A 57,274-nucleotide genomic window follows, 5' to 3' on the forward strand; every position below is an offset into this window, starting at 1 on the left:
ATCTCCCAGCAAGTCGGCGAACAGAGTCCCGTCATCTCAACACATGCCACTGACGTCACGGTCAGCAACCGGCTCACGGAACTTGTGCCAGACCCTTTTACGGAGCCGTAACGGGACGGACATCGGTCAGAACGCTTGACGGGAGGACGATGACCGCAGTTTGGTATACCAAACGCGCGCAGTATCCGGCAGTCGTCCTCCGCTCTCCCCGTCCCCGTAGTCCCTGGAGGCCCCGTGTCCCTGGCCGACCGCGCCGAAGCCACCGGCGCACCCGCGTTCGTCCCCGACCCCCGGCTCACCAACGAAGACCTCGCCCCCGCCGAGAAGCGGAACTGGAAGGTCTTCGACCTCTTCGCCATGTGGATGTCCGACGTCCACAACCTCGGCAACTACACCTTCGCCGCCGGCCTGCTGGTCCTCGGCATGAACGTCTGGCAGGTCTTCACCTCCCTCCTCGCCGGCTTTGTGCTGATCTACGTCGGCATGAACCAGATGGGGCGGATCGGCCAGCGCCACGGCGTGCCGTTCCCGGTGGTCAGCCGGATCAGCTTCGGCGTCTGGGGCGCCAACATCCCGGCCCTGATCCGGGCCGTGATCGCCATCATGTGGTACGGCATCCAGACCTATCTGGCGTCTGTCGCCGTCAACGTGATGCTGCTGGCGGCCTGGCCCGGCCTGGAGTCCTGGACGCACCACTCGTTCCTGGGTCTGGACGCGCTCGGCTGGACCTCCTTCGTCTCCCTCTGGCTGATCCAGGCGGCGATCATCAGCCGGGGCATGGAGACGATCCGCAAGTTCCAGGACTTCTGCGGACCCGCGATCTGGCTGGTCATGATCGCGCTCGCCGTCTGGATCCTGGCCAAGGCCCACTGGACCATCTCGCTCACCTCCACCCCGCACCCGGTCTCGGCCGGCGAGCAGTGGCGGCAGTGGTTCGGCGCGATCGGCCTGATCCTGGCCACCTACGGCACGCTGATGCTCAACTTCTGCGACTTCTCCCGCTTCGCACCGGACTACCGCACCGTCCGCCGCGGCAACTTCTGGGGTCTGCCCATCAACTCCACGGCCTTCGTGGTCGTCTCGGTGATCGTCACTGCCGGCTCACTGGAGGTCTTCGGCGAGGCCATCACCGACCCCGCCGAACTGGTCGCCAAGGTCGGCAACACCTGGGTCCTGGTCGTGGCAGCCCTGACCTTCGCGGTCGCCACCATGGGCGTCAACATCGTCGCCAACTTCGTCTCACCGGCGTACGACCTGGCCAACGTCTGGCCGCAGAAGATCAGCTTCCGGGTCGGCGGCATGATCAGCACGGTCGCCGCGCTGGTTGTCACCCCCTGGAACCTCTTCTCCAACCCCACCGTCGTCAACTACTTCCTCGGCGGCCTCGGCGCCTTCCTGGGCCCGCTCTTCGGCGTGATCATGGTCGACTACTACTGGGTCAAGCGTGGTGCGGTGGACGTCGAGAAGCTGTTCGACGCGACGCCGGGATCGCCCTACCACTACCGCAAGGGCGTCAACCCCAAGGCGCTGTGGGCGTTCCTGCCCTCGGCGGCGGTCGCGGCGGTGCTCGCGCTGGTGAAGACGTTCAGCGATGTGGCGCCGTACTCCTGGTTCATCGGCACGGCACTGGCCGCCGGGCTGTACGCGGCGCTCTGCCGCACCGACCGAGCCGTCGCACCCCGGGAGGTCTGACGACCGTGCGGATCGTCGTCACCAACTGCAACACCACGCAGGAGATGACAGAGGAGATCGTACGAGGTGCCCGGGCCGCCGCAGGCCCGGGCACCACCGTGACCGGTCTGACCCCCGACTGGGGCCCCGAGTCGGCGGAGGGCTGGCTCGACAGCTACCTCTCGGCGGCGGCGGTGCTCGACGCGCTGCGGACGTACGACGGTCCGCCGTACGACGCGGTGGTCATGGCCGGTTTCGGTGAGCACGGGCGCGAGGGCGTAAGGGAGCTGGTGGACGTACCGGTCGTGGACATCACCGAGGCCGCCGCGCATCTGGCGTGTCTGCTGGGGCGCCGGTACGGCGTCGTCACGACCCTGGAACGGTCCCGCGGGCAGATCGAGGACAGCCTGGAGACGGCGGGGGTGGGCCGCAACTGCGTGGCGGTGGCCGGCACGGGACTGGGCGTCCTCGACCTCGCCGGTGACCCCGGGCGCACGGAGTCCGCGTTCCTCGCGGCGGCCGAACGGGTCCGGGACGCCGGCGCCGAGGTCCTGGTCCTGGGCTGCGCCGGGATGACGGGACTGCAGCGGGTGGTGGGGGAGAAGCTCGGGCTTCCGGTGGTCGACGGGGTCGGCGCGGGGGTGAAGCTCGCGGAGTCGCTGGTGGCGCTTGGGCTCACGACCAGCCGGGCGAGCAGCTATGCGAAGCCGCTGGCGAAGAGGCGGATGTGGGGTACGGGATCCGCATAGTGGTGGACGCGCGGGGAGCCCGGACCCTCTGGGACTTCGCGGTGCGGCTGTGCCTTGGGGAGCCTCGAATGGTCTCACGCCCACCACCCGCGCCCGCACCGAGGCCGTCGCGGCGGCCCGTTCGCCGGGGGCCATCGCGTGACCAACACCGCGGGCGGCGACACGTAGGTTCAGGGCCGCCAGACGTACCGCACATCAGGCTCCCGCTCCTCGTTCCCGCTCCCGTCCGTGTACTCGACGGGGACGAAGCCGTGCCGCTCGTAGAACCGGTGGGCGGGCTTGTTGACCTGGAACGCCCAGAGCGTGAGTCCCCGGGGGTTGCGCTCCTTCGCCAGAGCGACGAACCGGTCGCCGATGCTCCGCCCCCGCCACTCGGGGGCCAGGTACAACTGGGACAACTGGTCCCCCGCGAGCACCATCACACCCACGACGCGACCGGCCACCTCCGCGAGCCAGGTCTCCCGCTCCGGCACCACGACCTCCCGGAAGTACGCGCGCACCTCGTCGTCGGAGCGTGCCCGGACGACGCTGGGCAGGGCGGCGGAGTACGACCGCAGCCAGACGTCGGCGACGGCGGCGGCGTCCGGCCCGGCCGCCCGGCGCAGCACGACCCTGTCACCGGCGCTCACGGGCGCGCCCCCTCGGGCACGACGGCCGTGGCCGTGATCTCCACCAGCTGCCCGGTGTACCCGAGGCAGGCCACACCGACCAGCGTCGACGAATGCGGCCCGCCACGGAGCCCGGAGGCCTCGACGACCTCCCAGACGGCGGACAGCACGGCCGGATCACTGCTGACGACGTACACGTCGGTGGCCAGGACATGGGCCAGGTCGCTGCCGACCGCACGCAGTTGCTCCGCGAGATTCACCAGCACCTGCCCGGCCTGCCGTACGGGATCGCCCTCACCGACCAACTGTCCGTCGGTGTCGAGCGGGACGGCCCCGGCGAGGAACGCGAGTCTCGTACCGGCCTCGACGACGGAGACGTGCGAGTAGCCGGGCGGAGGGAAGAGGGCGGTGGCGGTGACACGGCGGATCACGGTGGCTCCTCGGACAGACGACTGACGGCCTCCCGATCATCCGGACTACAGCGCCATGACCGCATCCGAATATCCGTCATACCCCGCTGCCAGGGCCGCGCCGACCTTGCAGCGGTCGGGCTCCCCGCGCTGGTAAGCCCGCTCCTCATCCCACCGGTTGCGGTGTTCGACGGCGAGCGCCGCCAGTCTGTGCGGAGCCGGCCGCGGCACGTCGACCGGCTCCGCCGCGATCCGCGCCAGCACCTCCCGCCGCCTGCGCTCCGCGGCCGCCCTCGCCGCCGCGGAGGGGGCAGGCTACGCCCTCGGGCCCGCTCACGTTCATCGTGAAATTGCGTTCATAAAGAACACGGCCCTTCGCCCCACTTGTCACACCTCGGAAATACGAACGTACCTTTCCGTACGGGAACACGATCTACGGTGGAGACACCCAGACCGGAAGCCACGGCCGCCGTCGCCCGAAGGCATACCCCGCCCTCGTCCGCCGTACAGGAGCCCCGTGTCCCGTCGTGTCGCCCTGCCGCCCTGGCTCGCCCACGCCCTGCGCGCCCAGCGCGGGCCCGTGCCCTGGAGCGCCGTGACGAGAGGGGCGCTGGCCGCCGGGCCGCTGCTGCTCACCGCGGTCGCGGTCGGCCACACCTCTCTCGGTGTCGTCGCCGCCATCGCCGCGATGCTCGCCGGGGTCAACGACAGGCCGGGCAGCAGGCGGGCCTCCGTACGGCGGCTCGGGGCGCCCGCGGCGGCCGGGGCCGTGGGACTGCTCGTCGGGACGTACGGCGGTGAGCACCTCACGCCCGTCCCCCTGACCCTGCTGCTCACCGGGCTCGGGCTGGTCGGCGGCGGGATGAGTGCCGTCGGGCCCGTCGCCTCCGGGGCCGGGACGCAGTTACTGGTCGCCGCCGCCATCGGCGCCGGGATGCCGGTCGCCGAGGCGGGCTGGCAGCGGGCCCTCGCCTTCCTCGCCGGAGCCGGGTGGCTGCTGGTGCTGCGGCTGGCCCTGCCCACCCCCGGCGCCCTCACCGGCGACTACCGCTTCGACGGCGAACGGGACGCCGTCGCCGCCGTGTACGACGCCATCGCCGACCTGCTCGACGCCGTGGGCAGCGAGGCCGCCCTCGGGCGGCGCAAGGCGCTGAGCACCGCGCTCGACCATGCCCAGGACGCGCTCACCGGGCCCCGGTTGCGGCGGTACGCCAGTTCCGCCGCCGAGCGCCGGCTGCACGCGCAGTACGCCGCCGCGCTGCCCCTCGGCGAGGCGGCGACCGCCCTCGCCTGGGCGGGGGAGCCGATGTCCGAGCGGGCGGCCGAGGGGCCCCGGCGGCTCGCCGTCGCCGTCCGGGGGAACAGCGGCACCGGGCCGCTGCCCGCGCCGTCCCGGTCGGCGCCCGCCCTGCGCGCCCTGGACGACGCCCTGCTGCGCGCCGCCGAGGCCTTCGACCGGGCCGGGGGCGCGGAGCACCGGCCGCCCGCCCGGCGCCGCAGCCCGAAGGAGGTGCTGCGGGCCGCGCTCGGCAGCGGTGGACGGGAGTACGGGCTGCGGGTCGCCCTCTGCTTCGGGGCCAGCGTCGCCATCGCCCAGGCCCTGCACCAGGCCCGCTGGTACGGAGGGCACCAGCACTGGTACTGGCTGCCCGCCACCGCAGTCTTCCTCGTCAAGCCCGACCTCGGGCCGCTCGCCTCCCGGGTGCTGTGCCGGGCCGCCGGGACCGTGCTCGGCGCCCTCGTCTTCGCGGGCTTCGCTGCAGTACTGCCCCGGCCCGAGGGGCTCATCGCGCTGGTCGCCGTCTGCGGAGCGGTCATCCCCGTGTCCACCCGGCACTTCGGCGCCCAGACCGCCGCCGTCACCGTCCTCGTGCTCGCCCTGGTCATGGTCGGCGGCGAACCGCAGGCCTCCCTCAGCCGCATCGGCGAGACCCTGCTGGCCTGCGCGATCGTGCTGATCGTGGGGCATCTGCCGATGGCCGGGAAGCGGGGCGGCGGAGTACGGGCCCGGCTCGCGGCGGCCGGGCGGGCCGCACACGCCTATCTCGGCCACGTACTGAGCGAGTCCGACGACCGCGGCGAACGCTGGGCCCTGCGCCGCGAGGCCTACCGCACCCTCGCCGAGGCCCGCACCGCCATCGCCCTCGCCGCCGCCGAACTCCCCGCCCTCGCCCGGCACACCGAGGGCACCGAAGCGGTGGCCGCCGCGCTCGAACGACTCGTGGACACGACCACCGCGTGCGCCGTGCACCTCGACGAGACAGGCCGGCTCACCACCCGGCACACCCGGCAACTCGAAGACCTGGCCGCCGAGTTGGAGCATGGCGGTCGGCGGCTCGGGCTCGCGGTGCCGCGGATGCCGGTCGCGGCGTAGGGAATCAGGGCGACGCCGTACGCCTCAGTCGCCGAACCGTGCCCACACCGGTGCGTGGTCCGCCCCCGGTACCCCGCGGCGCTCCGCCGGGTCCTCGCCCACCGACGGGAGGGCCGGCGGAGCGGTGGTCACACCCACGCCCCGGTGGTCGCCCTGCGCGGACTCGCCGAGGACCTGCCGACAGAGGCGTGGTTCAACGACGTCGTCTGGCCCGTCGAGTCCAACCTCACCGGGAAGGATGTGGAGTTGGGGTTCACGGCTCGCCTGTGCCGAGATGATCTGGGGCGGGGTCACCTGCCGACCACTACTTCCGCATGGACGCGGTCGCCGCCGTCGTCGCCGAGTGCGGGCTGCGGGCCCATCTGGGAGAGGCGTACTTCTCCTCGCAGGGGCCCGAAGGGCGCGAGCGGTCAGTGGAGTTCGCGGCCGCCTCGACGTGTGGGAGTCGATGGCGCTCACCTCGCTGATCCAGAAGTCCAGCGAGGGCGATCCACGCCGGCTCCCGGCAGGCCCTGCACCACGCCACGCTGCAGAGCGCGCGGGCCGTCGGGCTAGGCGCACGCATCGGCCGGCTCGCCCCCGGCCACCGCGCCGACATCGTTCTCGTCGACCTCACCGGGCCGCACACCCAGCCCGTCCACGCTCGCCGCCACGCTCGTGCACAGCGCCCGCTCCGCCGACGTCCGCACGACGATCGTCGATGGCCGTGTCCTGATGCGCGACCGCGAACTGCTCACCCTCGACATGCCCATGGTGGTACGGGAGTCGGGGGAGCGGCTGCCCGCCCTCGTCGAGCGCCGGCAGGGTCGGCGCATCCAGGAGTACGACACCTGAGGGGGCGCGTCCCGCGGTGGCGTGTCCGACGGTGGCGCTGCCGGCCGTGGCGTGTTCGAAGGAGCCGCATCTGGCGGTGGCGCGGAAAAAAACCTCGGCCGCGCCGATGAGTTCTCTTCCCTCCGGCGGTCACCACCCGGAACCGACCGTCGTAAGGAGGGCCCATGTCGCTTCCGGAGATCGTCTCGCGTGAGCGGTGGCGTGCAGCGCGTGAGGAGTTACTGCTCAAGGAAGAGGCGCTCACACGCGCGCGGGAGGTGCTCAACGCCGAGCGGCGCCGGCTCCCGATGGTCGAGGTGGACCCCGAGTACGTGTTCGAGGGCGGCGACGGCAAGGCCACCCTGCTCGACCTCTTCGAGGGACGGGCCCAACTGATCGTCTATCACTTCATGTTCGCCCCGGAGTGGGAGGCCGGCTGTCCCAACTGCTCCGCGTTCCTGGACCAGATCGGCCATCTCGCCCATCTGCGGGCCCGCGGCACCTCGTTCGCCGCGGTGTCCCGGGCGCCGTTCACCAGGATCCTGCCGTTCAAGGCGCGGATGGGCTGGACGCTGCCCTGGTACTCGTCGTACCACAGCGACTTCAACCGCGACTTCAGGGCGACCCTCGTGGTCGACGACGAACCGGTCGAACGGCCCGGGATCAGCTGCTTCCTGCGGGAGCACAACCGGGTCTTCCACACCTACTCCGCCCACGACCGCGGCCTCGACGGACTCGGCTCGACCAGTTCCCTGCTCGACCTCACGGCGCTCGGCCGGGTACCCGCGGGCAGCGACCGGGTCCGTTATCACGACGAGTACGAGGAGTGACACAAGCGGTCACGAAAGTGGCCGAAAGTCAACGGAATGTCACCCTCCGCGCCGGTGACGTGTCGGCAATGTCTCAGTGCCGTCACTGGCCGAGCCATTCGTGTTCTCCAGAGCGTTAACTCCTACAACTACGGCGCACTTCTGGAGGTGCAGGATGGTGAACGGGCGAACGGTGCTCGAGGGCTTTCCCGCAGGCGGACCGCGAGGATCATGGCCGGCGGAGGAGTTCGCGCACGCGCGGCGACTCGAAGGCATGCCCGCCGAGGTCGTGATGGACCTGGCGACCGACACGTTCCTGGTGATCGTGCGCGGCGGCGACGGAGCCGAGGGCTAGCCGAGCGCCGGTCGGAGGGCTACCCCACCTTCCGGACGGGCACCTTGGTCGTGAACTGGTCCGCCTGGAGCGCGTACAGCTCTGCGTAGACCCCGCCGCTCGCCAGGAGTTCGTCGGGGGTCCCGGACTCCACGACCTGGCCCTGATCCAGGACGTGCACCAGATCGGCGTGGCGGACCGACGCCAGCCGGTGCGTGATCAGTACGACGGTCTGCCCGCTGCCCGCCAGCGCACGGATCTTCTCGAAGACCTCCAGCTCGGCCCGGGCGTCCAGGGCGGCCGTCGGCTCGTCCACGATCAGGATGCGCCCGCGCCGGTAGGCGGCCCGCGCGATGCCCAGCCGCTGCCACTGACCGCCGGACAGCTCGTGCCCGCCGCTGAAGTTCCGGGCCAGCAGGGTCTCGAGGCCGCGTGGCAGATCCTCGACCACCTCCTCCGCGCCGGCCTCCGAGACCGACCTGGTCAGTCGCTCCTCGGTGAGCGGCGCCGACGAGCGGCCGACGGCCACATTGACCTTGGCGGTGAAGGGCCAGCGCTTGAAGTCCTGGGCCAGCATCGCGACGCGCTCGGCGAGCCGGTGCCGGTCGGACTTCGCCGCGTCGACCCCGTCCCAGAGGATGCGGCCCCGGTCCGGCTGGTAGAGCCCGGCCAGCAGCTTGACCAGGGTGGTCTTGCCGGAGCCGTTCTCGCCGACCAGGGCGACGATCCGGCCCAGCGGGAGCGTGAGGGTGACGTCGTCGAGGGCGGGACGGGTGGAATCACCCGGATAGGTGAACGTGACGTTCTCGAAGCGGATCTCCCGCGGATCCTCCGGGAGCGGGTCGCCGCCGATCGGGATCGCCCGTTCGGCTGCCTCGACGTACAGCCGTTCCAGGTCGCCGACGAACAGTGCCTCCTCGTGCAGCGTGTTGATCTCCAGCACGAGCGTGTTGAGGCTCGCCGAGCCGGTGCGGATCGCGATCACCGCAGTACCGGCCACCGACAGGGCCATCGCCCCGCTCAGCAGCAGGGCGCCCAGCGTCGCGTAGGTGGCGACGGTCGCGAGACCGGTCCAGGCCGCCGCGATCAGGCCGGTGCGGGCGGCGAGCCGGGCCAGCCGGGCCTGCTCGGCCTCCGCCGTCTCCGACATCGCCCGGAAGTGCCGCAGCAGGAACGGGCCGACCCCGTGCACCCGGATCTCCGGCGCCGCCTCCGGCTCGGTGAGCAGGGCGCTGATCAGATGGCCGGCGCGGGCGTGCTGCACCCAGGTGTGGAACGACTCGTAGCGGCGCCGGGCGTTGGTCAGGGCGCCCCAGGCGCTGGGAATCGTCATCGTGATCAGCAGTGGCAGCAGGGCCGGATGCAGCACGGTCAGTACACCGGCCGCGGCGATCAGCGAGATCATCGCGTTCACCACACGGGTGCCGTACATGATCATGCGGCGGGCGGAGGAGGCGCCGTACTGTGCGGTGTCCAGCAGCTTGTGGAAGGCGTGGTCCTCGATCGCGGCGAGTTCGACGGCCGCGGCGCGCTCCAGGTACATCTCGGTCGCCACCCGCTCGACCTTGGGTTCGAGGCGGCCCGTGGCGTAGGTGGAGGCGGCACGCAGCATGGCGGCCACGAACATCACGGTGGCCATGACCACCAGAGCGGGGGCGGCGCCGCGCAGCCGTTCCTCGATGGTGCCGGTGCCGATCAGCCGGCCCAGCACGCTGTTCACGGCCAGCAGGCTCACGGCCTGTGACACGCCGATGGCCACCTGCGCGGCCAGCACCACGCGCGCGGCGCCGGGGTCCGCCTGACGGGCCAGCCGCAGGCTGGACGTGAGCATGCCGGGCAGACGGGTCAGCATCGCGCGGAGGTCCAGCTCCAGGAAGGCGTCCCGGTGCTGGTTCCAACCCATGTCGTAGCGGAGCGGCCCTCCGAACAGCAGCCGCTCCGACTCCGACACATCGCACGCCTCCGTGTCCCGCCTCTTCGTCACCGCGTTCCTCCCAGGGCCGTCGACGAACGGCCACTATCGCGGGCACGACGGCCCCCGGGCAGGGCGTGCGACGGGGCTCGCGGGGCGCGGGGGAGTGCGCTGGGGGTGCGGGGTGGGAGGGGGGGGGTGGACCGGGGATGGGTGGGTCGTGGGTGGGGTGGAAAGAGGTGGGCTGGGCCGGGGGCGGTTTGGGACAGCAGCCGAGAGGGTCCTCAGTCCGAACAGCCGCCCCGGCCCTCGGTCAGAACAGCCGAGCCGATCCCCGCCACCCGGTCTCTCGCGCCGCTTCTGTCGGCTGAAGCCGCGCAGCGGTCACGCGCTCAGTGGGCGGGACCACTCCGGCGTCGTCCCCGTCACCCGGCACAGGGCGAGGTAGAGCGGTATCGGCGGGGTGTACGGCACCGTGCCGTCGGGGCGGTGGATCAGCCGGGCGGCGCCGGGGAGCGGGGCCCCCGGACTGTAGTGAGCCGGTGCGGGCCAGGTGAGGGCGTAGTCGGAGTCCGCCGGGACGATCCACCACCAGCGCGTGCCGTCGGCGTACACACAGCCCACCCGCGGCAGCCGGGGTACCACCAGCGGCCCGAGGCGCGCCGGTACGGCCACGGTGTCGCAGCCCAGCGGTGTTGTCATGCCCTCGGGCACCGGGAGCCGGCGCACACCCCCCGCGCCCGCCGGCCGCTGCCCGCGCTGCAGCCGGACCAGGGTGTCGAGACCCAGCGACCGGCCGGAACCGGGGATGCCATTCACGGCTGCCTCCGCCCGGGCACCGGGCGGAGCGCCGCCTCCGACTGCCCCTCTTCCCCGGAACCGGGCGAGGGACGGTGGACCGGGCTGTGCGCGGGCCCGTGCGACGGGTCGCGCGAGGGCCCGCGGGACGAGCCGCGCGACGGGCCCGGGTCGGGGCGGGCGCCCCACCCGAGGTCGTTGCGGGGTTCGGCGGGGTCCTGGGCGGCGTCGGTCTGGCGCGGCAGCTCCGCCCAGACCAGCAGCCCAGGACCGTGTTCCTGAGCCCCCCAGGCCTGGCACAGCGCCTCGACGAGGAGCAACCCCCTCCCGTGCTCCTCCTCCGGACGCTGCGGGGACGGGTGGGGCTCATCCGGTGCACAGCCCTCGTCGTGCACGGCTATGCGCACCGTGTCGTCGTGGTCATGCAGCTCGCACACGACGCGACTGCTCGCGGTGTGCACGATCGCGTTGGTGACCAACTCGGATATGACGAGCATGGCGGTGTCACAGGTGTCCGCGCACACCGACCAGCCGGTCAGCCGGGCACGCACCAGGCGTCTGGCCTGTGCGGGAGAACCCGGATGAGCGGCCAGCTCGAACCGGAACCGGCGCTCGGCAGTGCCCCTACCAGGGGCGATCACCGCGGCAGCGCCGAGACCGAAAGGGTCTGCGGCGGCGTCTGTTCCTAAGGGCGCGGACGGAATCACGCTTGCCACTATCGCCCCGCCGTGAACACTTGGCAAGAGTCACTCTGAAAAATGCAGAGTGCTGTGTGACGCGGTGAGGCGTCGTGGCACACTGCTCGCAACAGCATGTCGAGCGGCGCCAGTTGGGATCAGTGAGGATCCGGCGGGCCGATCGGGCCAATGGGATTGATATGACCGAACCGGAAGTTTCCGGTTGTTTCGGTCAATTCGGTCCTCTGTCCTGTCTGGTTCTGCCGTCAGATCCTCGAATGAGTCTTCGAATGGCGCCGCTGGGCTGTCAGCATGCCGGTGACAGGTGACACCTGTAGGTGGTTGCGGCCGTGCCGCCGACGAGCGCAAGTGGCGGCCCGGCCGGGGAACTTCGTGGAGGTGGAGCGTGAGCGAGCCGCGGTCCGCGCCGACTGTGGGCCAGGTGGTCCTCGGTCGGCGCCTCCTTGACCTGCGCGAACGCGCCGGACTCAAGCGTGAGGAGGCCGCCCGTGTGCTCCGCGTGGCGCCCGCCACCATCCGCCGTATGGAGATGGCCGAGGTCGCCCTCAAGATCCCGTACCTCCAACTGCTCCTGAAGGCCTACGGGGTGACCGACGACGAGGCCGACGTCTTCGTCCGGCTCGCCGAGGAGGCCAACCAGCCCGGCTGGTGGCAGCGGTTCCATGACATCCTGCCGAGCTGGTTCTCCATGTACGTCAGCCTGGAGGGCGCGGCGAGCCTGATCCGTTCCTACGAACCGCACTTCGTGCCCGGGCTGCTGCAGACCGAGGACTACGCGCGCGGGGTGCTGAAGTCGGGCGCCGTCGGCCAGACCTGGCCGGAGGACATCGAGCGCCATGTCGCCCTGCGCATGCAGCGCCAGGGTCTGCTCACCCGTGATGACGCTCCCCGCTTCTGGGCCGTGATGGACGAGACCGCCCTGCGCCGCCCGGTCGGGGGCCCGGAGGTGATGCGCGCGCAGATCGACCGGCTGCTAGAGGTCACGAAGCTGCCCAATGTGACGCTCCAGGTCGCCCCGTTCGAGAGCGGGCCGCACCCGGGGACGTACGGGCCCTTCGTGCTGTTCCGATTCGCCATGCCCGAACTGCCGGACATGGTCTACAGCGAGTACCTGACCGGCGCCGTCTACCTGGACGCGCGCACCGAGGTGGCGACCCACCTCGAGGTCATGGACCGCATGGCGGCGCAGGCCGCTACGGCACAACGCACGAAGGAGATCCTCCGGGATCTCCGCAAGGAGCTGTGAATGGATCGCATCAAACCCCAGTCCAGGCCGCGGAACCGCACCAAGCGGATCTACAACGGCATGCCCGCCCGGGAACTGGGCAGCGAGGGCTGGCACAAGCCGTGGAGCGGCGGCAACGGCGGCAACTGCCTGGAGGCGATGAAGCTGGCGGACGGCCGGATCGCCGTCCGCCAGTCGACCGACCCCGACGGACCGGCGCTGATCTACACCACGGACGAGATGACGGCCTTCATCGAGGGCGCCAAGGCGGGGGAGGCCGACTTCCTGCTCTCCTGACCCTGCTCTTTCCCTTGTTCAGCTTGTTCAGCACGTTCAGCTTCGATTCAACTCCCTTTTCCTGGAACTAAATTGATCATTGACCGCGTCGGACGCTTATGGAGTGCCTCATGACCGGGCAGGACCGCACCGTGATCGACACCAGCAAGCCGCATCCCGCGCGGATGTACGACTGGTATCTCGGCGGCAAGGACAACTACCCGGTCGACGAGGAGATGGGCAAGCAGATGCTCGCCCTCGACCCCCGGGTGCCGGTGATGGCGCGGGTCAACCGCGCCTTCATGCACCGCGCCACCCGGTGGCTGGCCGAGCAGGGCGTACGGCAGTTCCTGGACGTCGGCACGGGCATCCCGACCGAGCCCAACCTGCACCAGATCGCCCAGGGCGTCGCGCCCGAGGCCCGGGTCGTCTACTGCGACCACGACCCGATCGTGCTGGCCCACGCGGCTGCCCTGCTGCGCAGCACACCCGAGGGCGCGACGGAGTATCTCCAGGCCGATGTGCGCGACCCGGCGGCGATCGTCGCCGGCGCGCGCGAGATCCTGGACCTCGACCGTCCGGTCGCGCTGTCGCTCGTCGCCCTGCTCCACTTCGTCCCCGACGAGGACGGGGCGCACGAGCTGGTCGGCCGGCTGCTGGCCGAACTGCCGTCCGGCAGCTACCTGATGATGACCCACGCCACCGCCGACTTCACCCCGGAGGAGTCGGCGGAGGCCACCGCGAAACTCAGGGCGGCCGGAGTCACCCTGGCGCTGCGCTCCCGGGAGGAGTTCGGCCGCTTCTTCGACGGCCTGGAACTCGTCGACCCCGGCGTCTCGGTGGTCCACCACTGGCGTCCTGAGCTGGGTGAGCCGGTGCCGGGGCAGGACGACGGGGTGATTCCGGGGTACGGGGCGGTGGGGCGCAAGCCGTAACCGGGCGCCTCGGTGTTTGGGGGGCGGCCGGGACCAGAGTCACGACCACATGCGCCGGGGCATCCGCGACGACGTCCAGGAACCGCTGGACGAACGCCGACACCTCTGACCCGGCCCCGCCCGCCCTGCTCTTCCCAGCCACCCCCGCCCCTCACGCACACGGTCACCTACACGCTCATCGGCCGGTCGTACGGCGATATAGGCGCCGGCAGCTGCGAACTCCCTGTCAGATAGCGGTCGACGGCCGCCGCCACCGCCCGCCCCTCCGCGATCGCCCAGACGATGAGCGACTGCCCGCGCGCCGCGTCCCCGGCGGCGAACACACCAGGCACGTTCGTGGTGAACTCCGCGTCCCGGGCGATCGTCCCGCGCGGCTCCGTCACCACCCCCAGCTGGTCGATGAGCCCGTCCTCCCGGTCGGGCCCAGAGAAACCGAGTGCGAGCAGCACCATGTCGGTGGGGAGCGTCCGACCGGTTCCCTGCACCGGGCGCCGCGCCGCGTCCACCTCCGTCAGGTGCAGCGACCTCACATGCCCGTTCTCGTCGCCGGTGAAGCGGAGCGTCGACGCCGCGAACAACCGCGCGTCCGCGTGCGCCGCGGGTGCCGTCTCCAGATCCCGCGCCTCCTCGTGCGCCGCCGACAGCCGGTAGATCTTCGGATACGTCGGCCACGGCTCGACATCCTCGTCCCGCTCCGCCCCCGGCTGCGCGTAGATGTCCAGCTGGGTCACCGACGCGGCCCGCTCCCGCACCGCCGTCCCCAGACAGTCCGCCCCCGTGTCACCCCCGCCCACGATCACCACATGCTTGCCGGCCGCCGACAGCGGCGACCGCGCCAGATCCCCCTCGCACACCCGGTTGGACAGCGGCAGATACTCCATCGCCTGGTGTATCCCGTCCAACTCCCGACCTGGCACCGGAAGTTCCCGCCACGCCGTCGCCCCGGTCGCGATCACCACCGCGTCGTACCGCCCCCGCAGCTCCGCCGCCCCGATGTCCTGCCCCACCGCCACCGACGTACGGAACTTCGTTCCCTCGGCGCGCATCTGGCCCAGCCGCCGCTCCAGATGGTGTTTCTCCATCTTGAACGAGGGGATGCCGTACCGCATCAGCCCGCCGAGCCGGTCGTCCTTCTCGTACACGGCGACGGTGTGACCGGCCCGGGTCAGCTGCTGCGCCGCCGCGAGCCCGGTCGGACCGGACCCGATCACCGCCACGGTCCGCCCGGACAGCCGTTCCGGCGGCCGTGGAGAGGTGAACCCCTCCGCCCAGGCCCGGTCGGCTATGGCGCACTCGACGTTCTTGATCGTGACGGCCGGCTGGTTGATCGCGAGCACGCACCCCGCCTCGCACGGCGCCGGACACAACCTCCCCGTGAACTCGGGGAAGTTGTTCGTCGCGTGCAGCCGGTCGCTCGCCGCCAGCCAGTCCTCCCGCGACACCAGGTCGTTCCACTCGGGGATCAGATTGCCCAGCGGACACGCGTCGTGGCAGAACGGCACCCCGCAGTCCATGCAGCGGTCCGCCTGCTTGCTGATGATGGGCAGCAGCGCCCCGGGGACATACACCTCGTCCCAGTCCCGGACCCGCTCCTCGACCGGCCGCCGCGGCCACTCCTCCCGCGGCGTGGTCATGAAACCCTTGGGGTCGGCCATGGTCGACTTCCTCGCGTGCGATTGCCCCAGGCCGTGCGTCATCGGCGGCACTCTTTCGGCCACGATACGTCCGCTCGGTTACGCCCGCAGAGCGGCTGACAGCGCCTTCTGCCGGGGCTTCCTCAGCCGGGAGCCAGCCAGCGGCCAGCCGGAAGCCAGTCCGGCGTCAGTTTTCTCCCATGTCTCCCTCAGGACAGGGCCAGTACATACAGGACCGCCGCCGCGGCCGCCGCGAGGGTGCGCACGTGGTTCCACTGCGTCCACTCACGCACATACGCCGGCCAGTAGGAGGCGGCCTCCGGCGTGCCCGGCTCCAGCTTGGCCAGCGCCTCGTTCCTGGGCACGTTCGTCACCAAAGTCAGCCCGAACGAACCGAACAGATACAGCGTGCTGCCCAGCAGCAGCTCCGTCTTCCCCTCGTCCGGCCACACCACGAACGTCACCACCGCGATCAGCGCGCACAGCACCGCCGACCCAGCGAACAGCAGCATGAACGCCGGGGTCAGGGCCGCGCGGTTGATCGCGTTCATCGCGGCGACCCCCTGTGCCGACGGCAACGAGGCCAGCCCACGCATCACGAAGATCGAGAACCCGCAGAACACCCCCGCCACCAGCCCGGTCCCCAGTACCCCCAGCAGGACCAGTACGTAGTACGGCCCGTCGATCACAACCACCACACTCACTCTCGCCCCTCGCCTCCGACACCGCCGTCACTCAAGTCAATGCCCACGACTGACCGCCTCTCATGGCTGTGAAGCACGTCCACATACACATCCGCCCTCCCGTCCCCGTCCCCGCTGGGCCGCCGTACCGGCATCCCGGCGAGGCCTGCGCAGCGCTGCCCGGGGTCAGCCGGTCAAGCGGATCTCCACCCCGGCCTCCCACCCCCGCAGCACCGCCTCCACCGTCCTCGCGATCCGCCGCCGCGCCTCGTACCGTGGCACCCCGCTCATCAGCAGCTGGTCGTACGGCGTGTCCACATGCCGTACCCCCGCCACCACCGCCGAGATCACGGCGCTCTCAGTCAGCGCCCGCCCGGCCGCGGTCCGCCCCACCCGGCCGCTGCCCCGCAGCGACGCGTGTGCCGCGATCGCCAGGGCCCGCTCCACCGGACAGCCCGGGAACAAACGCAGGATCTCCGCCGCGAACGCCTCCGTGAACCGCACATCCTCCGCCGCCCGCCGCTTCGCGTCCCGCGCCCGGCGCCGCCGCCGTGCCTCGGCATCGGCCAGACACCGCGCCTCGGCCCGGGCCAGCGCGGCCTCCTCTACGAGGACGCCCTGCCGCTCGTACCGGCTCTTGCGCCGGTCGAACCGCACCACCACCGCCGACAGCGTGCTCTCCTCCCGCGACCGCCGGGTCAGAGCCGTGTCCCCACGCGGCAGGAACACCAGATGCCCGAGATCGGCACACTCCAGACACCGCGGCGCCCCGTCCTCCAGCACCAGCATCGACAACGGCCCGCGCCGACAGGCCGCACACCGCTTGTGCCGAAGCGGCTGCACAACCAGAAGTCCGCCGTGGTGCGGGGGAGTTGCGAGGCGCGTCATATGCGGTTCTTTTCCCTGTCCACGGCTGGAACCCACGTCGGCTACGCCCTTTTGGCCTCCTCCCGGAAGTTGAACACCGACACCCGTGTACGGTGCCGCGCCGGTCTCTCGATCTCGTCGGCCACGGCCACCGCGAGATACGCGTACGACAGCCAGGGCTCGCCTTCGGGCACCAGCTCCCCGCCGCCCACCCGGTACCGCCCGGTCCGTTCCGCGCCGTGCTCCAGGGAGCCGGCCGGTGTGAGCATCACCCAGTCGACGGCCTCCTCTCCCCGTTCCCGGCAGCGCGTCAGCCCCGCGGTGTGCGCCAGCGCGAACGGCCGTATCTCGACCGGAAACACCGTCGGGTCGTCCATCACGGGCCGCCCGTCCGCCCCGAGGCAATTCGCGCGCCCGTGACACCCACCGCCACCGCTGACGACCGTCGGCGGACGCCTAAAACGCCCCGGCCTGCCCGGCGGCCCCGCCCCACACGGCATCATGACCCCGTGCGACTCGAAGCGATCACCTGGGACCGGCTCGCCGAGCGTCTCGCCGATCGGCTGCTCGAACTGAAGCCCGCCGACGGGGGTGCCTGGCCGCGCGTCGCTTTCGACGGCGCCCCGGCCGCCCGGCCCGGGGACCTCGCGGAGCGCGTCGCGGAGGCGCTGCGCGTACGGGGCAGGCCTTCGCTCGTCGTGGGCACCGAGGGCTTCCTGCGCCCCGCCTCGCTGCGTCTGGAGTACGGCCGCCGTGACGCGGAGTCGTACTACGGCGGCTGGTTCGACACCAACGCCCTGTGGCGGGAGGTCTTCGGCCCCCTCGACCCCGGCGGGACCGGCCGCGTCCTGCCCGACCTGTGGGACCCGGCCACCGACCGAGCCACCCGCACCCCCTATGCCCACCTCCAGCCCGGTGGCTTCCTGCTGCTGCACGGACCGCTCCTGCTGCGGCACTGGTTCCCGTTCGACCTGACCGTCCACCTCCTCCTGTCACCCGGCGCCCTGCGCCGCCGAACGCCCGAGACCGACCAATGGACCCTCCCCGCCTTCGAACGCTACGAGGCCGAGACCGACCCTGCCGGCACTGCCGACGTCCTGGTCCGGGCCGACGATCCACGGCATCCGGCGTGGAGCGGCTGAGCGTTCCGCATCCGCGGCGGGCCCGGCGATCTGCTTCTCGGCGGCCGATTCGGCAAACCGCTTTTATATGCGTACGCATGTAACTAGTCTGGTCGTATGACGATCTCCACGCACACCTCAGTCACCTTCGACGACTCCGTGCGCGCCATCCTCGACGGCAGGAATTTCGCCGCCGTCGCCACGCTCGGCCCCGACGGTGCCCCGCAGAACTCGGTGGTCTGGATCAAGCGCGAGGGCGACACGGTGCTGTTCTCCTCCACCGACGGCCGCCAGAAGGTGCGCAACCTCCGCCGTGACCCCCGTGTCAGTCTCACCGTCTTCGATCTGGCCGACCCCTACCGCTCGGCCGAGATCCGCGGCACCGCCGAGATCCTCCCGGACGAGGGCAAGCGGCTCCCCTACGAGCTCTCCCACAAGTACCTCGGCATCGACCCGCCCGCCGAGAAGGACGACGAGGTGCGCGTGATCATCAGGGTCGTCCCGCGCAGGGTCATCGCCTTCTCGGCCTGAGGCGGCCTCGGGGGCCGTGGTCCTCGGAGCCGGTCGTGGAGCTCAGAGCCAGCCGTTGCGGCGGAAGCCCCGGTACAGCACGAGACAGGCCACGGATATGACGCCGATGACGAGCGGATAGCCGAACCGCCAGTGCAGCTCCGGCATGTGATCGAAGTTCATGCCGTACACCCCGCACACCATCGTCGGCACGGCGATCACCGCGGCCCAGGCCGTGATCTTCCGCATGTCCTCGTTCTGTGCGACCGTCACCTGCGCCAGGTGCGCCTGGAGAATGGAGTTGAGCAGTTCGTCGAAGGACGCGATCTGCTCCTTGGCCCGCATCAGATGGTCGAGCACGTCCCGGAAGTAGGCCTGTATCTCCGGGGCGATCACCCGTATCGGCCGGGTGGTCAGCTCCTCCATCGGCCTGCCGAGCGGTACCACCGCCCGCTTCAGCTCAAGGAGTTCACGCTTCATCTGGTAGATCCGCCCCGGGTCGGCCCGCGCGCCGTTCTCCGCGAACACATCCGCCTCCACCTGGTCGATGTCGGCCTGCACCGCGTCCGTGACGTCCAGATAGTCGTCGACCACATGGTCCGCGATCGCGTGCAGCACCGCCGCAGGACCCTTGGCCAGCTGACCAGGTGTCGCCTCCAACTCCTCACGCAGCGGCCCCAGCGAGCCGTGCCGGCCGTGCCGCACCGTGATCACGAACTCCTCGCCGACGAACACCATGATCTCGCCGGTGTTCACCACCTCGCTGGTCGCCGTCAGCGTCTCGTGCTCCACGTAGCAGACCGTCTTGAACACCGCGAACAGCGTCTCGCCGTACCGCTCAACCTTCGGGCGCTGATGGGCCTCGACCGCGTCCTCCACGGCCAGCGGGTGCAGGTCGAACAGCTCGGCGATGCCGGCGAACTCACTGTCCGTCGGCTCGTGCAGCCCCAGCCAGACGAACCCCTCGCCCTTCTTGCGCACCCGCTCCACGGCGGAGTGGAGATCGCTGCACTCCGGGACCCGCGCCCCCTCTTCGTATGTGACGCAGTTGACCACTGAGGAGCCCAACGGGGACCGTGCGTGATGGTTCAGGTCGACGCGGGGCCGTCGCCGGGCCAGCCGCGCCACCTTGCGCAGGCCGCCGGCCCTGCCAAGCCCTGTGACCTTCCGCAGATTCCCTGCCATCGTCATCCGGATCTCCTTGCATGGATCCCCTCGCGCAACGCTTCCGCGCCTTGCCGGGCAAGTCTGCCAGCCCGGCGTGAGACACGGGTAAGGCTGTGGGAGCAGCGGATTCCGGTTGGTTCCCGCCTGTGGACAAGCCGGCTCCCGTCCCGGACAAGCCGGGCAACTGGGATGATCGCTTCATGACACAGGCCGACGGATATCTCCTCGACAACCGCAAGAGCGAGGCCGGACAGCGCTTCGACGCCTTCGCCACCCTCTTCGACCCCACCACCTTCCGGCACCTTGAGGCATTCGGTCTCGGACCGGGCTGGCGCTGCTGGGAGGTCGGGGCCGGCGGCACCTCCGTGGTGTCCTGGCTGGCGAAGAGGGTCGGACCGACCGGGCAGGTCGTCGCCACCGACATCAACACTTCGCTGCTCGCCACGGCCGCCCACCCACCGGTCGAGGTCCGCACCCACGACGTCGGGTCCGAGGAGACGCCGGGGGAGGGCTTCGACCTGGTGCACGCCCGGCTCGTGCTGGTCCATGTCCCGGACCGGGAACGGGCGTTGCGCTCCATGATCAAGGCCCTGCGCTCCGGCGGACGGCTGCTGATCGAGGACGCCGACCCCGCCCTCCAGCCCCTGACCTGCCCCCACGAGTACGGCCCCGAGCAACAGCTCGCCAACCGCCTGCGCCAAGGCTTCCGCAAGCTCCTCGCCGAACGCGGCGCCGACCTGTCGTACGGCCGCAAACTCCCGCAGCTGCTCCGCGGGGCCGGGCTGCACCACGTGGAGGCCGACGCCTACTTCCCCGTCGCCTCGCCCGCCTGCACCGCCCTGGAATCCGCCACGGTCCGGCAGATCCGCGACCAGCTCGTCGCCGCGGGTCTGGCCACCGACGAGGAGATCGACCAGCACCTGGCCAACGTGGCGGCGGGCAGCATGGACCTCGCCACAGCCCCGATGATCTCGGCATGGGGCCGCAAGGAGTAGGTCCGCCGGGCAAGGCAGGCCTGCCGGACAAGGCGCCGGCCCGCCGCTTTGGGCCGCGGTGCCATGTCAGCCGTGGACGGGCGGTCTGGCGCCCACGCGTTCCACCGCCCTCGCGCCCGCCCGGCAGCCCCGCGCCGCCGCTTCCCCGGGATCCGCGCCGGCGACCAGCGCGGCGAGGAACGCCCCGGTGAAGGCGTCACCTGCACCCGTGGTGTCCCTAGGCGTCGCCGGTTCGGCCGGAACCCGCGCGAGGACGTCGCCCGCCTCGGCGACCAGTGCGCCGTCAGCCCCCGCCTTGGCCACCACCAGCGGCACATGGCGGCTCAACTCTGCCGCCGCCTCTGCCGGATCGGGCAGCCCCGTGAGCAGACAGGCCTCGTCCCGGCTCGGCAGCAGGACGTCCACGCCCTTGACGAGCGCCAGGAAGCGGTCCACACCCAGCGCCACGAGGAACCCGGCCGACGCCGGGTCCAGGCTCACCGGCACGCCACGCGCGCGTGCCGACGCCAGTGCCACCGCCACCAGCGCCCGGCTCGGCTCGGAGAACAGCAGATAACCGGACAGATGCAGCCGGGCGACCCCGTCGAGCAGCGCGTCCGACCAGTCGGCGGGTTCCAGCCGCAGCGACGCCCCGCTGTCCGTGAGAAAGGTGCGCTCGGCCGAGGCGCCGTTGTCGACCAGGCAGATGACCGTCCCCGTCGCGGCCTCCGGGTCCATCACCAGTCTTGGCCGCACCCCGGCCGCGACCAGCTCCCGCTCGTGCCACTCCGCCGCGTCCGCGCCGACCCGCCCCAGCAGCCGTACGTCCGCACAGCCCGTACGGGCGGCCCAGCAGGCCACATTGGCACCTGCCCCGCCCGGCACGGTACGGATCACCGCGGCCGTGTCCGTGCCGGTCGCGAGCGGACCCCGGTGCCGCGCGACGACGTCGGTGACGACGTCCCCGACGACCAGCAGCGCGCCCTCTCCGGCTGTCGTCACCCCCTGGCCCACGCCGAGGCGATCCGCGCCGCCAGCCGTACGTTGCCCCGTACGGCCGCCAGGTTGGCCTCCAGCGAGGCGCCGTCCGTGTGCCGGACCAGATAGTCGAGCAGGAACGGCGTGACCGCCTGACCGGTGATCCCCTCCGCGTCGCACGCGTGCAGCGCGTCGGCGAGCACCCGCGCGTGCAGCGCGGGATCGAGCTGCTCCGCCTCCGGGACCGGATGGGCGACGATCAGCGCCGTGTCCGCCGCGTCGAGCGCGTCCTGCGCCCGCATGACGTCCGCGACCTGCACCGGGGTCTCCAGCGTCCAGTCGACCGGATACCCGGAGTCGGACAGATAGAAGCCGGGGAAGCGGGCCGTGCCGTAGCCGGCCACCGCCACACCCAGGGTCTCCAGACGCTGCAGGGTCGCCGGCACGTCCAGGATCGACTTCACGCCCGCACACACCACCGTGATCCGGGTGCGCGCCAGCAGTCCCAGGTCGGCGGACTCGTCCTGGGTCACCGTCCACTCCCGGTGGACCCCGCCGAGACCGCCCGTCGCGAACACCCGGATGCCGGCCAGCGCAGCCAGCTGCGCCGTCGCCGACACGGTGGTCGCCCCGCTCGCCCTCGCCGCCACGGCGAGTGGCAGGTCGCGGTGGCCCAGCTTGCGGATCCCGTCCTCGTTGGCGACCCGCTCCAACTGGTCCTTGGCCAGGCCGACATGGGGCCGCCCGTCCAGCACCGCGATGGTCGCGGGCACGGCACCCTCGCGCCGTACCGCCTCTTCCAGCTCCAGCGCCACCTGAAGGTTGCGCGGGCGCGGCAGCCCATGCGCGATGATCGTGGACTCCAGGGCCACCACTGCCCGGCCCGCGCCGAGTGCCTCACGGACTTCTTCCGACACCACCAGCACCACGCGCCTGCCTCCTGTCCGTCGGTCTTCTCTCATCTCTGGCGGGCGGCACGCCCGGCTAAACGCTTGCGGCCCGTGCGGGACGCCACCAGCCTGGGCAGCATGACGAATCACACGGCACGTCTGGACCATGTCGTCCTCTGGGTCGCCGATCCGGTCGCCACGGCCGGCTTCTACGAGCGGATGCTCGGCCTGGAGGCGCTGCGGGTCGCCGAGTTCACTGCGGGAGAGGTGTCCTTCCCCTCCGTACGCGTCAACGAGGAGACGATCCTCGACCTCGCGCCGCACACCCTCGCCGAGCGCATGCCGGCGCTCCCCGGCTCCGCGGACAGTGCGGGCCACCCGGTGAACCACATCTGTCTGTCCCTGCCGTCCGACGCGTTCGACGCCCTGCGCGCCCGCCTCGCCGAGCACGCCGTCCCCATGACCGAGATCGGCCACGACTCCTTCGGCGCCCGCGGGAAGGCCCCGCGCAACTTCTACTTCCGCGACCCGGACGGCAATGTCGTCGAGGCGCGGCACTACGGCTGACCGCCGCTCCCGCCGGGGCGCCTCAGAACAGCGGCTCGGGCAGAACGCCCTCCAGCGCGAGCAGCTTCCGCTTGGTCTCCAGACCGCCGCCGAACCCGCCGATGCCTCCGTCGCTCTCCACCACCCGGTGACACGGCACGACGACCGGCAGCGGATTGGCGCCCATCGCCGCCCCTACCGCCTGCGCCCCGCCGGGCTGCCCCACCCGTCCGGCCAGATCGCCGTATCCGACCACGGTGCCGTAAGGGACACCGGCGGCCAGTTCGCGCAGCACCTGCCGGTTGAAGCCGGAGATCAGCGTCCAGTCCAGCGGCAGGTCGAAGTCCTGGCGCTCGCCCTCGAAGTACGCCCGCAGCTGGCGTATCGCCTCGGCCAGCACCGGAGCCGCGGCATCCTCGACGGGCTCGGCGCCCAGCCGGGCCGCCAGCCGCTCCAGAGTCCGCTCCCGCACCGTCTCCGTGGCGTGGAACACCACGGTGACCAGGCCCTCGCGGGTCGCCGCCAGCAGTAGCGGACCGATGTCGGTGCCCACGACCGCCCACACCACCCGCTGCTCGTTCTGCCCTTCGCCGTCCATGCGACCCACCGTACGACCCGCCACTGACAACGCCGGCCGCACTCAGCTCGCGCGCAGGGCGGCCCGCACCACGTCCGGCTTGTTGGTGATGATCCCGTCGACGCCGTAGCCGACGGCCTTCCACGTGGTGGCCGCGTCGTTCACCGTCCACGTGAAGACGCGCAGCGGCTTGCCGTGCGGGCCGTCGAACGAGTGCACGAAGGTGACGTAACGGGCGGAGATCGATCCCACCGACGGGTTGATCAGGTCGGTGAAGCGCGCGTACCGGTGCAGGGACGCCACGGGCGGTGTGCCGAGGTAGCCGGTCGTCACGGCGGGCCTGAGACCGTGCACGATGCGCAGGCTGTCCGCGCTGAAGCTCTGCACGACGATCCGGCCGAGGTGCCGGCCCTCCAGCCAGCCCTCGCTGCCCAGCAGCTCGAGGATCTGCCGCTCGATGCCCGGGTACAGCTCCGGGTTCTTGATCTCCAGGAGCAGTTTCTCGTGGTTGTGCTCGACCCTGCGCATGTATTGCGCCAGAGTCGGCACGCGCGTGCCCGTGTACGCGGCGGAGAACCAGCTGCCCGCGTCCAGCCTGGCGATCTCGGCGGCGGTGAAGTCCTTCACCTTCCAGGGCGCCCGGCCGGGGAAGACCTGTTCGACGTTCGTGGTGCGCTCGAGGCTGTCGTCGTGGAGGACGACCAGTCGGCCGTCCTTGGTGCGCTGGGCGTCGTTCTCGACCCAGGCGAAGCCCAGCGCCGCCGCCTTGTCGACGGCGGCCAGCGTGTTTTCGGGTGCGTAGGCGGAGGCACCCCGGTGTGCCAGCACCGTGGGCTCGCGTGCGTCGCCCGCCCGGGCGGCGGGCACCGGGCTCAGCAGAGCGGCCGTTCCAAGCAGCGCGGTGGTGGTGGCGGCTACGGCACGCGTGCGCATGCGTACTCCTCACGTGGGGCGAATACGGACAGCACAAGACTGACAGCAAGGAGTAAACAGTGGCCGGGTGCGGGACGGCCACAGATCGAATGGAGTTACCCAAGTCCGCTCACTGATGCCGCACAACTGAGGCAAGGCCGTGTTTCTTTGCCGGAAAATCGTTCGACCGTTCCGGTGCGGGTCATACTCTCTGCGTCAACCTTGACCGCTCGGGCGGTCCTGGGACGGGGGCGCAGATCAAATATTCCGGGACGCAAAGCGTGAAGGGCAGCCACGTATGCAGGGCACGGTCGACGGATTCAGCTACGGGGTCGTCACCCCGCTGGTGGGCTATGTGATGGCCTGCCTCGGCGGTGCTCTCGGGCTGCGCTGCACGACCCGGGCGATGCTGGGGGCCCGGTCCTGGCGGCCCGCCTGGCTCGCCCTGGGGGCGGCGGCGATCGGCTCCGGCATATGGACGATGCACTTCGTCGCCATGATGGGCTTCAGTGTCAAGGAGACGCCGATCCACTACGACAAATCGATCACCTTTGCGAGCCTCGGCCTCGCCATCGTCATGGTGGGCGTCGGGATCTTCATAGTCGGCTACCGGGGCGCCACCGGAACGGCGCTCTTCACGGGCGGCACGGTCACCGGCCTGGGCATCGCCTCGACGCACTACCTCGGCATGGCCGGCCTGCGCCTCAACGGGACTCTGGAGTACAACACAGCCACCGTGGTCGCGGCGGTCCTGATAGGGGTCGTGGCCGCCACCTCGGCTCTGTGGGCGGCCGGGCAGATCCGCGGTTTCCTGTGGAGCGTCGGGGCGAGCCTGGTCATGGGACTCGCCGTCAGCGGTATGCACTACACCGGCATGGCCGCCATGAGCGTCCACCTCCACAACACCGGTGGGACGCCCCCCGGCGACTCGCCCGCCGCTCTGCTCGCCCCCATGCTGATCGGCCCGCTGGCCTTCCTCTGCCTCGCCGCCGTCGTCGTGATGTTCGACCCCATGATGATCATCGGTAGGCCCGACCGGCTCCGGGTGGAGCACAAGCCCGGTGTCCCGGCGGACGAGGTCACCCACCACTCGAGCCGCCGCCCGCAGCTCCGCATCGGCCGCCAGCAGAGCCACCACAGCTCCCGCACTCCGCAAAGTCGCTGATCAGAGCAGGTTGTCAGTGCGGGGTCGTACGGTGGATGCCATGCGGCCCGTTTCCCACATCGAACGCACGGTGGCGCCCTTCGAGGTCGTCAGCCCGTACCAGCCCAGCGGCGACCAGCCGGCGGCCATCGCCGAGCTGGCCAAGCGCGTCGAGGCCGGTGAGAAGGACGTCGTCCTCCTCGGCGCGACCGGCACCGGCAAGTCCGCCACCACCGCGTGGATGATCGAGAAGCTCCAGCGCCCCACCCTGGTGATGGCGCCGAACAAGACGTTGGCCGCCCAGCTGGCCAACGAGTTCCGCGAGCTCCTCCCGAACAACGCGGTCGAGTACTTCGTCTCGTACTACGACTACTACCAGCCCGAGGCGTACGTCCCGCAGTCGGACACCTACATCGAGAAGGACTCCTCGATCAACGAGGAGGTCGAGCGACTGCGCCACTCCGCGACCAACTCGCTGCTCACCCGCCGCGACGTCATCGTGGTCGCCTCCGTGTCCTGCATCTACGGCCTCGGTACACCGCAGGAGTACGTCGACCGAATGGTCCCGCTGCGGGTCGGCGACGAGATCGACCGCGACGAGCTGCTGCGTCGCTTCGTCGACATCCAGTACACCCGCAACGACATGGCGTTCACCCGCGGCACCTTCCGCGTCCGCGGCGACACCATCGAGATCTTCCCGGTCTACGAGGAGCTCGCCGTCCGCATCGAGATGTTCGGCGACGAGATCGAGGCGCTGTCCACGCTGCACCCGCTCACCGGCGAGATCATCAGCGACGACCAGCAGCTGTACGTCTTCCCGGCCTCTCACTACATCGCGGGTCCCGAGCGCCTGGAGCGCGCCGTCAACGACATAGAGAAGGAGCTGGCGGAGCGCCTCGCGGAGCTGGAGAAGCAGGGCAAGCTCCTGGAGGCCCAGCGGCTGCGCATGCGCACCACGTACGACATCGAGATGCTCCGCCAGATCGGCAGCTGCTCCGGCGTGGAGAACTACTCGATGCACTTCGACGGCCGCTTGCCCGGCTCTCCGCCAAACACCCTGCTCGACTACTTCCCGGACGACTTCCTCCTGGTCATCGACGAGTCGCATGTCACCGTGCCGCAGATCGGTGCCATGTACGAGGGCGACGCCTCCCGCAAGCGCACCCTCGTGGAGCACGGCTTCCGGCTGCCCTCCGCCCTGGACAACCGCCCCCTGAAGTGGGAGGAGTTCCAGGAGCGGATCGGGCAGGCCGTCTATCTGTCGGCGACCCCCGGCACGTACGAGCTGTCCCGCGGGGACGGCTTCGTCGAGCAGATCATCCGCCCCACCGGCCTTGTCGACCCGGAGGTCGTCGTCAAGCCGACCGAGGGCCAGATCGACGACCTGGTGCACGAGATCCGCAAGCGCACGGAGAAGGACGAACGCGTCCTGGTCACCACGCTCACCAAGAAGATGGCCGAGGACCTCACCGACTACTTCCTGGAGCTCGGCATCCAGGTGCGCTATCTGCACAGCGACGTCGACACCCTGCGCCGCGTCGAGCTGCTGCGCGAGCTGCGCTCCGGCGAGTACGACGTCCTGGTCGGCATCAACCTGCTGCGTGAGGGCCTCGACCTGCCCGAGGTGTCCCTGGTGGCGATCCTCGACGCCGACAAGGAGGGCTTCCTGCGCTCCGGTACCTCGCTGATCCAGACCATCGGCCGCGCGGCGCGCAATGTCTCCGGCCAGGTCCATATGTACGCCGACAAGATCACCCCGGCGATGGAGCGGGCCATCGACGAGACCAACCGACGCCGGGAGAAGCAGATCGCCTACAACACGGCCAACGGCATCGACCCGCAGCCGCTGCGCAAGAAGATCAACGACATCGTCGCGCAGATCGCCCGCGAAGAGGTGGACACCGAACAGCTGCTCGGCTCCGGCTACCGCAAGCAGAAGGACGGCAAGGGAGCCAAGGCCCCTGTCCCGGCGCTGGGCGACAAGGCGGCCAAGGGTGCGAAGGCCGGCAAGGCGGCCAAGGGCAAGGCGAAGGAAGCGGTGCCGACCGATCGACCGGCGGCCGAACTCGCCGAGCAGATCGAGGAGATGACGGAGCGTATGCGTGCCGCCGCCGCGGATCTGCAGTTCGAGATCGCGGCCCGGCTGCGTGACGAGGTCTCCGAGATGAAGAAGGAACTGCGCCAGATGAGGGAGGCGGGCCTGGCCTGAACCCTGGGCCGCCGCCGGACCCCGGCAAGTGCGCGAAGTGTTGCAACACCGACACAAACCGCGGGCCGGGGTTCGGCACTGTCAGCGGCGCTGCATAGGGTTTTGGACAACCGCGCACTTCGCGGCGACCGGGGACATCCGACGAGGGGACAGCAGCCGTGACCGTCAACATGACCAAGGGTCAGGCCATCAGCCTGGAGAAGAAGGACGGCGGCTCCCTCAGCGCGGTCCGCATGGGGCTTGGTTGGAAGGCGGCACCCAGGCGCGGGCTGTTCGGCTCGCGCACCCGTGAGATCGACCTGGACGCCTCGGCGGTGCTGTTCGCCGACAAGCAGCCCGTCGACGTCGTGTTCTTCCGCCACCTGGTGAGCGACGACGGCTCCGTCCGGCACACGGGCGACAACCTCGTCGGCGGCGCGGGGCAGGGCGGCGACGACGAGGCCATCCTCGTCGACCTCGCGCGCGTCCCGGTCCACATCGACCAGATCGTCTTCACCGTCAACTCCTTCACCGGCCAGACCTTCCAGGAAGTACAGAACGCCTTCTGCCGACTGGTCGACGAGACCAACGGCCAGGAACTCGCCCGCTACACGCTCGACGGCGGCGGCGAGTACACCGCCCAGATCATGGCGAAGGTGCACCGGTCCGGCTCGGGCTGGACGCTGACTGCCCTGGGCGTGCCGGCCAAGGGCCGTACCTTCCAGGACCTGGTGCCCACGATCCTGCCGGTCCTCTAGGAGAGGCCCCGCGGCGCACGACGACACGACACACAGGGGGTCATGGGCGATGGCGGCCGAGTTGGTGCGCGGGCAGAACCATCCGCTCCCGTGGAACCGCGTCGGGATCCGGATCTGGGCAGATGTGGCGGTCGTGGCCGGGGCCACCCTCGCCGACGACAGCGGCCGGGTGCGGGGCGCCGACCGGGTGGCCCATCCGGGCGCGCCCACCCTGCCCGGGATCGAGGTCTCCCGGCAGGCGGCCGCCGAACACCGGCTCGCCGTCGACCTCGACGCCCTGCCCGAGGCCGTGCACCGGGTCAGCATCCTGATCGCCCTGCCCGCCACGCCCGGCGGCCCGCTCCGCTTCGGCGCCGTCACCGCGCCGCGCGCCGCGGTCACCGGCCTCGACGGCGCCGAGGTCGTCGGCTACACCCTCGCCGGCCTGGACGCCGAATCGGCGGTCGTGGCCCTGGAGCTCTACCGCCGCCAGGGTGCCTGGAAGGTCCGCGCGGTCGGCCAGGGCTACGCGGAGGGCCTCACCGCTCTCCTCGCCGACCAGGGCCTGCCCCGGGCCGCCGAACTCGCCTGCGGGATCGAGGAGGCGGTGGCGCGCGGTGTGGCGCGGTCCGTCCCGGTGCGTACGGACACCGGCCGCTCCCGCCGTACGGCCGCCTCCGTCGCCGGCCCCGAGCTGTCCGGCACCGTCGCCGGGTCCCCGTACGACGTTCAGGCACCCGGCGAGGGCAGCGATGGGCCGATTCCTTCCGACGGACCCGGTGAACCGGGGCCGGCGTCCGGTGGCGGCCGGTCCCCGGCCTCCGAGGAACCTGCTGCCTTCGAGGAACCCGCTGCCTTCGAGGAACCTGCTGCCTCCGAAGAACCCGCTGCCTTCGAGGAACCTGCTGTTGCCGAGGCCGCGGCGCCCGCCGACGGCCCCATCGATTACACACATCCGAAGCGCCGCCAGGCGTCCCCGTCCACGGCCCCGGCGGCATCCGCCCCGGCCGACGGTCCCGCGCCGCCCGTCGCGGGCGATGCGGTCGGCTGGTCCATGGACGAGCGGCTGTACAACCAGGTCTGGGGCATGTTCGAGGACCTGGCCCGCTCCACCGCCGCGTACCGCAGTGCCGTAGATTTCGCCGAGTCGCGCATGGAGAAGGAACTGGACCAGGTCCTCGCCGACCCCCGCAGCCGTCTGGGCTCGGCGGGCGACGCCGCACGTGAGGCGGCCCGCGCCCGGCAGACCCAGCTGATCGACCAGGCCCAGGCGGTCCTCGACCGTGACCTTGCCCAGCTCGCCGCCGAGTCCGAGGTCGTCGAGCCCGCCCTCCCACCGGCGTACGCACACTGGGACAACCCCGTCTGGCACGCCTACCGGGTACCGGCAGAGCCGCCGATGGCCGTACGACTGGGCGATCTGCACCTCGCCGAGAGCGAGCCGCTGCGGATCCCAATGCTGGTCCGGCTGCCTCTGGAGCGCGGCCTGTGGATGGACAGCGGCCTCCCCGCGACTCCCGACGGTGCCTTTCCCGACGCCGGTGAGCTGCGGCACCTCGCTCTGCAGACGGCGGTGGCGCTCGCGGCCCGGCTGCTCGCCGTGCATCCGGCAGGGGAGTTCGGTGTGCAGGTCATCGATCCGGCCGGTTCCGGTGCCTCCGCACTCGCCCCGCTGACGGGAGCGGGCGTACTGGCCGGGCCGCCCGCGACAGGCGCGGCCGGTGTGGCGGACGTGCTTGGGCGGCTGACCGAGCGCGTCGATCTGGTGCAGATGGCCATACGCGGCGGCGCGGCCGACGCCCTTCCGCCCGGTCTGGACACCTCGCAGCACCTGCTGATCGTCAACGAATTCCCACACGGTTTCGACGACCGGGCCGTCACCCAGCTGCGCTATCTCGCGGACGAGGGCCCGGATGTCGGTGTCCATCTCCTGCTGGTCGCCGACCGCGAGGACGCCGCCGCCTACGGACCGTTGCTCGATCCGCTGTGGCGTTCACTGATGCGACTCACACCGGTACCGGACGATCACCTGGCCGACCCGTGGGTGGGGCATGCCTGGACGTACGAGCCCTGCCTCGTGCCTGCCGGCAGTCAGGTGCTCCGGCAGGTGCTCAACAAGGTCGCGATCGCTCACATCAAGCGTAGGTAAACTCCTATGACCAGTAGATTTGGTCTTTATTTTGCCAATCACTTTACCTTTCCTTGGTGATTGGGGTACTGTTTTCCTCACGGAGGGGAGTACTCCCTGTCTGCTGCGGCGTACCCGTCAATACGGATCCCATCGGATCCCGGTGCGTCGGCCCGTCTCGGGTGGAAGAGACCTCCGGCAGCGACGACGCTGACTCTTTGCCGTTCACGAACCGGAGGCGCAGTGGATGTATCCGTGACCCTATGGGTCCTCACCATCGTGGGTCTGGCCGCCCTGATCGCGGTCGACTTCTTCATCGGCCGCAAGCCGCACGACGTATCCGTCAAGGAAGCCGGAATCTGGACCGTCGTCTGGATCGCCCTGGCCGGACTCTTCGGCCTCGGCCTGCTCGCCTTCTCCGGCGGTCAGCCCGCCGGCGAGTTCTTCGCGGGCTTCATCACCGAGAAGTCGCTGAGCGTCGACAACCTCTTCGTCTTCGTCCTGATCATGGCGAAGTTCGCAGTGCCCTCGCAGTACCAGCAGCGGGTGCTGCTTGTCGGCGTCCTCATAGCCCTGGTCCTGCGAGCCATGTTCATCGCCGCGGGCGCCGCGATCCTCGCCAACTTCTCGTGGGTGTTCTACCTCTTCGGAGCCTTCCTGATCTGGACCGCCTGGAAGCTGATCCAGGAGGCCCGGGCGGACGAGGAGGAAGAGGAGTTCGAGGAGAACAAGCTGCTCAAAGCCGCGGAGCGCAGGTTCGGCGTGGCCGACCGCTACCACGGCACCAAGCTGTGGATCCAGCAGAACGGCAAGCGGGTCATGACCCCGATGCTGGTCGTGATGCTCGCGATCGGTACGACCGACGTCCTGTTCGCGCTGGACTCCATACCGGCGATCTTCGGCCTGACGCAGGACCCGTACATCGTCTTCACGGCCAACGCCTTCGCGCTGATGGGTCTAAGGCAGCTGTACTTCCTCATCGGCGGACTGCTGAAGAAACTGGTCCACCTCTCCTACGGCCTGTCGATCATCCTGGGCTTCATCGGCGTCAAGCTGGTGCTGCACGCTCTGCACGAGTCCGGCGTCCATGTCCCGGAGATCAGCATCCCGGTCTCGCTCGGTGTCATCTGCGTGGTCCTGATCGTCACCACGATCACCAGCCTGCGGGCCTCCAGGAAGCAGGCGGCGGCCGAGGCGGCGCAGGCCAGGAGCGAAGGCGCTCCGAAGGACAGCATCGACGTCTGACGACGTCGGACGTAGGAACTACCACACCGTCGAGCCGTGCGAAGCGCATTGCCGACCCACCGCTCCCGGTGCTTCGTTGGGTGGCGGAGCGTCCCCGGTCGGGGGCGCCGCCACCCGGTGGAGGCAACCGTGACATTCGTCCAGCTCATCGACTTCGAGACCGACCGCATCGACGAGATGAAGGCCCTGGTGGACGAGATGGGCAACGAACTCGCCGGCCGTGAGGACGGCCGCACCCGCCGCCTGATCCTCAGGGACCGGAGCCGGCCCGGCCACTACCTGGGAGTGATCGAGTTCGACTCCTATGAGGAGGCCATGAGGAAGAGCGAGGACCCCGAGACGAGCAAGTTCGCCGAGCAGATGGCCGCCCTGTGTACCCGCGCCGTCCTTCACCGACTGCGACGTCCTGGACATGACCGACATCACGTAACCCTTCGAGCGACCACCCTCCTATGACCGGGGGCCGTGCCGCGCCGACGGCGGGCCCCCGGAGTCCGAAAGGATTGGAATGCGAACCTCGTACACCTCTGCCACCATCGCTGCATGATCACTCGGCTCGGGTCGCTCACCACTGAGTGGACGTTCCTCGTGCCGGTGGTCGCGGTCGTCCTGCTCCTGTTCACCTGGGGCCGTGATCTGCCCGGCGCGGTCGTCGCACTGGTGACCGTGGTCCTCGCCGGATCCGTCCTCGCCGCCGTCCACCACGCCGAGGTCGTCGCCCACCGGGTCGGCGAACCCTTCGGCTCCCTGGTCCTCGCCATCGCCGTGACGATCATCGAGGTCGCCCTGATCGTCACTCTCGTGGCCGACGGCGGCGACAAGAGTTCCACCCTGGCCCGGGACACCGTCTTCGCCGCCGTGATGATCACCTGCAACGGCATCGTCGGCATCTGTCTCCTCGTCGCCTCCCTGCGCCACGGCACCGCGGTCTTCAACCCCGAGGGCACCGGCGCTGCCCTCGCGACCGTGGCCACCCTGGCCACGCTCAGCCTGGTCCTGCCGACCTTCACCACCAGCAGACCGGGCCCGGAGTTCTCCGGCGTCCAGCTGACCTTCGCGGCCCTGTCCTCACTGATCCTGTACGGCCTGTTCGTCGCCACCCAGACCGTGCGGCACCGCGACTACTTCCTGCCGATCACCCGGCAGGGCGAGGTGATCGACGGCGACGACCACGCCGAGGCACCCTCCGCGCGCGCCGCCTGGATCAGCGTCGGCCTGCTGGGCCTCGCCCTCGTCGGCGTCGTCGGACTGGCCAAGGGCGTGTCGCCCACGATCGAGTCCGGCGTGGAGGCGGCCGGCCTGCACCCCGCCGTCGTCGGTGTGATCATCGCCCTGCTGGTGCTGCTCCCCGAGACCATCGCCGCCCTGCGCTCCGCTCGCCGCGACCGCGTGCAGACCAGCCTCAACCTGGCGCTCGGCTCGGCCATGGCCAGCATCGGTCTGACCATCCCCGCCGTCGCCCTCGCCTCCATCTGGCTCTCCGGCCCCCTGGTCCTGGGCCTCGGCGCGACCCACATGCTGCTGCTCGCGCTCACCGTGGTGGTCAGCTCCCTCACGGTCGTGCCGGGCCGGGCCACACCGCTCCAGGGCGGCGTCCACCTGGTGTTGTTCGCCGCCTATCTGGAGCTGGCGATCAACCCCTAGCTAGGCGCCACTCATCCGGTGACCGGCTCGGCCGCCGCCGCCGCCACCGGCACCGGGCGTGTCTCCGGCAGCAGCGCGAAGCAGCCGAGGCTCAGCAGCGCGACGGCCGTCAGATACGCCCCCACCGCCCACGGCACTCGCCCGCTGTGCTCCGCCAGGGCCGTCGCCGCGATCGGTGTGAGCGCGCCTCCGAAGACCCCGCCGAGGTTGTAGCCGACGGCGGCGCCGGTGCAGCGCACCCGGGGCTCGTACAGCTCGGGCAGATAGGCGGCGATGACCGAGAACATGGTGATGAAGGAGACCAGTGCGCCCGTGAACCCGAGGAACATCAGCAGGGGCTCACCGGTCGCCAGCAGCGCGACCATCGGGAACATCCACAGCGCCGAGGCCGTACACCCCACCAGGCACAGCGGCCGCCGTCCGTACCGGTCGCCGAGCAGGGCCATCACCGGAGTGAGCGAGCCCTTCACCACCACGGCGCCCATGATGCAGATCAGCATGACGGTACGGCTCACCCCGAGCCGGGCCGTCCCGTACGCCAGCGACCAGGTGGTCACCGCGTAGAACACCGCGTACCCGACCGCGAGCGCCCCCGCCGTCAGCAGCACCAGCCGCCAGTGGTGCCGTACGACCTCGGCGATCGGCACACGCGCGTGATCGTCGAGCTCCAGGAACCGGGGGCTCTCGGCGAGCGACGAACGCAGCCACAGCCCGCTCAGCGCCAGCGCTCCCGCCGCCCAGAACGGCACCCGCCATCCCCACTGCGCGAACTGCGCTTCCGACAGTGACGCCGACAGGGCCAGCATCACGCCGTTGGCGAGCAGAAAGCCGACGGCCGGGCCGATCTGCGGAAAGCTCGACCACAGGGCGCGCCGCCCGGGGGGCGCGTGCTCCGCGGTCAGCAGCACCGCCCCGCCCCATTCCCCGCCGAGCCCCAGCCCCTGCAGAAAGCGCAGCACGAGCAGCAGTACGGGCGCGGCGACGCCCATCGTGCCGTACGTCGGCAGACAGCCGACCGCGACCGTCGAGACGCCGGTCAGCAGCAGGGACGCGACGAGCACCGGACGTCGGCCACGCCGGTCCCCGATCTGCCCGAACAGCACCGAGCCCAGCGGCCGGGCCACGAACCCCACGCCGAACGTCCCGAACGCCGCCAGCGTCCCCGCGAGCGGTGAGAACGTCGGGAAGAACAGCGGCCCCAGGACGAGCACCGCGGCCGTGCTGTAGACGAAGAAGTCGTAGAACTCGATCGCGGTTCCGGCGAGCGAGGCGGCCGCCAGCCGCGGCATCGAGGGAACCTTTACGGTGCGTACATCGTGCATGTCGCGTCAACTACCCACCGTGACCGTCAGTTACGGGGGCGCACGGCGCCCTTCGCGGGCGCCTCGGCGCATCGTGATAAACCGGTCTGAGCCGCGGTCCGCCCAGGGCCGCTCATCGTCCGAACGGACCGGAGGAAGCGTGCCCCGCACCCTGGCCAACGCCCCGATCATGATCCTCAACGGGCCCAACCTGAACCTGCTCGGCCAGCGCCAGCCCGAGATCTACGGCTCCGACACACTCGCCGACATCGAGGCTCTGTGCGTCAAGGCGGCGGCCGCGCACGGCGGCACCGTGGACTTCCGGCAGTCCAACCACGAGGGTGAACTGGTCGACTGGATCCACGAGGCACGCCTGAACCACTGCGGGATCGTCATCAACCCGGCCGCCTACTCGCACACCTCGGTCGCCATTCTGGATGCCCTCAACACCTGTGACGGGATGCCCGTGTTGGAGGTCCACATCTCCAACATCCACAAGCGCGAGTCGTTCCGGCACCACTCCTATGTCTCCCTGCGTGCCGACGGCGTGATCGCCGGCTGCGGTGTCCAGGGCTATGTGTTCGGCGTGGAGCGGGTGGCGGCGCTGGCCGGCGCCACGACCGCCGACGCGTGACGTCTCAGAGCCGTCCGGCCTCCACGATCCGCCGCAGGAAGCGCCGGGTGCGTTCCTGCTGCGGGTCTCCGAACACCTGCTCGGCAGTGCCGTGTTCGAGTACGACGCCGCCGTCGAGGAAGCACACCTGGTCGGCGACGTCCCGGGCGAAGCCCATCTCGTGCGTCGCCAGCACCATGGTCATGCCCTGGCCCTTCAGATCCCGGACCACGGTGAGCACCTCGCCGACCAGCTCCGGGTCGAGGGCAGCGGTGATCTCGTCGAGCAGCAGCAGCCGGGGCCGTACCGCGAGGGCGCGCACGATCGCCACCCGCTGCTGCTGACCGCCGCTCAGCCGGTCGGGGTAGGCGTCTGCCTTGCCGGCCAGCCCGAGGCGCTCCAGGAGTTCTCTGGCCCGTTCCTCGGCCTCCGCGCGGGAGACGCCGTGCACCCGGCGCGGCGCCAGGGTGATGTTGTCGAGCACGGTCATGTGCGGGAAGAGGTTGTACGCCTGGAAGACCACGCCGATACGGCGGCGCACCGCGTCCTGGTCCGCGCGCGGGTCGGTGATCTCCTCGCCGTCCAGCCAGATCGCGCCGTCGTCGATCTCCTCAAGGAGGTTGGCGCAGCGCAGCAGCGTCGACTTGCCGGATCCGGACGCGCCGATCAGCGCGGTCACCGTGTGCGGGGCGACCGCCAGGTCCACGTCCCGCAGGACCACCGAAGCGCCGAAGGTCTTGCGGACGGATTCCATGCGCAGAACAGGTGCGTCGCTCATATGGATCCTCCCTGGGCCCGCTGCCGGTCCATCCTGGCCGTCACCCAGTCCGTGAAGCGGGTCATCGGGATGGTCAGCGCCACGAAGACCAGCCCGGCGACGATGTACGGCGTGTAGTTGAGGCTGCGGCCCACGATGATGTCGGCCGCCCGTACGGCGTCGATCGCGCCGCCGATCGACACGAGACCGGTGTCCTTCTGGAGCGACACCAGGTCGTTGAGCAGCGGCGGCACCTGACGCCGTACCGCCTGCGGAAGCACGACATGGCGCAGGGCCTGCCGGTTGGTGAGGCCGAGGGAGCGGGCCGCAGCGCGCTGCGAGGGATGGACGGACTCGATACCGGCCCGGAACACCTCGGCGACGTAGGCCGCATACGTCAGTGTGAGCGCCGTCCCGCCGAGGAGTACCGGGTCGACCGTCACACCCTGCAGACGCAGTGCCGGGACGCCCAGGACCACGATCATCAGGTTGATGATCAGCGGCAGTCCGCGGAAGAAGTCGGTGTACGCCGCCGCGAGCGCCCGCAGCGGAAAGAACACCGGACCGCGCAGCGTGCGCGCTATGGCTATCAGCATGCCGAGGACCAGTACGGCGGCACCGCAGACGACCAGCAGCCGGACGTTCAGCCACAGCCCTTCGAGGACCTTCGGAAACGCCTCGCGCGCGTACTGCCCGTCGAAGAACGTCTCCTTGGTGCGCGGCCAGCCGGGCGCGTTCACGACGACCAGGTAGAGCACGGCCGCGGTGACCAGCGTCGAGAGCGCGGCGATCGCGGTGGCACGGCGGGACCGGGCACGCTGGTAGCGCTCCCGCTCCAGTCGCCGTCCGGACGGGGCGTAGCCGTCGTCCCCGTCCGCGGGCATGCCACTCGTGCCGTCCGCGCCCTCCCGGCCGGACTCGTCCTTCGTGACGGTCACTTGAGCACCGGGGCGTCGACGGCGTCGGAGAGCCACTGCTGCTCGATCTTCGCCAGCGTGCCGTCCTTGCGCAGCGTGTCGACGGCGTTCGTGACGCACGAGGTGAGCGCGCTGCCCTTGTCGAGTACCAGACCGAACTGCTCCGGCGTGCCGCCCTGGTTCTCGAACTGGCCCACGATCTTCGCGTTCGTCACCTCGGCCGAGGTGATGTAGAACGCGGTCGGGAGGTCGGTGACGATCGCGTCCACCTGGCCGTTCTTCAGCGCCGACTTGGCCTGGTCGTTCTTGGCGTACACGGCGGGCTGCTGCGACGGCTTCACCACGTCGGTGATGTAGTCGAGGCTGGTGGTGCCGACCTGGGCGCCCAGCTTCAGCCCCTTCAGACCCGCGATGCTGGTCGCCTTCGCGGCCTTGCTGTCCTTGAGCGCGATGACCGCCTGACGCACGTCGTAGTAGCCCGACGAGAAGTCGACGGCCTTCTTGCGCTCGGCGCTGATGGACACCTGGTTGATGTCGAAGTCGAAGGTCTTCACACCGGGCGCGAACGCCTTGTTGAACGGCACGCTCTGCCAGACGACCGCGTCCTTGCCGTATCCCAGTTGCTTCGCCACGGCGTACGCGACCGCCGACTCGAAGCCGTCGCCGTTGGCCGGCTTGTCGTCCTTGAACCACGGCTCGTACGCCGGCTCGTCCGTCGCGATCGTCAGCTTGCCGGACGTCTGGGTGGCCAACTTGCCCTTGGCGCAGGTGGTTCCGGTCGACGAGGAGGACCCGCCGGAAGCCTTGTCGTCCGGCTGCGGAGCACAGGCGACAGCGGTGGCGAGCAGGGCTATGGTGGCGGCGGCGACAGCGCGGCGCAGTGCGCTCGGGGCAGGGTGCATGGCGGGAGAGTGACAGCGAACACCGGCGTATGTCCAGGTCAAGCGGGTATTTGTCCGCATACTGGGAACCGGTGTTGCGGTCTTGTGAACGTTGCCTGCTGCGGGTTGCGAGGTGGACACGCCGGGGCCGCCGGTCGAGGGCGGGGAATGGTGACCGGCGGCCCGTACCGCTCAGGAGCCGTCATCCTGCGCGGGGCTGCTACCAGTTGACCCTGCAACGACGCACGCGGGGAGCGTGCGCCGGACCCCGGCGCGTGCGAACTGTTCACACGGGGCGCGCGATCGGTCAGCGCGGGGCGTGCGAGGTTGCATGCGCGGGGCGCGGGCGAAGGGGCGTGCGCCGGGCGCGAGTGAGAACCGTGCGCCGAGCGCGGTGACACCCGTGCGCCGGGCCTTGTACTCACACGCACGGCTCACGCCCTCGTGTGCGTGCACCCGCGCTCACCACCCGCGCGCGTGCCACTCCGGCAGGTGCGGGCGCTCGGTGCCCAGGGTGGTGTCGTTGCCGTGGCCCGGGTACACCCAGGTCTCGTCCGGCAGCACGTCGAAGATCTTCGTCTCGACGTCGTGGATCAGGCTGGCGAAGGCCTTCGCGTCCTTGCGCGTGTTGCCGACCCCGCCGGGGAAGAGACAGTCCCCCGTGAAGACATGTGGATGGCCGTGCGGGTCGTCGTAGACCAGGGCGATGGAGCCGGGGGTGTGGCCGACCAGGTGGCGGGCGGTCAGCTCGACCTGGCCGACCTGGATGACGTCGCCGTCGTCGACGGCGACGTCGGTGGGGACCGGGATGCCGGAGGCGTCCTCGCGGCCCGCGTACGTCCGGGCGCCCGTGGCGGCGACGACCTCGGCCAGCGCCTGCCAGTGGTCGCCGTGCTGGTGCGTGGTGACGACGGACGCGATGCCGTCGTCACCGATCATGCCCAGGAGCGTCTCCGCGTCGTTGGCCGCGTCGATCAGCAGTTGCTCGTCCGTGGCGCGGCAGCGCAGCAGATAGGCGTTGTTGTCCATCGGCCCGACCGCGATCTTGGTGATCATCAGGTCCTTGAGCTCGTGCACGTCCGCCGGCCCGCCGACCGTCACCTCTCCGCTGTACGTCATGGCGGTCAGCCTATAGCGGGGAGTGGCCGGCGAGGTGCCGCGCGCTACAGCGGAGGAAGCGCGGGCAGGGGCCCGCCGGACACCTCCAGGGCGGCTCCTGGACGGCGCCCGGCGAGCCAGCCGAGCAGGTCGGCAGGACGGCCGGTGACGGTGACCTCCGGCCGGGACGCCTGCCGTCCTGTGCTCCACGCGCGCGTGCCGTCTGTGATCCGAGTCGCCGGGACGGCGGAGTGCGCGAGGAAGCGGTCCGCCAGGAAGTCGATCTCCCGCTCCTTGAACTCCTCCGGAAGATCCTCCAGCTCGTAGCCGATCCCGAGGTCGACATGATGCAGCTCGACCTCGGCCCAGCGCCGGAAAGGCACTCGTGCCGCCGCGTCGGTGACCCCGTTGCGCAGCTCCACCGTGCGCGTCCAGTCCGCCGGCTCTGCCGCTCTGGCCTGGAAGCGGGCTTCGCTCTCGCGCAGGTCGGCGAGCTGGGCGTCGAGCGGGCGCGGTGCGTCCCGCTCGATGTCGGCGTCCCGGGCCTCGCCGGAGACGTACATGGGACGTCCGCCGAGGACGTTCGTGAGCGCGTCCGCGTTGCGGGCGACGTGGGCCAGGACGTGACCGACCGTCCAGCCGGGCAGCCGTGACGGTCGCGCTACGGAGGCGTTGTCCAGTTTGGCGACTGCGGTGAGGAGCCGGTCCGTCGCTTCCTGTACAGACGCCAGGTCATGAGCGTGATCAATCATGGGGCTGACAGTAGCCCTGCCGCCCCTTCGGGTGAAGGTTTCGCACGGGGTCCGTTAATCGAATGGACGTGCTATATCGTCGGTGGCGGCGTCGGGCATGCTGGATGGTCCGGGATTGTTTACGCATCCAGGAATCCGACCGGCGTTGTCAGTGGCTCCCCCTAGTCTGAAGAAGCACGGGGCCCTGCCCCTGTCACTTCTCTCAAGAAAGGTGCGGACCGGCTGTGGCCGACCGTCTCATCGTCCGTGGCGCGCGCGAGCACAATCTGAAGAATGTCTCGCTCGACCTGCCTCGTGACTCGCTCATCGTCTTCACGGGGCTGTCCGGGTCGGGCAAGTCCTCCCTGGCCTTCGACACGATCTTCGCCGAGGGCCAGCGTCGCTATGTGGAGTCGCTCTCCTCGTACGCCCGCCAGTTCCTCGGGCAGATGGACAAGCCGGACGTGGACTTCATCGAGGGCCTGTCCCCGGCGGTGTCCATCGACCAGAAGTCCACCTCGCGCAACCCGCGCTCGACGGTCGGCACCATCACCGAGGTCTACGACTACCTGCGCCTGCTCTTCGCACGCATCGGCAAGCCGCACTGCCCCGAGTGCGGCCGCCCGATCTCCCGCCAGTCGCCGCAGGCCATCGTCGACAAGGTCCTGGAGCTGCCGGAGGGGAGCCGCTTTCAGGTGCTCTCGCCGCTGGTGCGCGAGCGCAAGGGCGAGTTCGTCGACCTCTTCGCCGATCTCCAGACCAAGGGCTACTCCCGCGCGCGTGTCGACGGTGAGACCGTTCAGCTCTCCGAACCGCCGACCCTGAAGAAGCAGGAGAAGCACACAATCGAGGTGGTCGTCGACCGTCTCACGGTGAAGGACACCGCCAAGCGCCGCCTCACGGACTCCGTGGAGACCGCGCTCGGCCTGTCCGGCGGCATGGTCGTGCTCGACTTCGTCGACCTCGCCGAGGACGACCCCGAGCGCGAGCGCATGTACTCGGAGCACCTGTACTGCCCGTACGACGACCTGTCCTTCGAGGAGCTGGAGCCCCGCTCCTTCTCCTTCAACTCGCCCTTCGGTGCCTGCCCCGAGTGCACCGGCATCGGCACGCGCATGGAGGTCGACCCGGAGCTGATCGTCCCGGACGAGGACAAGTCCCTCGACGAGGGCGCCATCCACCCCTGGTCACACGGGCACACCAAGGACTACTTCGGCCGTCTGATCGGCGCCCTCGCGGACGCGCTGGGCTTCCGTACCGACATTCCCTTCGCCGGCCTGCCGCAGCGCGCCAAGAAGGCCCTGCTCTACGGCCACAAGACACAGATCGAGGTCCGCTACCGCAACCGGTACGGACGCGAGCGTGTGTACACCACGCCCTTCGAGGGTGCGGTGCCCTTCGTCAAGCGCCGGCACAGCGAGGCCGAGAGCGACGCCAGCCGCGAGCGCTTCGAGGGCTATATGCGCGAGGTGCCCTGCCCGACCTGTGAGGGCACGCGCCTGAAGCCGATCGTCCTCGCGGTCACCATCATGGAGAAGTCGATCGCCGAGGTCTCGGCGATGTCCATCAGCGATTGCGCGGAATTCCTTGGCGAGCTCAAGCTCAACGCGCGCGACAAGAAGATCGCCGAGCGCGTCCTGAAGGAGGTCAACGAGCGGCTGCGGTTCCTGGTCGACGTCGGCCTGGACTACCTCTCGCTGAACCGCGCGGCCGGCACCCTCTCCGGCGGCGAGGCCCAGCGCATCCGCCTGGCCACCCAGATCGGCTCCGGTCTCGTCGGCGTGCTGTACGTCCTGGACGAGCCGTCGATCGGCCTGCACCAGCGCGACAACCACCGGCTGATCGAGACCCTGGTCCGGCTTCGTGACATGGGCAACACGCTCATCGTCGTCGAGCACGACGAGGACACCATCAAGGTCGCCGACTGGGTCGTCGACATCGGCCCCGGCGCCGGCGAGCACGGCGGCAAGGTCGTGCACAGCGGCTCCCTCAAGGAACTGCTCGCCAACGAGGAGTCTCAGACCGGCCAGTACCTGTCCGGCAAGAAGGCGATTCCGCTGCCCGACATCCGCCGCCCGCAGGACCCCTCCCGTCAGCTCACAGTGCACGGCGCCCGCGAGAACAACCTCCAGGACATCGACGTGTCCTTCCCGCTGGGCGTGTTCACGGCCGTCACAGGTGTGTCCGGCTCCGGCAAGTCGACGCTGGTCAACGACATCCTGTACACGCACCTGGCCCGCGAACTGAACGGTGCGCGGAACGTCCCCGGCAGACACACCCGCGTGGACGGCGACGACCTCGTCGACAAGGTCGTGCACGTCGACCAGTCGCCCATCGGCCGCACCCCGCGGTCCAACCCGGCGACGTACACCGGTGTCTTCGACCACGTCCGCAAGCTGTTCGCCCAGACCACCGAGGCGAAGGTCCGCGGCTACCAGCCGGGCCGCTTCTCCTTCAACGTCAAGGGCGGCCGCTGCGAGAACTGCGCGGGCGACGGCACCATCAAGATCGAGATGAACTTCCTCCCGGACGTCTACGTCCCGTGCGAGGTCTGCCACGGAGCCCGGTACAACCGGGAGACGCTGGAGGTCCACTACAAGGGCAAGTCCATCGCCGAGGTCCTGAACATGCCCATCGAAGAAGCCATGAACTTCTTCGAGTCCGTCCCGGCGATCAACCGCCACCTCACGACGCTGAACGACGTCGGTCTCGGCTACGTCCGCCTCGGCCAGTCCGCGACCACCCTGTCCGGCGGTGAGGCGCAGCGGGTGAAGCTCGCCAGCGAGCTGCAGAAGCGCTCCACCGGGCGCACGGTCTACGTCCTGGACGAGCCGACCACCGGTCTGCACTTCGAGGACATCAGCAAGCTGCTGAAGGTCCTCGCCGGCCTCGTGGACAAGGGCAACACGGTCATCGTGATCGAGCACAACCTTGATGTGATCAAGACCGCGGACTGGGTCGTCGACATGGGTCCGGAAGGCGGTGCCGGTGGCGGACTCGTCGTCGCGGAGGGCACCCCCGAGGAGGTTGCCGCCGTCCCGGCCAGCCACACCGGCAAGTTCCTGCGCGAGGTCCTCGGCCCGGATCGCATCAGCGACGCCAGCTCGGTGAAGGCCCCGCGCAAGGCAGCGGCGAAGAAGACGGTCGCGGCCAAGTCGGCGGCGAAGAGGACGACGACCGCCACGACCGCCAACAACACGGCCACGAAGAAGGCGGCCGGGGCCACGAGGAAGACGGCGACCGCGAAGAAGACGACGACGCGGGCCCGCAAGGCCTGAGCCCCCGGGCAACCGGCTCGGACAAATCCAGAAAAGTGCGGCGCCCCGCGGGAACTTCCCGGGGTGCGCCGCACGTTGCACAATCAGCCGCCCGATCTCCGCGGCTACGACGAACCTTGACTCATCAACAGCGGAATCAGCGGCGCCGTGAAGCGGGTGAAACGGGTGGATCGGCGACGGAGAGGCCGAACATCCCTTACAGGCCCCCGAGTTCCGAGGCATACGGCGGCTCCGCGCCCGCCCGGGAGCAGGTGATCGCGGCTGCCCGCGCCGCGAATCGCAGCAGCCTTGTCCAGCCGTCGGCGCCCAGTCCCGCGAGCGCCTCGGCGGACAGGGCGTCCTGGGCGGCCAGTCCCTGCAGCAGAGCCGCGTTCACGGTGTCGCCGGCGCCGATCGTGTCCACGACGGCGACCTCCTCCCCGGGGATGGTGTACACGGTGCCGTCGGGGGTGAAGGCGCTGAGACCGTCACCGCCGTGAGTGATCACCACTGCAGAGGGTCCCGACGCCAGCCATTCGCGCGGGGTGCCGCCCAGCCACAGCGCGTCCTCCTCCGAGAGCTTGAGGAGAGTCACCGAGGGCAGCCAGCTCTTGAAGCGCGCCCGGTACGCGTCCGGGTCCGTGATGAGACCTGCCCGGATGTTCGGGTCGAGGGCGGTGAACAGACCCTGCCCGGCCGCACTGCGCATCAGCTCCTCGTAGGCGCTCGCTCCCGGTTCCAGGACGAGCGAGAGTGTGCCGAAGGAGACGGCGCGGGTCGTGGCGGGGAGGCCGGCGGGGGCTGTGAACAGGCGGTCGGCTGTGCCGTCGACGTAGAAGGAGTAGGAGGCGGAGCCCTGCGCGTCGATCGTGGCGACCGCGAGGGTGGTCGGTTCCGTGCCGCGCTCCACGAGGGAGAGATCGACACCCGCGCGCCGCAGCCCGTCCATCAGGGCCTCGCCGAAGGCGTCGTAGGAAGTGCGGGAGCAGAACGCGGTGGGGGAGCCGAGGCGACCGAGGGCCACGGCCGTGTTGTACGGACCCCCGCCGAGCGCCGGCTGCAGGGCCGCGAGGGCGCCCGTGCCCTGCGGTACCAGGTCGATCAGTGCTTCACCGGCGACGACGATCACGAGAGGGTTCCTTCCTCGGGGTACTCGAGGTACTCGGGGTGCCGGGGAGGCCCGGCCTGCTCGGACTGCGGGACTTGCTCGGAGCGTGCCGACGGCTGACTCGACCGCGCCGACTGGGCCGAGCGGCCTGACCAGGCCGACCGTGCCCACGCGATCCTCTCCGTCCCGCCATCCTCCTCCTGGCAGCCGCACGACGTCCGGTGCACGAAGGTGCACGGAAGCCGTACGGTCCTGGCGGGCCGGTCTGGTGCGGCCAGCCGTTCGAGGAGTACCCGGACCGCTTCGGCACCGATCTCTCTGCTGGGCTGGGCGATGGCGGTGAGCCGGGGCGAGAACAGGTCGGCCCAGGCGAAGTCGTCGAAGCAGCACAGGGCGATGTCGTCCGGCACCACGAGGCCGTGTGCGAGCAGGGCACGCAGGGCGCCGATGGTCATCGCGTTGTTGGCGGTGACGAGCGCCGTCGGCGGCATGGCAAGCGATAGCAGAGCGGCGGCGGCCTGCTCGGCTCCGGCGGACTCGGAGTTGCCGGGGACCACCAGGCCTTCGTCGAGGGGCAGCCCGGCGGTGGCGAGTCCCTGCCGGTAGCCGGTGATCCGTTCGCTGGTGGTGCTGAGCCCCGGCAGCCCCGCGACCAGGCCGATCCGGCGGTGCCCGAGACCGGCGAGGTGGGCGACGAGCCGGGCCATCGGCTCGGTGTTCTGGGCGCAGACCTGGTCGAAGCGCGGGACGCTGTCCGCGTGCTCGTCGAGCACGCGGTCGAGGAGGACGGTCGGTACGGCGTGTCGGCCGAGGTAGGCAAGAAGTTCGCGCGGGTCGGCCGAGGGCGCGACGATCAAGCCGTCGACGCGGCGCTCGTGCAGAAGCTGGACGATCTTGCGTTCGTGCTCGGGGTCGTCGTGCGGATCGGCGATGAGCAGGCTGTAGCCGTGCTTCAGGGCGGCGGCCTCGACGCCTTGGAGGATCTCCGTGAAGTAGGGGTTGCTGATCGCCGACACCGCGAGCCCGATGGAGCGGGTGCGTGAGGTCACCAGGGAGCGGGCGAGGGTGTTGGGTGTGTAGCCCAGTTCCTCGATGGCGTCGAGAACCGCCTGACGGGTGTGGGGGAGCACCGGTCGTGTCTCGTTCAGCACATGGGAGACGGTCGCCACCGATACACCGGCACTACGGGCGACGTCGGCCATGGTGGGCATGGGGCTCCCCTCCTTCGCTTCCCGCCCTTGGGCAAGGCTCGCCGTTTCCGCCGGGTTGCCGCGCGCCTCGGCCGGGAAGCTACCCCATCCGGAACCCTCTCGTAAACGCTTACGTAAGCGTTTACGTCCGATCGGGTGAAACTCTCACCAGGCATGTTCACGCCTCCCTCAGCGCCCACCAGCGTCCACCTCGGCCCCGGGCGCCATCAGGCCTCGCCCCCACAACCCGACCCAGCCCGAAGCGGGGCGATCCGCCCAGGTATCGTCGCTCTGCCTCGCCACGGCCCCGACCTCGCGCCTCACCCCGTCTGGAGTCCCTCATGCCCGTTCGACCCTCCGCGAGCCGCCGTACCGTCCTGCGTGGGGCGGCGGTCACACCGGTCGCCGGGCTGGGGCTGACCGCCTGCTCGGCTCCCGGTGGCGGAGCCCCGGCGGACGCGACGCCGACCGCCCCGGTCGACCTCGGAGCCGAGAGCGACATCGCCAAGGGCGGCGCGAAGCTCTACCGGGAGCACAACGTCGTCGTCAGCCGGTCCACCGACGGCGCCCTGAAGGCGTACAGCACGATCTGCACGCACGCAGGGTGCCCGATCAACAAGCTTCAGGGCACGACGCTGGTCTGCCCGTGCCACGGCAGTGAGTTCGACGCGGTCACCGGGAAGGTGGAGCGGTCGCCGGCCACCGAGCCGTTGAACGAGCTGCCCGTCAAGGCCGCGAACGGCCGGCTCGTGGCGGGGCCGGGCGCCTGATCCCCGGGGCGGTTCAACGCCGGTTCATTCCCAGTCCCAGCCGATTCCAAGAAGGCCCGGCCGCGCCCGGGGCTCGACCAGGTGGACGGAGCGGTGCAGCCCGCTCAGCGGCAGCGCCTGCCGGCCGCTGCGCGGGGCCGCCGCGGAGTGCTGGGCAAACCGGTGGCAGCGAATCGGCAGTGCGTCGAAACGCACCTGGAGGGTGTACTGGCCGCCGGGAAAGCCGAAGTCGCGGACGTACTCGCGGGAGACACCGGCCGTGCCGTCCTCCACGGCGTAGCGGAAGAGAAAGGTGTCGCCGGAGCGCAGGCGGGCGCCGAAGAGGAGTTCGGCGACGAGCAGGCCGGTCTCCGGGTCCGAACGGACGCGTCCGATGCGGCAGTTCTCCAGGGCGCGCACGGTCATGTGCTGCGGGGCGCAGCCGGGGTCGCCGTGGTGGACGGCCACGAAACGGTCGACGCCGTCCCGGTGGGCGCGCACGATGTGCTGCGATTCACGGGCGGCCAGTTCGCGGTGGGCGCCGATCCGTACGCGCTCGTGGTGTCCGAGGGTGTGCAGACCGCCGTCGAGTGACCAGCCGAGCTCGGCCTGCAGCCGGTCCAGGACGTCGGATGCCTCGATCAGGGAGCGGTAGGAGCGGGCGGCGGGGCGGCGTACGGCGGGGCCCTGGTCGGTATCGGCGAGCAGCCGGATCAGGGACTCGTCCGGGAGCTGGAGTATCTCCTCCAGCGCGCGGACGGCCCGCAGCGACTCCGGGCGCTGGGGTCGGCGGGCTCCCTGCTGCCAGTAACTCAGGCTGGTGACGCCTACTTTGACCCCGTAGCGCGAAAGATGGTGCTGCACGCGCTGGAGCGGCAGTCCGCGGGCGGCGATCGCGGCGCGCAGGGCCACATGGAAGGGGCCGCCGCGCAGGGCCGAGTCCAGTTCCGCTGTGGCGACGTCCGCGTGCTGTGTGCCGTGCCGCATACAGGGGGGCCTTTCTCTTGGGGGGTTCACCACGGCTGGTCAGGCCGTTGGCGCGGGTCCGGGGCCACCCCGTCGGCGTCGGGGCGGCCGCACCTGGGTACGCCGCGTCCGCAGGCCGCCGCTCCCCCGCATTGAAGCGTGTTGACCAATCCCCGACAACACCTTCGGCCGGCCGAGGGCCCCCACCTGGCCGAGGCGTGACCCCGTCGCCGGTAGGACCGTGCGGGGGAGAGGGCGCCATCGTTGTCCGGGAGACCGAGCCCGCTTCGCACACAGGGCGCCGATTTCGGGAGGAAGCCGTGCAAGGTACGTTGCGATCGGCTCGGCAGGTCGGCGCCGGTCACGGACCGGGCACGCGCGGGCGGGGTGCCGGGACGGCTCGCGATGCCACCGAGGTGGCCGATTCCGAGATCCACTTCGGAGGCGCGAGGCGGCGAGCCGCACCACGAGGGGCCTGCGCACGACGGGCCTGCGCTGCCGCGTCAGGGCAGATGCCGCCACCGGTCCCGCGTCTCCGGATCCCCGCCGGTGTGCCGCCTCCGGACGCCCCGGAGCCCCCTCCTTTCAGCCCACCATCACCGGATGCTCCGACGGCTCTCTGCCCCGTCATCCCGGCGTCCCCGCTCACGCCGGGAGCCCCCTCCGCCCGAGCCCCCCTGCACGCCTTGCGCCCTTTCTGTCCCTCCCGTCCCGCATTCCCGACGTTCGCCGGTCCCGCCGGTCCCTTTGGCCTCGTCGAGGGTTGTCCACAGGCCCGTCGCGGTGTCGGCGGGCGCCAGTAGGGTGTGAGACATGGCCGACCCCTCCAGCTACCGCCCCAAGCCGGGACAGATCCCGGACTCTCCCGGGGTGTACAGGTTCCGTGACGAGCACCGCCGGGTGATCTACGTCGGAAAGGCGAAGAGCCTGCGCCAGCGTCTGGCGAACTACTTCCAGGACCTGGCGAGCCTGCACCCCCGCACCCGGACGATGGTCACCACGGCCGCGTCCGTGGAGTGGACCGTGGTGTCCACAGAGGTCGAGGCGCTCCAGCTGGAGTACTCCTGGATCAAGGAGTACGACCCCCGGTTCAACGTCAAGTACCGCGACGACAAGAGCTACCCGTACCTCGCGGTGACGATGAACGAGGAGTTTCCGCGTGTCCAGGTGATGCGCGGTCACAAGAAGAAGGGCGTCCGCTACTTCGGGCCGTACGGCCACGCATGGGCGATCCGGGACACGGTCGACCTGCTGCTGCGCGTGTTCCCGGTGCGCACCTGCTCCGCCGGGGTGTTCAAGAACGCCACCCGCACCGGCCGCCCCTGTCTGCTCGGCTACATCGGCAAGTGTTCGGCCCCCTGCGTCGACCGGATCTCCCCGGAGGACCACCGCGAACTGGCCGATGAGTTCTGCGACTTCATGGCCGGCCGCACCGGCACCTACCTCCGCCGTCTGGAGAAGCAGATGATGGAGGCGGCCGAGGAGATGGAGTACGAGCGGGCCGCCCGCCTGCGCGACGACATCGAGGCCTTGAAGAAGGCCATGGAGAAGAACGCGGTCGTGCTCGCCGACGCGACCGACGCCGACCTGATCGCTGTCGCGGAGGACGAGCTGGAGGCGGCCGTCCAGATCTTCCATGTGCGCGGCGGTCGCGTGCGCGGTCAGCGCGGCTGGGTGACGGACAAGGTGGAGGACGTCACCACCGGGGCGCTCGTCGAGCACGCCCTCCAGCAGCTCTACGGTGAGGAGACCGGGGACGCCGTCCCCAAGGAGGTGCTGGTGCCGGCCCTGCCCGAGCCGGTCGAGCCGGTCCAGGAATGGCTCGCCGTCCGCCGTGGGTCGAACGTCTCGTTGCGCATCCCGCAGCGCGGCGACAAGAAGGCCCTGATGGAGACCGTGCAGCGCAACGCCCAGCAGGCGCTCGCCCTCCACAAGACCAAGCGCGCCTCCGACCTCACCACCCGCTCCCGGGCCCTGGAGGAGATCGCCGACGCCCTGGATTTGGACAGCGCCCCGCTGCGCATCGAGTGCTACGACATCTCGCACCTCCAGGGCGACGACGTCGTGGCCTCCATGGTCGTCTTCGAGGACGGCCTGCAGCGCAAGAGCGAGTACCGCCGCTTCCAGATCAAGGGCTTCGCCGGCCAGGACGACGTGCGCTCCATGCACGAGGTGATCACCCGCCGCTTCCGCCGCTACCTCGCCGAGAAGGAGAGGACCGGCGAGTGGGTGGAGGACGACACGCCAAGCACCCTCACGGACACCAGTGCACCCGCGGACACCAGTGCACCCGCGGACACCAGTGCACTCACGGACACCAGTGCACTCACGGACACCAGTGCACTCACGGACACCAGTGCACTCACGGACGCCGGTGAACCCACCAACGCCGGTGAACCCACGGACACGGACACCGCTGCACACATGGGCAATGGCGCGCCCGCAGACAGCGGCGTACACGGCGGCGCGCCCGTAGACGGCGGCGCATCCACAGGCGCCGAGACCGACAGCGGCGGCCGCCCGATCAACGGCTTCCAGGACGACGACGGCCGCCCCAGGAAGTTCGCCTACCCACCCCAGCTCGTGGTCGTCGACGGCGGCCGGCCCCAGGTCGCGGCGGCCAAGCGGGCGCTCGACGAGCTGGGCATCGACGACATCGCAGTCTGCGGCCTCGCCAAGCGCCTCGAAGAGGTCTGGCTGCCCGAGGACGACGACCCCGTGGTCCTGCCCCGCACCAGCGAGGGCCTCTACCTGCTCCAGCGCGTCCGCGACGAGGCGCACCGCTTCGCCATCACCTACCAGCGCACCAAGCGGGCCAAGCGCTTCCGCTCCGGCCCGCTGGACGACGTACCGGGTCTCGGCGAGACCCGCAAACAGGCGTTGATCAAGCATTTCGGCTCGGTGAAGAAGCTGCGGTCCGCCACAATCGAGCAGATCCAGGAGGTGCCCGGGATAGGCCGCAAGACGGCCGAGACCATCGCCGCGGCCCTCGCCCAGGCGGCCCCGGCCGCGCCTGCCGTGAACACGGCGACCGGAGAGATCATGGATGACAGGGAAGACGAGGCGCCCGAGACGACGGCGGACGCCTCGGGGGAGCCCGTACCCGCGGGCCCCCCGGACGATCGACGGGGGCAGGAGAGATGACCGAGCACGAGGCACAGCACACAGCCCAGCGAGATCCGGCGTTCAGCGAATCCCAGGGTCCGCCCAAGGAAACGCACAACGAGCCGGGCCAGGATCAGCCGCAGGAAGCGGAAGCGGTCCAGGAAAACGGAGCAGAAGTGAGTACGGATGCCACTCCGGCCGGAGCGCCCGAGGCGGCCATCCCCGAGCTGGTGATCATCTCCGGCATGTCGGGAGCGGGCCGCTCGACGGCGGCGAAGTGTCTGGAGGACCTCGGTTGGTTCGTCGTGGACAACCTCCCGCCGGCCCTCATCCCCACCATGGTGGAGCTGGGCGCCCGCTCCCAGGGCAACGTGGCGCGGATCGCGGTCGTCGTCGACGTTCGCGGCCGGCGCTTCTTCGACAACCTGCGCGAGTCCCTCGCCGACCTCGACAGCCGGAGCGTCACCCGCCGGATCGTCTTCCTGGAGTCCTCGGACGACGCCCTGGTCCGTCGCTTCGAGTCGGTGCGCCGCCCGCACCCGTTGCAGGGCGACGGCCGGATCGTGGACGGCATCGCCGCCGAGCGCGAGCTGCTGCGCGAGCTGCGCGGCGACGCCGACCTGGTGATCGACACCTCCAGCCTCAACGTGCACGAGCTGCGCGCCAAGATGGACGCCCAGTTCGCCGGCGAGGAGGAGCCCGAGCTGCGGGCCACCGTGATGTCGTTCGGCTTCAAGTACGGCCTGCCGGTCGACGCCGACCTGGTCGCCGACATGCGGTTCCTGCCCAACCCGCACTGGGTGCCGGAGCTGCGCCCGTACACCGGCCTCAACGAGGAGGTGTCGGCGTACGTCTTCAACCAGCCGGGTGCCAAGGAGTTCCTCGACCGGTACGCCGAGCTGCTGCGGCTGGTCGCGACCGGTTACCGGCGCGAGGGCAAGCGCTATGTGACCATCGCCATCGGCTGCACGGGCGGCAAGCATCGCTCGGTCGCCGTGTCCGAGAAGCTCGCTGCCCGTCTGGCCGCCGAGGGAGTGGAGACCGTAGTCGTGCACCGGGACATGGGGCGCGAGTGACCGGACGTACTCCAAGGCTGAGCAGGCTGCGCCGGGTCGTGCCCGAGTCCCGCGCGGGCCGCCCAGTCGAGGCCCGTGGCGCCCGGCCGCGCCGCCGTGGTGCCCAGCCCAAGGTGGTCGCGCTGGGCGGTGGCATGGGCCTGTCCGCCTCGCTCGCCGCGCTGCGCCGGATCACCGGCGACCTCACCGCCGTCGTCACCGTGGCCGACGACGGCGGCTCCAGCGGGCGCCTCCGCGACGAACTCGGTGTGCTTCCTCCGGGTGATCTGCGCAAGGCCCTCGCGGCGCTGTGCGGTGACGACGACTGGGGCCAGACCTGGGCCCGGGTCATCCAGCACCGCTTCCAGTCCAAGGGCGAGCTGCACGAGCACGCGGTCGGCAATCTGCTGATCGTCGCCCTGTGGGAACAGCTCGGCGACCACGTCCAGGCCCTGGACCTGGTCGGCAAGCTGCTCGGCGCGCACGGGCGGGTGCTGCCCATGTCCGCCGTTCCGCTGGAGCTGCAGGCCCTGGTCAAGGGGCACGACCCGGAGCGGCCGGAGGAGGTGGACATCGTCCGGGGGCAGGCCACGGTGGCGCTGACGCCCGGCGAGGTGCAGTCCGTGCACCTGGTGCCGCACGACCCGCCGGCCGTGCCGGAGGCAGTCGAGGCGGTCCTCGACGCGGACTGGGTGGTGCTGGGCCCGGGGTCCTGGTTCTCCTCGGTGATCCCGCACCTGCTCGTCCCCGATCTCCTCGACGCGCTCACCGAGACCAAGGCCCGGAAGGTCCTGTCGTTGAACCTCGCACCGCAGCCGGGTGAAACCGAAGGCTTCTCACCGCAGCGTCATTTGGAGGTTTTGGGCCGACACGCCCCTAAACTCGCCCTGGACGTGGTGCTGGCCGACGAGGCCGCCGTGCCCGACCGCGACTCGCTCACCGAAGCCGCCAAGCGGCTGGGAGCCGCGGTCGAGCTGGGCCCCGTGGCCCGGACCGACGGATCACCCCGGCATGATCCGGAGCTGTTGGCCGCCGCGTACGACCGTATTTTTCGGATGCATGGAAGGATCGGCCCATGGCGATGACGGCAGCGGTGAAGGACGAGATCTCCCGGCTACCCGTCACCCGGACCTGCTGCCGGAAGGCGGAGGTCTCAGCCATTCTGCGGTTCGCGGGCGGCCTCCACCTGGTGAGCGGGCGCATTGTGATCGAGGCGGAGCTGGACACCGCGATGGCGGCCCGGCGCCTCAAGCGGGACATCCTGGAGATTTTCGGCCACAGCTCCGAGCTGATCGTGATGGCACCCGGCGGACTGCGCCGGGGCTCGCGCTATGTGGTGCGGGTGGTCGCGGGCGGTGACCAGCTGGCCCGCCAGACCGGGCTCGTGGACGGCCGGGGCCGCCCCATCCGGGGCCTGCCCCCGCAGGTCGTCTCCGGGGCGACCTGCGACGCGGAGGCGGCCTGGCGCGGCGCCTTCCTGGCGCACGGCTCGCTGACCGAGCCCGGCCGCTCGTCCTCCCTGGAGGTGACCTGCCCCGGCCCGGAGGCCGCGCTCGCGCTGGTCGGTGCCGCCCGTCGGCTGTCCATCGCCGCGAAGGCCCGTGAGGTGCGCGGAGTGGACCGGGTGGTCGTCCGGGACGGTGACGCCATCGGCGCCCTGCTGACCCGCCTCGGCGCGCACGAGTCCGTGCTGGCCTGGGAGGAACGCCGGATGCGCCGCGAGGTCCGGGCCACCGCGAACCGCCTCGCCAACTTCGACGACGCCAATCTGCGCCGCTCCGCCCGCGCGGCCGTCGCCGCCGGAGCCAGGGTCCAGCGCGCCCTGGAGATCCTCGGCGACGAGGTCCCCGAGCACCTCGCCGCGGCCGGCCGGCTGCGCATGGAGCACAAGCAGGCCTCCCTGGAGGAGCTGGGCGCGCTCGCCGACCCGCCGCTCACCAAGGACGCCGTCGCGGGCCGGATCCGCCGTCTGCTGGCGATGGCCGACAAGCGCGCGTCCGACCTGGGCATCCCGGGCACCGAGGCCAACCTCAGCGAGGAACTGGCGGACAACCTCGCAGTCTGAGGCACCGTCAGCGCACCGGTGCCGACGGCCCAAAGCGGTCGTCGGCACCGGGATTTACATCCCTTTTAGGCCACTGTGAACTGTCTATGAGGTGCCCTTGACTCGATCATGGAGTGTCATGAGCCTGGCAGGGGTCCGTCGCCGTGGCGGACCACTGCTAGGGGGGTTCATGAGACACAGAGCGAGATCGATCCTCGCTGTCGGCGCGCTCCTGATCGGCGGAGCCGCACTCGCACCCATGGCCCATGCGCACACCGGGGGTTCGGCGAAGCCCGGCCCCGACGAGGTCAAGGTCTACCGCGCCGACGTCACCAAGAAGCAGATTCCCCTGCTGCTCAAGGCCGGCCAGGACGGCCATGAACTCGGCGACCAGGTCACCGGATCCGGCAAGACGGAAGTCGAGCTCTATCTCACCGACGGGCAGGCCCGGACCCTGGAGAAACAGGGCGTCGACCTCACCGAGCACACGCTGTCGGCCAAGGCGGAGACGCGTGTCGCGAACGCCTCCCAGGGCGTGTTCCGCCCGTACAGCGGCAGCGGCGGGCTCGAGGAGGAGATCCTGCGGACCGCGCAGGCCAACCCCGGCCTCACCAAGGTCGAGTCCATCGGCAGGACGGTCAACGGCCAGGACATCCTCGCGCTGAAACTGACCAAGGGCGCGAAGAGCTCGAAGGACGGCTCCAAGCCGTCCGTGCTGTATGTGTCCAACCAGCACGCGCGCGAGTGGATCACGCCGGAGATGACCCGCCGGCTGATGCACTACTACCTGGACAACTACACGGCCGACAAACGCGTCAAGAAGATCGTCGACTCGACCGAGCTGTGGTTCGTGCTGTCCGCCAACCCCGACGGCTACGACTACACCTTCCAGGACTCCGGCACCCGCCTGTGGCGCAAGAACCTGCGGGACGTCAACGGTGACGGCGTCATCAGCGCAGGGGACGGCGTCGACCTCAACCGCAACTTCGGCTACAAGTGGGGCTACGACGACGAGGGGTCGTCCCCCAACCCCACCAGCGAGACCTACCGCGGCGCGAGTCCCGAGTCCGAGCCCGAGACCAGGGCGCTCGACGACTTCGAGAAGCGTGTCGGGTTCACGTACGCCATCAACTACCACTCCGCCGCCGAGCTGCTCCTCTACGGCGTCGGCTGGCAGGTGGCCACCCCGACCCCGGACGACGTCCTCTACAAGGCGCTCGCCGGCACCCCGGACAACCCGGCCATCCCCGGCTACCGCTCGCAGGTCTCCTCTGAGCTGTACACCACCAACGGCGAGGCGGACGGCCACGCGTCGAACGTCAACGGCATGGCGATGTTCACCCCCGAGATGTCGACCTGCCAGACGGCCTCGAACATCGACCCGAACGACGCCTGGAACGCCGCCGACTGCCAGTCGGTCTTCAACTTCCCGGACGACGAGAAGCTGATCCAGGACGAGTTCGCGAAGAACGTCCCGTTCGCGCTCTCCGTCGCCGAGACCGCCGCCCACCCCGACCAGCCGGTCTCCTCGGTCGGCCTGAGCGCCGCCGACTTCACCCCGGCCACGTTCTCCACGTCGTACTCGCGCGGCGCCGACCAGGAGGTCTCCGCCGTCGTCCGCAAGGCGATCCGCGACAAGGAGCTGAAGTACCGCGTCAACGGCGGCCGTACGCTGGACATGGCGCTCAAGCCCTGGCGGGGCGGTGAGACCTACGGCGGTGAGGACAACCTCTACTTCGACGAGTACCGGGCCAAGGTGAAGGACGGCGTACCGGGCGACAAGGTCGAGGTGTGGTTCACCGGGGAGACGAAGAGCGGCAGGAAGGTCTCCAGCGCACACTTCACGTACACCGTCGCCGCGCGCCCCAAGGCGGACACCCTGGTGGTCGCCGAGGAAGGCGCCAAAGCCACCCAGGCACAGACCTATGTCGAGGCGCTGAAGGCGGCCGGGCACAAGGCGGCCGTCTGGGACGTCGCCACCCAGGGCACGCCCGACGCGCTCGGCGTGCTGAAGCACTTCAGGACCGTCGTGCACTACTCGGGCACGAGCGGCCCCGGCAACGACACCCAGCTCCAGCTGCGCGCCTATCTCAACGAGGGCGGCAAGCTGATCGAGGCGGGCGAACTGGCCGGCGGCAGCGTCGACCTCGGCGACGGCACCCCGTCCAACGACTTCAGCCAGTACTACCTGGGTGCCTACTCCCGCACCTCGACCCCCGGGGCCACCGGCTTCACCGGCTCCGGCGCGCTGACCGGCTTCAGCGGAGCCCTGAGCGGTACCTCCGCCAACCCGCTCGACAAGGCCGGGACCTACGCCGTCACCTCAGACGAACTCTCCGCCGACACCTACCCCCAGTTCGCCAGCGCGGGCGCGGGCCAGTTCACGGGGACCACCAACCCGTACGGGCCGTACTCGGGGTCGTACATGGCGGCGGCCGTCCACACCGACGACGCCTACAAGCGCCTCACCCGCACCATTGACCTCACCGGCGTCAGCGCGGCCGACCAGCCGGCTCTGAGCGCCAAGCTGCTCTGGGACACCGAGCCCGGTTACGACCACGCGGTGGTCGAGGCGCACATCGTGGGCGCCGACGACTGGACGACCCTGCCCGAGGCGGGCGGCGCCACCAGCGACGCCGTGCCGAGCGAGTGCGGGGCCGGCTTCCTGATCGCCGAGCACCCGTGGCTCAAGCACTACCTGACCATCGCCGACAACCAGTGCGCCCCGAGCGGCACCACCGGCTCCTGGCACAGCCTCACCGGCGGCTCCGCGGGCTGGCAGTCCGTGAAGTTCGACCTGAGCGCCTACGCCGGGAAGTCCGTCGAGATCTCCCTCGGCTACATCACCGATCCGAGCAGCGGCGGGCACGGCGTCCTCGTCGACGACGCTTCGCTCGTGGTCGGCGGTAGGGCCACCGAGACCGACGGCTTCGAAACCTCACTGGGCCCCTGGAGCGTCACCGGACCGCCGGCGGGCAGCCCGGCCGTCCTCAAGGACTGGGCGCGCACCGGAGCCCTGTTCAAGACGTACGGGTCCGTCACCACCGGACGCACCGTGCTGCTCGGGTTCGGCCTGGAACAGGTCACTTCGGCCGCCGAGCGTGCCGCTCTGGTGAAGAAGGCGTTGACGGCACTCGACAGATGACCTGAATGGCACTCGACAAGTGAGCCGACCCGCTCACGAACGAGTGACATCGCACCGAAAAGCAGTCGGCATTCCGTGACAAAACGGGGTGATACCACCCCCGATCCGAGGCGGTCCGTACCCCTACTGGCGGGTACGGACCGCCTCGCCGTGTATGGGGCATCTGGATGTCACCTCGGGAGCCTCAGAGAGGTAGGGTCGTGGGTGGTCGGGGACATCCCAAATACAGCTCGCCGGCACCGCATGGCCGGCGTACCAACGAGGAGATCGGTTCGTGACGATCCGCGTAGGCATCAACGGCTTCGGCCGCATTGGTCGCAACTACTTCCGCGCGCTGCTGGAGCAGGGTGCTGACATCGAGATCGTGGCTGTCAACGACCTGGGTGACACCGCCACCACCGCTCACCTGCTGAAGTACGACACGATCCTCGGGCGCCTCAAGGCCGAGGTGTCGCACACCGCCGACACCATCACGGTCGACGGGCACACCATCAAGGTCCTGTCCGAGCGCAACCCCTCCGACATCCCGTGGGGCGAGCTGGGCGTCGACATCGTCATCGAGTCGACCGGCATCTTCACCAAGAAGGAAGACGCCGCCAAGCACATCGCCGGTGGTGCGAAGAAGGTCCTCATCTCGGCTCCGGCCAAGGACGAGGACATCACCATCGTGATGGGCGTCAACCAGGACAAGTACGAGCCGGCGAACCACCACGTCATCTCCAACGCCTCCTGCACCACCAACTGTGTGGCGCCGATGGCGAAGGTCCTGGACGAAAACTTCGGCATCGTCAAGGGCCTGA

The 57,274-nt window shown here is 70.4% G+C and carries 52 protein-coding genes and 1 pseudogene (1 of these 53 cut by a window edge); 29 read left to right on the top strand and 24 right to left on the bottom strand.

Annotated elements, in window-relative coordinates:
• Positions 1–234 precede the first annotated feature (234 nt).
• Positions 235–1,692 carry an NCS1 family nucleobase:cation symporter-1 gene (locus tag ACZ7OO_RS27540; protein WP_471508664.1) on the top strand — a complete coding sequence of 486 codons (1,458 nt, stop codon included), beginning with the start codon at positions 235–237 and terminating at the stop codon, positions 1,690–1,692.
• A 5-nt stretch (positions 1,693–1,697) separates the two neighbouring features.
• Entirely contained in the window at positions 1,698–2,420 is a 723-nt protein-coding gene (locus ACZ7OO_RS27545; protein ID WP_471508666.1) for an aspartate/glutamate racemase family protein, read from the top strand.
• Positions 2,421–2,590: 170 nt separating this feature from the next.
• On the opposite strand, the gene ACZ7OO_RS27550 is transcribed toward ACZ7OO_RS27545, so the two are convergent.
• Genes ACZ7OO_RS27550 through ACZ7OO_RS27560 form a run of 3 tightly spaced genes read right to left on the bottom strand, consistent with a single transcriptional unit; the run spans position 2,591 to position 3,702 of the window.
• Positions 2,591–3,049, bottom strand: a complete 459-nt coding sequence (locus tag ACZ7OO_RS27550) for a GNAT family N-acetyltransferase (protein WP_471508667.1) — start codon at positions 3,047–3,049, stop codon at positions 2,591–2,593.
• On the bottom strand, positions 3,046–3,459 hold the full coding sequence (locus tag ACZ7OO_RS27555) for a RidA family protein (protein WP_471508669.1): 414 nt from the start codon (positions 3,457–3,459) through the stop codon (positions 3,046–3,048). Before ACZ7OO_RS27555 ends, ACZ7OO_RS27550 begins: the two co-directional genes overlap by 4 nt.
• 45 nt (positions 3,460–3,504) lie before the next feature.
• A complete protein-coding gene (locus tag ACZ7OO_RS27560) occupies positions 3,505–3,702 on the bottom strand; it encodes a hypothetical protein (protein WP_471508671.1) in 198 nt (65 codons plus the stop codon).
• A gap of 253 nt (positions 3,703–3,955) precedes the next feature.
• Between ACZ7OO_RS27560 and ACZ7OO_RS27565 the strand changes: the two genes are divergently transcribed.
• From ACZ7OO_RS27565 to ACZ7OO_RS27580, 4 genes and pseudogenes are all read left to right on the top strand, one after another.
• On the top strand, positions 3,956–5,812 hold the full coding sequence (locus ACZ7OO_RS27565) for an FUSC family protein (protein ID WP_471508673.1): 1,857 nt from the start codon (positions 3,956–3,958) through the stop codon (positions 5,810–5,812).
• Positions 5,813–5,941: 129 nt separating this feature from the next.
• Positions 5,942–6,646: pseudogene (locus tag ACZ7OO_RS27570) on the top strand (amidohydrolase family protein); the annotation flags it as partial.
• A 164-nt stretch (positions 6,647–6,810) separates the two neighbouring features.
• On the top strand, positions 6,811–7,455 hold the full coding sequence (locus ACZ7OO_RS27575) for a DUF899 domain-containing protein (RefSeq protein ID WP_471508674.1): 645 nt from the start codon (positions 6,811–6,813) through the stop codon (positions 7,453–7,455).
• Between the two features lie 154 nt (positions 7,456–7,609).
• Positions 7,610–7,789, top strand: a complete 180-nt coding sequence (locus ACZ7OO_RS27580; protein WP_352224613.1) for a hypothetical protein — start codon at positions 7,610–7,612, stop codon at positions 7,787–7,789.
• Between the two features lie 19 nt (positions 7,790–7,808).
• Here the strand turns inward: ACZ7OO_RS27580 and ACZ7OO_RS27585 are convergent, their stop codons facing one another.
• The 3 genes from ACZ7OO_RS27585 to ACZ7OO_RS27595 form a co-directional block, all read right to left on the bottom strand.
• Positions 7,809–9,671 carry an ABC transporter ATP-binding protein gene (locus tag ACZ7OO_RS27585; protein ID WP_471509038.1) on the bottom strand — a complete coding sequence of 621 codons (1,863 nt, stop codon included), beginning with the start codon at positions 9,669–9,671 and terminating at the stop codon, positions 7,809–7,811.
• Positions 9,672–10,064: 393 nt separating this feature from the next.
• On the bottom strand, positions 10,065–10,499 hold the full coding sequence (locus ACZ7OO_RS27590) for a hypothetical protein (RefSeq protein WP_471508676.1): 435 nt from the start codon (positions 10,497–10,499) through the stop codon (positions 10,065–10,067).
• Positions 10,496–11,221 (bottom strand): ATP-binding protein, encoded by a 726-nt coding sequence (locus tag ACZ7OO_RS27595; protein ID WP_471508678.1) that lies wholly within the window; start codon positions 11,219–11,221, stop codon positions 10,496–10,498. Before ACZ7OO_RS27595 ends, ACZ7OO_RS27590 begins: the two co-directional genes overlap by 4 nt.
• 340 nt (positions 11,222–11,561) lie before the next feature.
• Between ACZ7OO_RS27595 and ACZ7OO_RS27600 the strand changes: the two genes are divergently transcribed.
• The 3 genes from ACZ7OO_RS27600 to ACZ7OO_RS27610 all read left to right on the top strand — a co-directional run bounded on the left by ACZ7OO_RS27600 (position 11,562) and on the right by ACZ7OO_RS27610 (position 13,612).
• On the top strand, positions 11,562–12,422 hold the full coding sequence (locus ACZ7OO_RS27600) for a helix-turn-helix domain-containing protein (protein ID WP_471508680.1): 861 nt from the start codon (positions 11,562–11,564) through the stop codon (positions 12,420–12,422).
• Complete coding sequence (locus ACZ7OO_RS27605; RefSeq protein WP_471508682.1) at positions 12,423–12,698, top strand: DUF397 domain-containing protein; 276 nt, start codon at positions 12,423–12,425, stop codon at positions 12,696–12,698.
• Between the two features lie 110 nt (positions 12,699–12,808).
• Positions 12,809–13,612 carry an SAM-dependent methyltransferase gene (locus ACZ7OO_RS27610; protein WP_471508684.1) on the top strand — a complete coding sequence of 268 codons (804 nt, stop codon included), beginning with the start codon at positions 12,809–12,811 and terminating at the stop codon, positions 13,610–13,612.
• 167 nt (positions 13,613–13,779) lie between these two features.
• Here ACZ7OO_RS27610 and ACZ7OO_RS27615 read toward each other — a convergent pair whose 3' ends face one another.
• The 4 genes from ACZ7OO_RS27615 to ACZ7OO_RS27630 all read right to left on the bottom strand — a co-directional run bounded on the left by ACZ7OO_RS27615 (position 13,780) and on the right by ACZ7OO_RS27630 (position 17,173).
• Positions 13,780–15,267, bottom strand: coding sequence for a glutamate synthase subunit beta (locus ACZ7OO_RS27615; protein ID WP_471508686.1), 1,488 nt, complete (start codon positions 15,265–15,267; stop codon positions 13,780–13,782).
• 188 nt (positions 15,268–15,455) lie between these two features.
• Positions 15,456–15,935: an anthrone oxygenase family protein gene (locus tag ACZ7OO_RS27620; protein ID WP_471509040.1), complete on the bottom strand. Its 480-nt coding sequence runs from the start codon at positions 15,933–15,935 to the stop codon at positions 15,456–15,458.
• A gap of 180 nt (positions 15,936–16,115) precedes the next feature.
• Entirely contained in the window at positions 16,116–16,817 is a 702-nt protein-coding gene (locus ACZ7OO_RS27625) for a DUF2293 domain-containing protein (RefSeq protein ID WP_471508688.1), read from the bottom strand.
• A 41-nt stretch (positions 16,818–16,858) separates the two neighbouring features.
• Positions 16,859–17,173, bottom strand: a complete 315-nt coding sequence (locus ACZ7OO_RS27630; RefSeq protein WP_471508690.1) for an NAD(P)-dependent oxidoreductase — start codon at positions 17,171–17,173, stop codon at positions 16,859–16,861.
• 132 nt (positions 17,174–17,305) lie between these two features.
• Here ACZ7OO_RS27630 and ACZ7OO_RS27635 point away from each other — a divergent pair, with 132 nt between their 5' ends.
• Positions 17,306–17,938 (top strand): nucleoside/nucleotide kinase family protein, encoded by a 633-nt coding sequence (locus ACZ7OO_RS27635; RefSeq protein ID WP_471508692.1) that lies wholly within the window; start codon positions 17,306–17,308, stop codon positions 17,936–17,938.
• Between the two features lie 96 nt (positions 17,939–18,034).
• The gene (locus tag ACZ7OO_RS27640) at positions 18,035–18,448 is read left to right on the top strand and encodes a PPOX class F420-dependent oxidoreductase (RefSeq protein ID WP_471508694.1); all 414 of its coding nucleotides are present in this window, start codon (positions 18,035–18,037) and stop codon (positions 18,446–18,448) included.
• A 42-nt stretch (positions 18,449–18,490) separates the two neighbouring features.
• Here the strand turns inward: ACZ7OO_RS27640 and corA are convergent, their stop codons facing one another.
• Positions 18,491–19,618 (bottom strand): magnesium/cobalt transporter CorA, encoded by a 1,128-nt coding sequence (gene corA, locus ACZ7OO_RS27645; protein ID WP_471508696.1) that lies wholly within the window; start codon positions 19,616–19,618, stop codon positions 18,491–18,493.
• 176 nt (positions 19,619–19,794) lie between these two features.
• Here corA and ACZ7OO_RS27650 point away from each other — a divergent pair, with 176 nt between their 5' ends.
• Complete coding sequence (locus tag ACZ7OO_RS27650) at positions 19,795–20,589, top strand: methyltransferase domain-containing protein (protein ID WP_471508698.1); 795 nt, start codon at positions 19,795–19,797, stop codon at positions 20,587–20,589.
• A gap of 66 nt (positions 20,590–20,655) precedes the next feature.
• Here ACZ7OO_RS27650 and ACZ7OO_RS27655 read toward each other — a convergent pair whose 3' ends face one another.
• A complete protein-coding gene (locus ACZ7OO_RS27655) occupies positions 20,656–21,570 on the bottom strand; it encodes a carbohydrate kinase family protein (RefSeq protein ID WP_471508699.1) in 915 nt (304 codons plus the stop codon).
• A complete protein-coding gene (locus tag ACZ7OO_RS27660) occupies positions 21,567–22,475 on the bottom strand; it encodes a pseudouridine-5'-phosphate glycosidase (protein ID WP_471508701.1) in 909 nt (302 codons plus the stop codon). Before ACZ7OO_RS27660 ends, ACZ7OO_RS27655 begins: the two co-directional genes overlap by 4 nt.
• Positions 22,476–22,574: 99 nt before the next feature.
• Here ACZ7OO_RS27660 and ACZ7OO_RS27665 point away from each other — a divergent pair, with 99 nt between their 5' ends.
• Positions 22,575–23,003 (top strand): VOC family protein, encoded by a 429-nt coding sequence (locus ACZ7OO_RS27665; RefSeq protein ID WP_471508703.1) that lies wholly within the window; start codon positions 22,575–22,577, stop codon positions 23,001–23,003.
• A 22-nt stretch (positions 23,004–23,025) separates the two neighbouring features.
• On the opposite strand, the gene ACZ7OO_RS27670 is transcribed toward ACZ7OO_RS27665, so the two are convergent.
• A complete protein-coding gene (locus ACZ7OO_RS27670; protein ID WP_471508704.1) occupies positions 23,026–23,580 on the bottom strand; it encodes a methylated-DNA--[protein]-cysteine S-methyltransferase in 555 nt (184 codons plus the stop codon).
• 42 nt (positions 23,581–23,622) lie between these two features.
• On the bottom strand, positions 23,623–24,492 hold the full coding sequence (locus tag ACZ7OO_RS27675) for a glycerophosphodiester phosphodiesterase (RefSeq protein WP_471508706.1): 870 nt from the start codon (positions 24,490–24,492) through the stop codon (positions 23,623–23,625).
• A gap of 277 nt (positions 24,493–24,769) precedes the next feature.
• Here ACZ7OO_RS27675 and ACZ7OO_RS27680 point away from each other — a divergent pair, with 277 nt between their 5' ends.
• The 7 genes from ACZ7OO_RS27680 (at position 24,770) to ACZ7OO_RS27710 (ending at position 33,557) form a co-directional block, all read left to right on the top strand.
• Positions 24,770–25,636 (top strand): MHYT domain-containing protein, encoded by an 867-nt coding sequence (locus tag ACZ7OO_RS27680; RefSeq protein WP_471508708.1) that lies wholly within the window; start codon positions 24,770–24,772, stop codon positions 25,634–25,636.
• A gap of 40 nt (positions 25,637–25,676) precedes the next feature.
• On the top strand, positions 25,677–27,824 hold the full coding sequence (gene uvrB / locus ACZ7OO_RS27685; RefSeq protein WP_471508710.1) for an excinuclease ABC subunit UvrB: 2,148 nt from the start codon (positions 25,677–25,679) through the stop codon (positions 27,822–27,824).
• A 158-nt stretch (positions 27,825–27,982) separates the two neighbouring features.
• A complete protein-coding gene (locus ACZ7OO_RS27690; protein WP_352224595.1) occupies positions 27,983–28,561 on the top strand; it encodes a TerD family protein in 579 nt (192 codons plus the stop codon).
• A 49-nt stretch (positions 28,562–28,610) separates the two neighbouring features.
• Complete coding sequence (locus ACZ7OO_RS27695; RefSeq protein ID WP_471508712.1) at positions 28,611–30,689, top strand: TerD family protein; 2,079 nt, start codon at positions 28,611–28,613, stop codon at positions 30,687–30,689.
• Between the two features lie 222 nt (positions 30,690–30,911).
• Positions 30,912–31,913 (top strand): TerC family protein, encoded by a 1,002-nt coding sequence (locus ACZ7OO_RS27700; RefSeq protein ID WP_471508714.1) that lies wholly within the window; start codon positions 30,912–30,914, stop codon positions 31,911–31,913.
• A 129-nt stretch (positions 31,914–32,042) separates the two neighbouring features.
• Entirely contained in the window at positions 32,043–32,369 is a 327-nt protein-coding gene (locus ACZ7OO_RS27705) for a hypothetical protein (RefSeq protein ID WP_471508716.1), read from the top strand.
• An 87-nt stretch (positions 32,370–32,456) separates the two neighbouring features.
• Positions 32,457–33,557, top strand: a complete 1,101-nt coding sequence (locus ACZ7OO_RS27710) for a calcium:cation antiporter (RefSeq protein ID WP_471508718.1) — start codon at positions 32,457–32,459, stop codon at positions 33,555–33,557.
• Positions 33,558–33,568: 11 nt separating this feature from the next.
• Here ACZ7OO_RS27710 and ACZ7OO_RS27715 read toward each other — a convergent pair whose 3' ends face one another.
• Positions 33,569–34,846, bottom strand: a complete 1,278-nt coding sequence (locus ACZ7OO_RS27715; protein WP_471508720.1) for an MFS transporter — start codon at positions 34,844–34,846, stop codon at positions 33,569–33,571.
• A gap of 172 nt (positions 34,847–35,018) precedes the next feature.
• Here ACZ7OO_RS27715 and aroQ point away from each other — a divergent pair, with 172 nt between their 5' ends.
• Positions 35,019–35,492, top strand: a complete 474-nt coding sequence (gene aroQ, locus ACZ7OO_RS27720; protein ID WP_352224591.1) for a type II 3-dehydroquinate dehydratase — start codon at positions 35,019–35,021, stop codon at positions 35,490–35,492.
• Between the two features lie 4 nt (positions 35,493–35,496).
• On the opposite strand, the gene ACZ7OO_RS27725 is transcribed toward aroQ, so the two are convergent.
• The 5 genes from ACZ7OO_RS27725 to ACZ7OO_RS27745 all read right to left on the bottom strand — a co-directional run bounded on the left by ACZ7OO_RS27725 (position 35,497) and on the right by ACZ7OO_RS27745 (position 39,876).
• Complete coding sequence (locus tag ACZ7OO_RS27725; protein WP_471508722.1) at positions 35,497–36,249, bottom strand: amino acid ABC transporter ATP-binding protein; 753 nt, start codon at positions 36,247–36,249, stop codon at positions 35,497–35,499.
• Positions 36,246–37,166, bottom strand: coding sequence for an amino acid ABC transporter permease (locus ACZ7OO_RS27730; RefSeq protein ID WP_471508724.1), 921 nt, complete (start codon positions 37,164–37,166; stop codon positions 36,246–36,248). The genes ACZ7OO_RS27725 and ACZ7OO_RS27730 overlap by 4 nt, the downstream gene beginning before the upstream one ends.
• The gene (locus ACZ7OO_RS27735; RefSeq protein WP_471508726.1) at positions 37,163–38,047 is read right to left on the bottom strand and encodes an ABC transporter substrate-binding protein; all 885 of its coding nucleotides are present in this window, start codon (positions 38,045–38,047) and stop codon (positions 37,163–37,165) included. The genes ACZ7OO_RS27730 and ACZ7OO_RS27735 overlap by 4 nt, the downstream gene beginning before the upstream one ends.
• A 441-nt stretch (positions 38,048–38,488) precedes the next feature.
• Positions 38,489–39,145, bottom strand: coding sequence for an MBL fold metallo-hydrolase (locus ACZ7OO_RS27740; RefSeq protein ID WP_471508728.1), 657 nt, complete (start codon positions 39,143–39,145; stop codon positions 38,489–38,491).
• A 44-nt stretch (positions 39,146–39,189) separates the two neighbouring features.
• On the bottom strand, positions 39,190–39,876 hold the full coding sequence (locus ACZ7OO_RS27745) for a maleylpyruvate isomerase family mycothiol-dependent enzyme (RefSeq protein WP_471508730.1): 687 nt from the start codon (positions 39,874–39,876) through the stop codon (positions 39,190–39,192).
• A 224-nt stretch (positions 39,877–40,100) separates the two neighbouring features.
• Between ACZ7OO_RS27745 and uvrA the strand changes: the two genes are divergently transcribed.
• Positions 40,101–43,133 carry an excinuclease ABC subunit UvrA gene (gene uvrA / locus ACZ7OO_RS27750; RefSeq protein ID WP_471508732.1) on the top strand — a complete coding sequence of 1,011 codons (3,033 nt, stop codon included), beginning with the start codon at positions 40,101–40,103 and terminating at the stop codon, positions 43,131–43,133.
• Positions 43,134–43,329: 196 nt separating this feature from the next.
• On the opposite strand, the gene ACZ7OO_RS27755 is transcribed toward uvrA, so the two are convergent.
• Entirely contained in the window at positions 43,330–44,241 is a 912-nt protein-coding gene (locus ACZ7OO_RS27755) for a carbohydrate kinase family protein (protein ID WP_471508734.1), read from the bottom strand.
• Positions 44,238–45,431: a LacI family DNA-binding transcriptional regulator gene (locus tag ACZ7OO_RS27760; protein ID WP_471508736.1), complete on the bottom strand. Its 1,194-nt coding sequence runs from the start codon at positions 45,429–45,431 to the stop codon at positions 44,238–44,240. Before ACZ7OO_RS27760 ends, ACZ7OO_RS27755 begins: the two co-directional genes overlap by 4 nt.
• Positions 45,432–45,751: 320 nt before the next feature.
• Between ACZ7OO_RS27760 and ACZ7OO_RS27765 the strand changes: the two genes are divergently transcribed.
• The gene (locus ACZ7OO_RS27765; protein WP_471508738.1) at positions 45,752–46,180 is read left to right on the top strand and encodes a Rieske (2Fe-2S) protein; all 429 of its coding nucleotides are present in this window, start codon (positions 45,752–45,754) and stop codon (positions 46,178–46,180) included.
• Between the two features lie 24 nt (positions 46,181–46,204).
• Here ACZ7OO_RS27765 and ACZ7OO_RS27770 read toward each other — a convergent pair whose 3' ends face one another.
• Positions 46,205–47,146 carry a hypothetical protein gene (locus ACZ7OO_RS27770; protein WP_471508740.1) on the bottom strand — a complete coding sequence of 314 codons (942 nt, stop codon included), beginning with the start codon at positions 47,144–47,146 and terminating at the stop codon, positions 46,205–46,207.
• Between the two features lie 792 nt (positions 47,147–47,938).
• Between ACZ7OO_RS27770 and uvrC the strand changes: the two genes are divergently transcribed.
• The 6 genes from uvrC to gap form a co-directional block, all read left to right on the top strand.
• Positions 47,939–50,269, top strand: a complete 2,331-nt coding sequence (gene uvrC / locus ACZ7OO_RS27775; protein ID WP_471508742.1) for an excinuclease ABC subunit UvrC — start codon at positions 47,939–47,941, stop codon at positions 50,267–50,269.
• Complete coding sequence (gene rapZ / locus ACZ7OO_RS27780; protein WP_471508744.1) at positions 50,266–51,306, top strand: RNase adapter RapZ; 1,041 nt, start codon at positions 50,266–50,268, stop codon at positions 51,304–51,306. The genes uvrC and rapZ overlap by 4 nt, the downstream gene beginning before the upstream one ends.
• Positions 51,303–52,370 carry a gluconeogenesis factor YvcK family protein gene (locus tag ACZ7OO_RS27785; RefSeq protein ID WP_352224573.1) on the top strand — a complete coding sequence of 356 codons (1,068 nt, stop codon included), beginning with the start codon at positions 51,303–51,305 and terminating at the stop codon, positions 52,368–52,370. The genes rapZ and ACZ7OO_RS27785 overlap by 4 nt, the downstream gene beginning before the upstream one ends.
• A complete protein-coding gene (whiA, locus tag ACZ7OO_RS27790; RefSeq protein WP_132886120.1) occupies positions 52,361–53,350 on the top strand; it encodes a DNA-binding protein WhiA in 990 nt (329 codons plus the stop codon). The genes ACZ7OO_RS27785 and whiA overlap by 10 nt, the downstream gene beginning before the upstream one ends.
• Before the next feature lie 169 nt (positions 53,351–53,519).
• Positions 53,520–56,474 carry a M14 family metallopeptidase gene (locus tag ACZ7OO_RS27795; RefSeq protein WP_471508746.1) on the top strand — a complete coding sequence of 985 codons (2,955 nt, stop codon included), beginning with the start codon at positions 53,520–53,522 and terminating at the stop codon, positions 56,472–56,474.
• 274 nt (positions 56,475–56,748) lie between these two features.
• Positions 56,749–57,274, top strand: partial view of a type I glyceraldehyde-3-phosphate dehydrogenase gene (gap, locus tag ACZ7OO_RS27800; RefSeq protein ID WP_471508748.1) — the 5' portion only. 485 nt of this gene lie beyond the right edge of the window; the window shows 526 of its 1,011 coding nt (coding positions 1–526); its start codon is at positions 56,749–56,751; the stop codon falls past the right edge of the window.

The organism is Streptomyces sp. NPDC111744, assembly GCF_055634995.1.

Bases quoted from the DNA above. Each gene is read 5' to 3' on its own strand.
- whiA (WP_132886120.1), top strand. From the start codon at position 52,361: ATGGCGATGACGGCAGCGGTGAAGGACGAGATCTCCCGGCTACCCGTC.
- ACZ7OO_RS27710 (WP_471508718.1), top strand. From the start codon at position 32,457: ATGATCACTCGGCTCGGGTCGCTCACCACTGAGTGGACGTTCCTCGTG.
- ACZ7OO_RS27770 (WP_471508740.1), bottom strand. From the start codon at position 47,146: ATGCGGCACGGCACACAGCACGCGGACGTCGCCACAGCGGAACTGGAC.
- ACZ7OO_RS27585 (WP_471509038.1), bottom strand. From the start codon at position 9,671: ATGGGTTGGAACCAGCACCGGGACGCCTTCCTGGAGCTGGACCTCCGC.
- uvrC (WP_471508742.1), top strand. From the start codon at position 47,939: ATGGCCGACCCCTCCAGCTACCGCCCCAAGCCGGGACAGATCCCGGAC.
- ACZ7OO_RS27615 (WP_471508686.1), bottom strand. From the start codon at position 15,267: ATGGCCGACCCCAAGGGTTTCATGACCACGCCGCGGGAGGAGTGGCCG.
- ACZ7OO_RS27680 (WP_471508708.1), top strand. From the start codon at position 24,770: ATGCAGGGCACGGTCGACGGATTCAGCTACGGGGTCGTCACCCCGCTG.
- ACZ7OO_RS27760 (WP_471508736.1), bottom strand. From the start codon at position 45,431: ATGCCCACCATGGCCGACGTCGCCCGTAGTGCCGGTGTATCGGTGGCG.
- ACZ7OO_RS27765 (WP_471508738.1), top strand. From the start codon at position 45,752: ATGCCCGTTCGACCCTCCGCGAGCCGCCGTACCGTCCTGCGTGGGGCG.
- uvrB (WP_471508710.1), top strand. From the start codon at position 25,677: ATGCGGCCCGTTTCCCACATCGAACGCACGGTGGCGCCCTTCGAGGTC.
- ACZ7OO_RS27735 (WP_471508726.1), bottom strand. From the start codon at position 38,047: ATGCACCCTGCCCCGAGCGCACTGCGCCGCGCTGTCGCCGCCGCCACC.
- ACZ7OO_RS27740 (WP_471508728.1), bottom strand. From the start codon at position 39,145: ATGACGTACAGCGGAGAGGTGACGGTCGGCGGGCCGGCGGACGTGCAC.
- ACZ7OO_RS27670 (WP_471508704.1), bottom strand. From the start codon at position 23,580: ATGGACGGCGAAGGGCAGAACGAGCAGCGGGTGGTGTGGGCGGTCGTG.
- ACZ7OO_RS27795 (WP_471508746.1), top strand. From the start codon at position 53,520: ATGAGACACAGAGCGAGATCGATCCTCGCTGTCGGCGCGCTCCTGATC.
- ACZ7OO_RS27675 (WP_471508706.1), bottom strand. From the start codon at position 24,492: ATGCGCACGCGTGCCGTAGCCGCCACCACCACCGCGCTGCTTGGAACG.
- ACZ7OO_RS27630 (WP_471508690.1), bottom strand. From the start codon at position 17,173: ATGGACGACCCGACGGTGTTTCCGGTCGAGATACGGCCGTTCGCGCTG.
- ACZ7OO_RS27695 (WP_471508712.1), top strand. From the start codon at position 28,611: ATGGCGGCCGAGTTGGTGCGCGGGCAGAACCATCCGCTCCCGTGGAAC.
- ACZ7OO_RS27650 (WP_471508698.1), top strand. From the start codon at position 19,795: ATGACACAGGCCGACGGATATCTCCTCGACAACCGCAAGAGCGAGGCC.
- ACZ7OO_RS27610 (WP_471508684.1), top strand. From the start codon at position 12,809: ATGACCGGGCAGGACCGCACCGTGATCGACACCAGCAAGCCGCATCCC.
- ACZ7OO_RS27745 (WP_471508730.1), bottom strand. From the start codon at position 39,876: ATGATTGATCACGCTCATGACCTGGCGTCTGTACAGGAAGCGACGGAC.
- corA (WP_471508696.1), bottom strand. From the start codon at position 19,618: ATGACGATGGCAGGGAATCTGCGGAAGGTCACAGGGCTTGGCAGGGCC.
- ACZ7OO_RS27605 (WP_471508682.1), top strand. From the start codon at position 12,423: ATGGATCGCATCAAACCCCAGTCCAGGCCGCGGAACCGCACCAAGCGG.
- ACZ7OO_RS27665 (WP_471508703.1), top strand. From the start codon at position 22,575: ATGACGAATCACACGGCACGTCTGGACCATGTCGTCCTCTGGGTCGCC.
- ACZ7OO_RS27715 (WP_471508720.1), bottom strand. From the start codon at position 34,846: ATGCCGCGGCTGGCGGCCGCCTCGCTCGCCGGAACCGCGATCGAGTTC.
- ACZ7OO_RS27575 (WP_471508674.1), top strand. From the start codon at position 6,811: ATGTCGCTTCCGGAGATCGTCTCGCGTGAGCGGTGGCGTGCAGCGCGT.
- ACZ7OO_RS27640 (WP_471508694.1), top strand. From the start codon at position 18,035: ATGACGATCTCCACGCACACCTCAGTCACCTTCGACGACTCCGTGCGC.
- ACZ7OO_RS27725 (WP_471508722.1), bottom strand. From the start codon at position 36,249: ATGAGCGACGCACCTGTTCTGCGCATGGAATCCGTCCGCAAGACCTTC.
- rapZ (WP_471508744.1), top strand. From the start codon at position 50,266: ATGACCGAGCACGAGGCACAGCACACAGCCCAGCGAGATCCGGCGTTC.
- ACZ7OO_RS27580 (WP_352224613.1), top strand. From the start codon at position 7,610: ATGGTGAACGGGCGAACGGTGCTCGAGGGCTTTCCCGCAGGCGGACCG.
- ACZ7OO_RS27625 (WP_471508688.1), bottom strand. From the start codon at position 16,817: ATGACGCGCCTCGCAACTCCCCCGCACCACGGCGGACTTCTGGTTGTG.